Here is a 43,512-nt window from a genome sequence, read left to right on the forward strand (position 1 = left end):
ATATCAGAAGATTTATCCCAAAAGGCACATCTATGGATAAATTCACTCAAAGTGATATGGATATAATTCAAGAAAGAATTAATAAAATTGAAAGACACAATATCGCAGACTGAAATTATAAAAATTTCAAGCCTTTTCAGTTAGAGAAAATTTCAAACTCGTTCATTAATAAGTAAACGAAAATTCAGGTAATTTGTAAAATTCATTAAAAAATTCATCTTTTTTTGCCTTATAAGGCAATCTTTTCTATTATTTTCTAATCAATAGTCTATTATTAAAATAGATTTTTATTATTTATCTTTTTAGGCGGAATCTCACTTTTGCATTTTATATATATTGTATCAATTACCCTTACACCTGTTTACAAGAGATTGTAATATAATTAATATGTTAATATTAATTAAAGAGGTTATATGTATCCAGAAACATTTAATAATGAACAAAAATTTGAAGATGCCGTTGTTGAAATGCTAACTCAATATGGTTGAGAGTCAAATATTCTTAAAAATTTAACTGAAGAAGATATTTTCAATAACTGATTAGAAATTATTTATAACAATAATAAAGGTATTGATAGACTAAATGATGTTTATTTTTCTGATGGAGAAAAGAAACAACTTAGAGATAAGTTAAATAACTTATTAGGTAGTTCTTTTGAAGCTTATAAACAAATTATTCATTCAACTATAACAATAAAAAGAGATAATCCTAAGGATAAATTACACCTAGGCACAGAAGTATCATTAGAATTATTTGATAAAGACGCTATAGCGGGTGGTAAAAGTAAATATCAAATTGTTAGACAACCAAGATTTACAGTTCATACCCAAGGTCAAAAGAATAGAAGAGGTGACTTACTACTTTTAATTAATGGACTCCCTTTAATCCATATTGAACTTAAAAAATCGGGTGTAAGTATTTCTGAAGCTATTAATCAAATTCAAAAATACTCTAAAGCAGGAGTATTTACTGGTATTTTTTCACTAGTACAAGTTTTTGTAGCTATGAATCCTGAAGAAACTAAATATTTTGCTAATCCAGGCAGAAAACCTTTTAATGAAGCTTTTATGTTTAAATGAGCTGATAAAGAAAATAAACCATTTGATTCATATAAAGATGTTATTAAACATTTATTATCTATTCCAATGGCACATAAATTAGTTGGATATTATACTATCGCTGATAATGGCGATAAATCTCTAAAAGTAATGAGAAGTTATCAATGTTATGCTGCTGAAGCTATATTAGATCGTGTTAAAAACGCTTTATGAACTGAAAAAGATCATTTAGGTGGTTACATTTGACATACAACAGGAAGTGGAAAAACCTTTACAAGTTTTAAAACAGCTCAATTAATTAAAAATTCAAATAAAGCAGATAAGATCGTTTTCATTATGGATAGATCTGAATTATGAACTCAATCATATAAAAATTACATTCAAATAGCTAATGATGATGAAATAGTAAGCGATACAGATAACTCTTATGATTTAATTAGAAAACTAAAAAATAAAACAGATAAGTTAATAGTGACTTCTATCCATAAAATGAGTAAGATTCAAAGTGATGGTTATGAAAATGAAGGTGATAAAATTAATAAGTTTCAGGCTGATATAGATAAAATCAACGAGAAGAAACTAGTATTTATTATTGATGAATGCCATCGTTCAAATTTTGGTGAAATGCATAAAAAAATTAAAGATACTTTCCCAAAAGCCCTATATTTTGGTTTTACTGGTACACCTATCTTTGATGAAAATAGCATTAAAATGAATACAACTGCAGACGTTTTTGGTGATGAATTGCATAGATATAGTATCGCAGATGGTATAAGAGATGAAAATGTTTTAGGCTTTGACCCGTACAAGGTATTTACTTTTGATGATATGATGCTTAGAAAGGCAATAGCTTTTGAAAAATGTAAAACTAATAATATTGATGAAATTTATAATGATGAATCTAAATATCAAATTTACAATCAATATGTAAGAGAAAAATCTATCCCGATGGTCGGTTATATTGATGAATTAACTGGCAAAAAAATTGATGGAATTGAAGATATGATTCCGAACTCTCAATATGCTTTTCCTAATGAAGAGTTAAAAATAAGTGATCCGGCAAAATATGAATATGAATTGAAAAAGTCGCATCCATATCAAGTTGTTAAAAGTATTTTAAGTAAATGAAATCATGTTAGTGATGAGAAAAAATTTCACGGTTTATTAGCTGTTTCTTCGATTCCAGATGCCATTCAATATTTCAAACTATTTAAATATTTTAGAGATAATAACGATGGAACTTATCCTGAAATTAAATTCACTGCTTTATTTAGTTTAACTGATGATAATAAAGACGGTTGAGAATATAAAGAGGATGCTGTTGTTGAAATTCTAGAAGAATACAAAAATAATTTTGGAATTTTGTTCCATCCTAGAGATTTTGATACGTTATTTAAAAGTGATTTACTTGCTAGATTAGCTCATAAAATTGAATATTTTGATATAGATAAAGAAGACAGAAAATCACAGCAAATTGATTTAGTAATTGTAGTTGACCAATTATTAACTGGATATGATTCTAAATGAATTAATGCATTATATCTAGACAAAACATTACAAATGCAAAATATAATACAGGCCTTTTCAAGAACTAACCGTATTTTTGGAAATTATTCAGGTAAGCCTTATGGAGTAATTAAATTTTATCGCCGGCCTCATAAAATGGATAAAGAAATTGATATAGCATTTAAAACATATTCTGGTTTTAAACCTCAAGGTATTTTTGTACCTAAATTACAGGATAATTTGAAAAATCTAAATGATTTATTCTGTGAAATTAAAAGTATTTTTGAAAGAAATAATATTGAAAATTTTGAAACTGTTCCAGCTGATATAGTTGATAAAAGAGCTTTTGTTAAAACATTTAATCAATTTAGTAAATTTTTAGAAGCCGCTAAAGTTCAAGGATTTAATTGAAATAAAAATGAATACAATCCTGATAATTCATTATCAAGCGAAACTGTTAAAATGAATTTTGACGAAAATGACTATAGAACAGTCTTTCAAAGATATAAAAGTTTAGCTACCAACATGGGAACCGAAAGTGATCAAAAACATCAAATCGCATATGATATTGCTTCATCACTTCTACAAATTGATACAGGATTAATAGATGTTGAATACTGTAATAAATTCTTTAATGATTGATATCTTTCACGAGAAAAAAATGCTACTGATAAAGAACTAATTTCTAAAAAATTACAAGAATTTAAATCTGTTTTAAAAAGACTTTCTGATCAAGATAGTGAAATTGTTAAAATAATAATTCAAGATATTGAAAGTGGTAAAACACAAATTAATCCAGATTACACATTGTTAGACTATATTAACAATTATAAAGAACAATCTACTAAGAATAAAATTAACGAATTTGCCTGTTCTATAGGTATAAAAGATGTAGATGGATTTATTCAATATATTAAAAATCATAATATGAACAATTACAATGAAAAAGATGCTTTCAGCTTAATCTTAAATCCTAAGAATTTAGATCAGACAAAGGCAAAAGACTACTTTATCAAAAATAATAAATGAAATAAGTCAGACTTAGTAATGCTTAAAGCTAAAGAAGAAATATATAATTTCTGTTTCATTGATAATAACTTTTTTGACAAAAAAGACTAATTTATAGTTATTTAATAAAAATAATAATTTTCCTGCAAATTGCAGGAATTTTTGTTTAATTCTTTTAAAACCTTCCGCAACAATGCACGTGCGAATAATAATTATTATGTTAGAATATAAATGTAAGTTATATATTAGCTTATTTATCTTCTAATAATATATAAATCGCACAATAATTATCAGATTTCTATTGAAGATATCATATTAATTTATATTAAACATTAACATATTAAAGGAGAAATATTATGACACCACACATTAATGCCCCTCAAGGCTCAATCGCAAAATTAGTTTTAATGCCAGGTGACCCATTAAGAGCTAAATTTATCGCTGAAACATTTTTTGACGAAGGCTATAAATTAGTTAATACAGTAAGAAACGTATTTATGTACACAGGTACATACAAAGGTCATCCAGTTACAGTTGCTGCTAGTGGTATGGGTTGTCCATCAATCGGTATCTACAGCTTTGAATTATTCAACTTCTACGGTGTAGAAAAAATCGTTAGAATTGGTTCAGCTGGTGCTTACACAAAAGACTTAAACTTATATGACACAGTTTTAGTTAGTTCAGCTTATGCAGATAGTAATGCATTCAGAAGATTAGTATTAAATGACGAATCAAACGTTGCATTACCAAGCAAAGACTTAAATGAAGAAATTTTAAAAGCTGCTGATAAATTAGGTATTAAAGTTCAAGAAGTTAGAACTCATTCATCAGACGTTTTCTATGCATCAGTACCTCTTGAAGAAAGAATTAAAGAATCAGGTGCTGAATGTGTTGAAATGGAAAGTTTCGCATTATTCACAAACGCTGAAAAATTAGGTAAAAAAGCTGCTTGTTTATTAACAATTAGTGATAACTTAATTACACACGAAGAAACAACTTCAGAACAAAGACAGACTGCTTTCAAAGACATGATGAAAGTAGCATTAGAATTAGCTTTAGAATACTAAAATAAATTAATTAAAGGAGAACAATATGCGTGTTGTTGACTTAATTGATAAAAAAAGACACGGTTTAGAACTAACTAAAGAAGAAATCGACTTCTTATTAGGTTCTTATGTTGCTGGAAAAACTCCTGACTATCAAATGGCAGCTTTCTTAATGGCTGTTATGTTCCAAGGAATGAAACCTGCCGAATTAGCTTACTTTACAAAAGTAATGATGCACTCAGGTGATGTTATGGATTTAAGTTCAATTCCAGGAATTAAAGTAGATAAACACTCAACAGGTGGAGTTGGTGATAAAACCACTCTTGCTGTTGCTCCAATCGTTGGCGCTTTAGGTGCACCAGTTGCCAAAATGTCAGGACGTGGATTAGGCCATACTGGTGGAACAATTGATAAATTAGAATCTATTCCAGGTTTCACTGTTGAATTAACGGATGAACAATTCAAAAAACAAGTTAAAGAACACAAAATAGCCGTTATTGGTCAAAGTGCCGCTTTAGTGCCTGCAGATAAAAAACTTTATGCCCTTAGAGATGTTACTAACTGTGTAGAATCTATTCCGCTTATTGCTTCAAGTATTATGTCTAAGAAATTAGCTACAGGTAGTGATGCTATCTTACTTGATGTTAAATGTGGCAATGGTGCCTTTATGAAAAATGCTGATGACGCAAGATTATTAGCTAAAACAATGATTTCAATCGGTAAAGAATTGGGTGTAGATGTAAGAGCTGAAATTACAAATATGTCAAGACCAATTGGGTGTGAAATCGGTAACAAAAATGAAGTTTTAGAAGCTATTTGAACACTTCAAGGTAAAGGACCTAAGGACTTTAATGAATTAGTTTACTCATCATGTGCAACAATTTTAGAACAAGCTAAAATCGTTAAAACACATGAAGAAGGTATCAAATTAGTTGAAGAAGTTATTAAAAACGGTAAAGCCCTTGATAAATTCTATGAATTTGTTGCATTACAAGGCGGAAACGTTGAAGCTTTAAAAGATCCTAAATTCTGAAATCCTAAATACTCATTAGATGTTATTGCTAACGAAAACGGATACTTAGATATTTATGATGCTTTAACATTTGGTATTGTTGCTATGAAACTTGGTGCAGGTAGAGCTACTAAAGAAGATTCTATTGACTTTGAAGCTGGAATTACACTTCATAAGAAAACTAATGACGAAGTTCACAAAGGTGACAAATTATTTACTTTATACTCATCAAATCCAATTGATGAAAACTTATTAAAAGAATTAGCAACTGCCTACAAAATTGCTAAATCTCAAACAGAAAACAAAATTATTATTGATAAATTACAATAGAAAATTTACTTAAGGAGAAAAATGTCAATAAACTACAATCAAATGATTGACCATACATATTTAAAAGCTGATGCAACTAAAAAAGATATTGATAAATTAATCGCTGAAGCAAAACAATACAAATTTAAAACTATTTGTGTTAATTCATCATATGTTCCATACGCTAAAGAACAATTAGCTGGTACAGGTGTTGGAATTACATCAGTTATCGGTTTCCCATTAGGTGCAATGCTTACAAACTGTAAAGCTTTTGAAGCTGCTGAAGCTATTAAAGCTGGTGCAGACGAAATTGATATGGTTATTCAAATCGGTAAAATGAAAGACCACGATTATGACTACGTATTAAATGACATTAAAGAAGTTAAAAAAGCTTGTGGAAGTCATGTATTAAAAGTTATTATCGAAACAGCCTTATTAACAGATGAAGAAATCAAAAAAGCAACTGAAATCGTTATGGCTTCAGGTGCTGAGTTTATTAAAACAAGCACAGGATTCTCATCAAGAGGTGCAAACTTACACGATGTTGAATTAATGAAAAGTGTTTGTGGAGATTCATTATTAATTAAAGCTGCTGGCGGTATTTCAAACAAAGACGACATGATCAAAATGAATGAAGCAGGTGCTACTCGTTTCGGTACAAGTAGATCAGTTGCTATTGTTGAAGGTAAAGAATCAACAAGTGGTTACTAAAATCCAAATTTAAAAGAGCGATTGCTCTTTTTTATTATTTTATAGTTAAATTAGTAAATTTTATACACTTTCAATATAAATATTTTAAAATATTTATAGATAATAAAACTGGAGTTAATTATGAAAAAAGTAACTATTATATATGACAAAAAATCTCATCAATATCCATGAGTTTTAAAGAACTTAAGAGCCGATAATAACTTAGCCTGTTTTAACAGTCGTCTAGATGCTTTAAACTGATATTTAAGTTTTGAAATACCTAGCTTAATTGAAATTTATAATTCAAGCGATGCTAAAATAGCTCAAATAACTTTTTTTGGGCCTAAAAATGCAAAAAATGAAGCTAATATTACCCTTAAAGTTTGCCCTGAATCAGACCTTAAAAAATATGAAAAATTATGCAAGGATTATTTAATTGATCCAGATTTACTGAATAGAGATTTTGCCAAAAACACTATAAAACAATCTTTAAAAGAAATGAATTACATAATTTTAAATGATCCTTATAAATATTTTTCTCCAGAATGAGAAATTAAAAATAAAACTATTGAAAAGTCTATAGATCATAAAAGCAGAGATGCTAGAATATTTAAAATTATTAGTGAAATTTTAAAATCTAATATCGCTATAAATAAAGCCTCATTGAAGGAAATGAAAGAGAAATATTTAAATAATGAAGTTTCCTATTTAGAACTATATAAAGCAGTTAAAAATACTGAAGAAATTGATGAATATGAAAAAAATTTAAATAATGAAAACACAGACTATATTAAAGTTGAAAAATACAAAATTCCTGACTTAAAACTTGATGAAATAAAACTTGAAGAAATTCCTGAATTAAAAGAATTTCAAAATCAAGTTTATGAGCTTAACACAAATGAAAATACTAAAGAAACAACAAAAGAATACTTTGGTTATACTCCGGAATATTTGGTACATAAAACACATAAGAAAAAAGCTAATATTATTTTAAGTTCCGCAATATCTGTTTTAATTCTTGTTGTCGTTGCTATGGTTTTATTCTTATTATGATACTTCCTAAAATAATAAAATAAGATCCTTTAAAAGGATCTTTTATTCATTTGTTGAATGGACGCTAATTAATTGTAAAAATTGATCAATATCTAAGCTAGCACCACCTACTAAAAAACCATTAATATCGGGTTCATTAGCGAATTCGCTAATATTGCTAATATTTACACTTCCACCGTATAAAACAGGAACATTAGGCGATGTTAATCTGTGAATCATTTCACTAGCTTGTTGAACTTCTTTTGCTGTAGGTGTTTCTCCAGTACCAATAGCTCAAACTGGTTCATAAGCTACTATAACTTTATCAATATTAACTTCGTTAAGTAAAGCTTTTAACTGTCTGCGTAAAGATTCTTCAGTTCTATTATTGTCTCTATCATCTTTAGATTCACCTATGCAAATAATTGGAGTTATATTATATTTAACTGCTTGACGAATTTTCTTGTTAATCATTTCATCATTTTCGTGTTGTGAATGGTATTTTCTTCTTTCTGAATGTCCACATAAAGCATAGGACACGTTTAAGTCTTGAAGCATTCTAGCACTAACTTCTCCAGTATAGGCTCCATCGTCATGTCTTGACATATTTTGACTGCATAGTTTTAATTGTTTAGCTTTATTTAAACAGTAAGCCGCCAAATTACAGTGAGCGGGAGCGATTGCGAAAGTATTATTATCAATGTATTGTTCTAAGTCTTTGTGAGTTTTTTTGAATTTTTTTAATCTTGAAGCAAATTCTTTATAAAACTCAAGAGTTTCAGTGAAAGTATTATTCATTTTTCAGTTTCCTATAATAATAAACTTCTTCATTGTTTCCTCTTTTCTTTGCTTATTAAATTAATATTTAATATTATAAGCAAAACTAATTTTATGAGACTAAAAAACAGCCATAAGGCTATTTTTTTAGCATTTTATAAAAATCTTCTTCGCTTAATATGGAAATATTCCACTCTATCGCTTTATTTAGCTTGCTTCCAGCATCTGCTCCAGCAACTAAAAAGTTCGTTTTTTTAGATATCGCAGAGAGAACATGACCACCGTTATCTTCAATTAAATTAGCTATATAATCTCTTGGTTGGCTTAATTTACCTGTAATTACAAAACTTAATCCATTTAATGAATCTGATTTGATTTGTTTATCGCTTGAATAAGAAAAAAATTCATCTAATTTTAGAAGTACTTGTATGTTATCTTCATTTTGAACAAATTCTTTTAAACTTTCAAGAATCTTAGTTCCTATGTTCAAAATATCATTTATTTTCGCTAGCTCCTTATCTTCTAAAATATCTGTAAAACAGCCATATTGTTTTGAAATAAGTTTTGCAGCTCTAATTCCAATGTGTTTAATACCTAAAGCAAATAAAACTTTATAAAAAGGATTGTTTTTTGCTTTTTCAATATTATTGAGCAGATTATTAACCTTTTGCTCACCATATCTATTAAGCTGAATTAGATCATTTTTATATTCATTTAAGTTAAAAATATCAACAATGTTTCTAATGTATTTTGGATATAAATCTTTAACAGTAGAAATTCCAAAACCAACTATATTTAAAGCTTTTCTGTCGCAAAAATGGCTTATCATATTAATATTTTTATCTGGGCATAAATTGTTAATACAATATTGATCCACATTATCATCAATTTCAACTAAATTACTATCGCAAGAAGGACAGCTTAGAACTTTATTAAAAATATCTTGTGTATTTTTAATTACTAGCTCAATAACCTTAGGTATTATTTCGCCAGCTTTAATAACTTTAACTTCATCACCAATGTTTATCTTTAGATTACTTATAAAATTATAATTATGAAGTGTAGCAGCTCTTACTATTGTTTGATTTAATTCAACTGGTTCTAAAGAAGCCACATATGTTATTTTTCCAGTTCTACCAACTGTTGTATAAATCTGTTTTATAGTACTTATAGCAAATTCTATGTCATACTTAAATGCAATAGAATGCTTTGGGAATTTGCTTGTTTTGCCTAATTTATCTCATAAATCAAGGTTATTCAATTTTATAACTAAGCCGTCGGCATCATAAGGTAATTGGCTTTTGAGTTCGCCGAAGTTTTCAATTGCTTCCTCTAAATCTTCAATTTCAACTATTTTTTCATATGGATTAGTTGGTATGTTTAAATTCTTCATAAATTTAATGGCTTCTTCTTGTGTATGGATATTATGCCTTTCAGGGTCAACTAACTCATATAAATAAGTGCTTAAGTTTCTTTCTTTTACTATTTTTGGATCGAGTTGTCTAAGGGTTCCACTTGCTATATTTCTAGCGTTTGCATATGCTTTTTCGCTATTTTGTAGCATTTTTAGGTTAATTTCTTCAAAATCTTTTTTGAATAAGAATACCTCTCCTCTAACTTCTAAATTATTGGCATAGTTAATTATTTTAGGAATAGATCGGATCTGATAAATATTTTCAGTAACATCCTCACCTTCTAATCCATCACCTCTAGTAGTAGCTTGAACAAGTTTTCCATTAATATATTTCAAACTAATGCTTAAGCCATCAATTTTAGGTTCAATGCTAAAGTCAAGTTGTTCAAGAGGAACATATTTTAGTATATTTTCTAAATATTTTTCTATATCTTCATATGAATATGCTTTTGATAAAGACAACATAGGTTTTTCGTGCAGCACTTTTTTAAACTTGTTTTCGGCAAAACCACCAACAAATTTTGTTGGTGAATTTTCTTGAATTAATTCAGGATTTTCTGCTTCTAATTTTTCAAGTTCTAAAAGAGCTTTATCGTATTCAAAATCGCTAACGCTTGGATTGTTATGAACATAATACTCAATATTTCAAGTATTAATTTTATTTGTTAATTCTTTAATTAATTCTGCAATTTTTTCTGTATTCATTTCAACCCTTTTATGTTTATTTTAAGATAATAATATTATAATCATAATTATATAGTTAAATATATTTCAAACAAGAGGAGCGAGATGAATAACTACAATTTAATTCTTTCAAAAGACAAGTTTAGAGAGCAACAATATACAACTATTAAAAACGCTACTGAAAGCAAAATTAATACCTTCTTCAAACAAAAAGAAAACGCTAAAAGACTTTCGTTTGCTACAGTAGGATTTTTGACAACATTAATTTTATTTATTGTTGGTGTTGCACTTTTACTTTCTACTGTTTCATTAAATATTTATACAACTTTAGGTCTTAAAAAAGGTAATTGATTATTTGATAATTCTAAACCATTCTTTTGAACTATGTATTCTATTTCTTTGGCTATTTCGTTAATTTGTGGTGTCTGTTATGTTATTGCCAAAAGAGAAAGAATTTCGTTAAAAAGAGATGTGATTCTATCGTTTAATGGTAGAAATATTATTGATTATTTATTCAAATATATTGGATTAAACCCTAAATATGATTTTAATGAAATGGGAGCAAAAATAATTAATTATAGTCCAATTAATTTTTACAAAAACACCAGTAATTTTGCTGATTTAGCAAATTATAATTTAGTTTTAGGTAAATATGAATTGTATGAAGCGACTACAAAAAACCAATATTTCAAGCTACAAAATCTTTTATACCACGATAATTCTTGAGTTGATATTTCTTCTGTAGATAATAAAACTTTCAAAAAAATAATGAAATATAATGCAAATGTATATAAATCAAGAGTTGAACTTGATGAAAATGTTAGAAGATTTGGTATAGCTGCAAAAATTTTAAATATAAATAAAGATTTTAATATTACACTTTTTGATGCAAATAATAATTACTCATCTGCTGAATTATTCAAAATAGAATTAGATAAACAATTTGATTCAATAGTTTTGAATGCTAAACGGAATGTATTATTATCTGAATGACTCGAAGATGAAAATAATTTAAAATACCTTAAAGAATTACATGAATTTATTACTTCAATTAACATTTACAATCCAGCCAAAAAGCAACACATAAAGAAAAATTCAATTAAATCTCTTTCATTAGTTTTAAGAAATCAAGAAGCATTTATCTGGTTTGATACTAATTGTGAACTATTTGACTTAGCATTTTCATCATACACATTAAAAGCCCCTGAAATTGTTGATATAATTACTAATAAAATTATTGATGATTTCTATTTAGTTTATTTATTAATTCAACTCTTAGCCCCATTTGGTCTTGATGTTACTCTTAAAATTGATGAGAAAAAAGTTAATGATGCAAATGAATTAAAAACTTCTGATAATGATTCAGAACTATAAAATAAATGTTAGCCTAGGCTAACATTTTTAATTGTATTTATCATCGTATAAATCATCACCAAAGTCATCATTAATATTGACTATGAATGATGCACTTTGTTTATCTTCATAATACGAACTATTTTCTTTAATTAATCAATCTTCAATGCTTATTTTTAATGCACCAGAGCCGTGGCCTGTAATTATTTGTAATTCATCGCAATAATCTTCAAAAGCTTCATCATACGCTAGAATAACAGCAGAGATTGCTTGATCAACTGTTAAACCATGCAGATCTATAATTTTTCTTTTCATATTTTGATTATATTCCTTTTTTACACTATTTTTGGCAATTTGGACAATAATAAGTCATTCTTTGATTTATTAATTTTTTAGATATTATATTATCACACTTTATGCATTTTTTACCACTTTTCATATGTACTTTTAAAAAGTTTTGGTAGTTTCCGACAATACCATTTACAGATGAATAACTATTTATTGTAGAGCCACCGTGTTTTATAGCATTTGATAAAATATCTTTAGATATTTCAATTATATTTAATCAATCACCATAATTAATATCTTTACATTTAGCTTCTGGATTAATTTTAGCTTCAAATAATATCTCATTAGCATAAATATTACCAATTCCAAGAATATAGTTTTGATCTAGTAATAACGTTTTAACATTAGTATTTTTATTTTTAACACTATCGTATAGCTCTTTTGTGTTAATATCTCATGGCTCTTTGCCTAGTTTATTTAATGGGTTAGTGATAAATAATTCATTAGTGTTCTTAATATAGAAAGCTCCAAATTGACGATAATCGTTATAAATAAGGTCTGTATGATTATTTAATTTAAATATAACGTAGTCATGATTTCTTCGGATTTTTCCTTCAATTTTATCATTAAAATATTTACCAGTCATTCTTAAATGACTAATTAAATTTTTATCATTTGAAAGCTTAAAAATAATGTACTTACCTATGTTATATACGGAAAGGATTTTTTCATTAACTAGATAGTTTTTAAATTGTTCAATATTGCAGTTTTTAAGCAGCTTTGGTAAAAATACCTCTACGTTTGTAACAGTAGTATTTTTAACTAATTTAACTAATTGAGTTGTGACAGTTCTAACTTCTGGAAGTTCAGGCATTTTATTTTTTATCCTTATTCAGGATTTTGAACATACTTGCTTTGTAAACTTCTACTCCAGGTTGGTTGAATGGATTTACTCCAAGTAAATATGCACTTATTGTTAAAGCTCTTTCAAAGAATTGGAATAAGTATCCTAATGTGTAAGCATTAAATGAATCGAATGTAATAACAATATTTGGAATATTTCCAACTTTAGAATGAGCTTCTAAAGTTCCTTGATATGCGGCTTTATTAACTTCGTGTAATGTTTTGCCGTCTAAAAATGATAATTTGTCTGGGTCTTCTGAACCTGTTTTAAAGGTAAGATCGTCAATTGGATTTTTTACGAACAAAACAGTTTCAAATAATAATTTAACACCATCTTGAATCATTTGCCCGATTGAGTGCAAATCAGTTGAAAAGATAGCACTTGTAGGTAATAAACCTTTTCCGTCTTTTCCTTCGCTTTCCGCGAATAATTGTTTTCATCATTCGGCAAAGAATGACATTTTTGGTTCGTAACTTGCGAACATTTCTACTTGATATTTTTTAGATAATATATGTCTAGATACTGCATAAGTATAAGCGTCATTTTCTAAAATGTTTTCTTTATTAGCATTTTTATTAGCTTCTTGAGCACCTAATAACATTTCATCAATATTTATTCCAGCACATTCAAAAGGGAATAATCCAACTGGGCTCAGTGTACTAAAACGACCCCCAACATTGTCAGGAATTACAAATGTTTCATAACCTTTGGCAGAAGCTAATTCAAATAAAATTCCTTTTTTAGCATCAGTTGTTGCAATAATTAATTTTTGTGCCATTTCTATGCCCACTTTAGCTTCAAGTAATTTTCTAAATTCTCTAAAAGCTATTGAAGGCTCTAAAGTAGTTCCACTTTTTGAAATTACGTTAATGGCAAATTTTTTGTTTTCAACATATTTTAATAATGAAACTAATTGTTCACTACTGATTGAATTACCTGCAAAAACAAGTTCAATATCTGGCTTTTTAGTTGAGTATGGACCATAAATAAATTCATATCCTGCTTTTGTTCCTAAATAACTTCCACCAATTCCAATAACAACTAATGTTTCGATTTTTTGGATTTTAAGATTTTTTGCAACGTCCTTAATTTTTTTAATTTCAGGGTCATTAATTTTATTTGGTAAATCAATTCAGCCTAATCAGTCTTTTTCATCAACAGTTTTATTCATTACACTGTTATGAATTTTTCAAACTTTATCTTGTAATTTTAAAATTTCTGTTTCGCTAACTGCGTTTGTAATATTAATGTCTAATGTTTTCATTTTTCTCCTTAGTATTCAAAATCAAATGGATTCTGTTTGTTTAAATATGATTGATAGATATTAGCTCAATAGATCAAGCTAATAAGTGAGCCTAATGTATAAGCAGTGTTATCCAAAAGGGTTATAATACAGCAATTTAAGGAAATTACATTGCTGTAAATATCTTCCAGTCCTTGATTTATACTATTTTTAAATTGACTTATTCTAGTAAAACCAACTTTATCTATGTTATCTTTGATATTTATCTCATCTGTAAGACGATAATCAAACTGTTCATTAAGTATTTTATAATGTGTTAAATAAACCTTCTTACTATTATCAATAATAAATTGTCCATATGTATAAGCGGCTTCAGGCATTATAAAACTTGTTGTAAATGTATTAAGCTTATGGAACAATAAATTTGTTATATTTGCCTGTAAATAAAGTGTATCAGACATAATTGGATTATCAGAACTTAAAAAATTATAGGTATAGCTTTTATTTTCCGAATGCAAAACATAACCATATTTAAAAGCTAAATTTTCATCTATGTTTTCGCTATTACACAATCTGCTACTGGTTTGATACCCTTCAACTAAAGATAATAAGTTACAACCCTTTAAAAGTAATAAAAATAAATTACTTTCTGCAAAAAATGCGTAGTTTGGCGTCAAAATATCAGGCATTACAATGCGATTTTTTTCACTAATACGAACGAATTCTAATTGTTCTTCTAGTTCTCTTTTACCTATAAAAAAGCATTTCTTGGAATATTGTGTGTTTCCGTATTCTTTCATTAGATTATCCAAAATTGTATTGATTAATTCTATTGTATGTTTGCTGTATTTATCGTGTCCGATGAATAAGAACGAAGATCTATTATTTTTTATTAAGTTAGAATATTTTTTTAGCATTCTTTGGAACAAATAAGGTTCATCATTATTAATGAAGTAGTATTGTATTTTCTTATCTGCAAGTATGTCATTTTTAAATAAGAAAGTATTGGCAGCTTTAAAATTTAATAAATCATTACTTTTGCAAAATATAAATAAATATTTGGTGTTTAAATTATGTATACCTTTACTAAATCTGTATAACTCTTTGACATTATCACTATCAAAATTTAAAGCTAGCTCATGAAAACCGAAATTTTCAAATCCATTAACATTTTTAGTTTTAATATCTTTAAATAATTTTGCACTGCGATTGATTAAACTTTCATTTTTAAAATCTGGCGAGAAGTTTATAAATTTTATATCTACTCTATCCATTAGATATCCTTATTTTGAATGTAGCTTTCAATCGTTTCATCAAGTTTAATTTTTAAATTATAAAATCCACCTTTAGTTTCTTTTATTGAATTTTTGAAAGGAGATCTACAAAATACCGGATGATTTATTTTGAAATTTCCAATACCACTAAATTTTTCAAATTCGTATGATTCCACTACAAAATTTATTTTTTGATTTATTTCAAAATATGATTCATTTCTAAATTTTTTAAAATCACTTACTAAACTATATGGAATAAAAAACCTAATATTATTGAAGGTTTTTACAACTATTCCATGTTCATTGATTTCTTTTACTAAACCATTAAGAATGTCACCTTTTTTTATCATATATCTATTATATAGTTTTAATTGTAATGCGACATAATATCTAATAAATAGTTATATGCTTATTTTGCTGATAATTTCTTTTACTAAAAAAGCTATTTTATAAATGTTTTTGATTATATTTATGCTTTTTAAGAATTTTTATTCATTATTATTTAAATTTTATTGTTTATTAGATAACCAATAATGCTATAAATATGATATTTTGGCAAAATGATATTTTTTTCTAAAAAAATCAAAAAAATCATTTTTATTATATAATAAGCATATAAATATGCGTTAAATATATAAAATGCATTTATCCAAGGAGATAATATGAAAAGATTAAATTGTACATACGAACCAAAAATGGACGCTGAATACCCTTGACTTTTAAAACACCCTAAAGTTAAAGCTGGTTTAGCTAAATTTAAAACACGTCAAGAAGCTCTTGATTGATTTATGGGATTAGATTTTGAAACAGCAGTTTGATTCCAAGATAATAACAGAATTTTTGCTGGTCAATTAACTATTGATTCAGATCCTGAAAAAAATGAATGATATTACTACATTAAAGTAGCAGGTTTTGATGGTGAAGCATCATACGAAGGAATGTGTAAAGAACTTTACATTAATCCTCAAAACTTTAAAAGAGATCGTGTATTAGCGAGAAGAAGAGTTAGTGAATTAGTTGAAGGAAAAGATTTTATTTTAATTTCTGATCCATATACATACTTCCCAGCAAATCTTGAAATTTCAAAGAGAAAAGCTAAAGATGTTTTAGATGTTGACGCGTTAAGAATTCAATTTGAAAATCAAATTAACATTCTTAAAGACCAATTAGTTGCAAATAACAAGGTGGCTGATGAAGATATTGAACGTCTTAAAGCTGAATTAGCAAACAAAGATGTTGCTTATGAAGAATTAGCAAACAAAATTGACTTATTAAGACAATCATATGCTAAAGAACTTGAAGGTGTTACATACGAATACATTCACAACTTGAATGAAAATGACTTTATTGGCTCAATTGCTTTATACTCAAAGAAATTAGACAAAGTTTTAGAATTATTTGTAGAAAAAACATCAAGCAAACAAGACTTTAATAGAGTTAAAGAAAACTTTGATAACTATGAAGAAGCTATTAAATTAATTTCATTAACGTTAACAAACAAAAACCAAAAACTTGCTTCAAAACTTAATGAAGAACTTGTTGAAAAAATGAATGCAGTTCTTGCAAAAATCACTGTAGATGAAACTTTAGAAGACTCATACGCTAACCAATCATTCTACACAGCACATGATGGAAAATTAATTCCTGTTTCTTGGGAAACATCATTCGTTTTAGTTGAACTTAAACACGTTGGATTTGTTCAATATGACAAATATACATATTCAATTCCATATCTTGCAGTAAAAAGCACATATTCAGTTACATTAGTTGATTCTGGAACAGTTGAATCTACTCCACAATCAACAACTCAAACAATTACTGTTGAACCTCAACCAGAACCAGTTGTTGAAGAAGTTGTAGAAGTTATTGAAGAAGAACCAGTTGTAGTTGAAACAATTCCAGTAGTTGAATATATTGAACCTAAAGAAGAATCAGTTGAAACACCTATGTTTGAATGCAATCTTGAAAATTGTGAAGATTGCCACAAAGAACCAGAAGTTCCAGCTAAAAAATCATCTTGACTATACTACACAGCAGTTACTACATTATCATTAATTTTAATTACTTTAGTAATTATTACAATTTTAGCTATTATTCAAATTGCAACACAAAATAGCATTGTATTCTTTGGTAAATAGTTAAAGTACAATAAACAACAATCTAGAAGTATCCATCTTTATTATTGTTGTTTATTTTTTATTACAAACATATAAAAGAGGTCAAATATGAAAAATATTGACAAAAACATAACAACTATTGTTAATCATTTAAAAAACACAGGCTTTGTGTTTCAAGGTAGTGAAATTTATGGTGGTTTAGCAAATACTTGAGATTATGGCCCACTAGGATCTATATTAAAAGATAATATTGCTAAAATGTGAAAACGCCATTTCATTTTTAAAGAGCATAATAACTTTTTAATTGATTCAAAAATTTTAATGAATCCTCAAGTTTGAGTAACATCTGGTCATGTATCAAATTTCAATGATCCATTGATTGAAAATAGAGTTAATGGTAAAAGATATCGTGCCGATAAATTGATTCAAGAAATTGATCCAAATATTATTCCTGAAAAAATGACTTTTGAAGCTATGAAACAGTTTCTTGAAGAAAATTTGAAAGAATATGATAATTCAAAATGTATCTGAAGCGATATTCGTAAATTCAATTTAATGTTTGAAACTTATCAAGGTGTTACTGAAGATAAAAAGAGTGCTATTTATTTAAGACCAGAAACTGCTCAAGGGATTTTTGTAAACTTTAAAAATGTTTTAAGAACTTCAAGAGCTAAATTGCCTATTGGTATTGGTCAAGTTGGAAAAAGTTTTAGAAATGAAGTAACTCCAGGTAATTTTATTTTTAGAACTAGAGAATTTGAACAAATGGAACTTGAAGTATTCTGTCATCCTGATAAGGCTAATGAAACATTTGACTATTACATCAATAAAGCAGCTTCTTTCGTTAAAAAAATTGGTTTATCTAATGATAATATAAGAATTAGAAAACATGATGATGAAGAATTAAGTCACTATTCAAGTGCTACAAGCGATATTGAATACCAATTTCCTTTCGGATGAGGTGAATTATTAGGTGTGGCTAATAGAACCGATTTTGATCTTAATGCTCATATGAAGGCAACTGGTGAAAATCTTGAATATCTTGACCCTAATACAAATGAAAAATTTGTTCCATATGTAATTGAACCATCAATGGGTCTTGATAGATTAATGCTAGCTATTGTTATTGATGCCTATGATGAAGAAAAAATTTCTGAAGATGACACTAGAATTGTTATGCGTTTTAATGAAGAAATTGCTCCTTATCAAGTGGCAATATTGCCTTTAATGAAAAAACTTTCAGGTAAAGCTAATGAAATTTACGAAAAACTCTTAGATAAAGGTGTTTTAGTTGTTTATGATGAAACTGGATCTATTGGAAAAAGATACAGAAGACAAGATTCGATCGGTACTCCTAAATGTGTAACAATTGACTTTGATACATTAGAGAATAACACAGTAACAATAAGAGACAGAGATTCTATGGAACAAATTAGAGTTTCTATAGATGAATTATTAAAAATGTTTTAATAAATATACAAAGGAGGGCAAATGGCAAGAGTTGAACAACAAACTATCGAACTAATTGTATCTAAAAACGATATTGTTGAAGTAATTGGTAGTTTTTTACAATTGATTCGAAAAGGCCATAATTATACTGCTGTTTGTCCATTCCATGACGATACAAACCCGTCTTTAAGCATTGATACTCGTAAGCAAATTTTTAAATGTTTTGTTTGCAATACAGGCGGAAATGCTTTAAGGTTTGTGATGCTTTTTAACAAGTGGTCACTGATAAAATCGCTTCAATATTTAGCTGATAAAGCGGGTATTTCTTTTGATGAAACTCAATATAATCCCTCTCATAATAAAGAAGATAATAATTTATCTGAATTTGACCAAAAAGTTTATGAAATTCTAGATAGAGCTAATTCATGTTTTAAAAGTGAAATCATTAAATCTACAAACACAAGTTTAAAAAGTTTTATTTCTAAAAGAAAATTAGATTATGCAACTTGCAAAAAGTTTGATATTGGTTATGATAATCCATTAACTTTTGAAGCTATCTTTAAGGATGATCTAGAAAAGCAGTTAAATGTGCTTTCTGAAGCTTCCCTTATTTCAATGACCTCAAAAGAAAACTTTTTTCAAAATAGGGTCACTTTTGGAATAAGAGATGAAAAAAATAGAATTGTTGGATTTAGTGCAAGAGTGCTAGACAACACTAAACCAAAATATATAAATAGTTCAGAATCAAAATATTTCAAAAAATCAAGCATTTTATATAACTTTAATAATGCATTAGAGTCCAATTCAAATGAATTAATTCTAGCCGAAGGATTCTTTGATGTAATTGCATTGTCAAAGGCGAATTTTACTAATGCAGTCTGTTTAATGGGCACTGCGATAACTAAAGAACATATTGCAAAACTGAAAAAATTCAAAAAAATTGTGATCTTCTTAGATGGAGATGAACCTGGACAATTTGCAACATATAAAACAATAGTTTCACTTCTAAAATATTGATATTCAAGTGCTAAAAAAATTAATGTTGTAAAGAATACAACAGGTTATGACCCAGATGAAATTTTAAATAATTTTGGTGCTAATAAATTGACTGAAATGATTAGCAATACTATTGATTATTCAGAATTTTCGTATGATTTTTTAAGAAGTAAACATTCAATTTTAGTCAAGAATTACATCAGTATTACTGAAGCTGAATGAAATAAATTTAGTGAAGATTTTTATCCAATTTGAAAAACTTTCGATTCAGATGTTGCAAATGTTTATTTGAACAAAATTAAGGATTTATACAATAAAGATCTTAACTTAACTTTAAATAAAAATACATTTAATAATGATAAATATACATCCGATTTTAACGAAAATAGTTATATAATAAATCATTACGATGAAAATTACGAATTAGTTAATTTTGATGACTATACACAGCAACCTTATTACACAGATACTGATGTAGTAGATCATTATTTAATGAATAATAAGGCAAAATTAGCACAAAAGAATGAACAAAAAAATCAACAAGACTGAATTGAAAAAGTGCTTTTGTTAGTTTTGTATCACCCGGATTTAATCAAATTATTCAAAAGGGATATGCAACAAAAACCGCTTTCATCAATCAAACTTGAGGAATACACAAATGATGTTAAAAAAACATTATATAGCTGTTTTATAGAAGAATTAGGAAATTCTAATGCTGATTTAGAAATGCTTAGAATAAAATATAAAGATTATTCATCGGACTTCTTGAAATTTAATCATTTTGATTCTAAAACACCTCAAGAGTTAGAAAATGATTATGAAGCCATTATCAATAGGGCAAGAAGATTTGATAGAAATTATTACAATTTATTTATTCAAAACCAAGCCACAAAAAGTCAAAATCCTTTAATTCAAAAAAATGCCGAAAAAGGTATAAGACTGAACAAAATAGCAAATGAAACCAGCGAATAAATGGGGGGTCATATGACAAATAATAATGAATTAAAACCAATGATTAACTTAATTAAAGAACACGCTAAAAAATTAAAAAAATCTTCTCTTGATCAATCTGAAATTTTTGATTATTTAGATTCTGTTCAAGTTGAAGTTCCTGATGAATATAGCGATGATTTTATTGAAGCCTTAAATGAAGAGGGTTTAATATCGGACGCACCTGATTTAGGCGATGAAGATGATGTAACTGAAGATGATTTTAACGCCGAATTAGAAGATTTAGACGAAAATGGTGAAGTAACAAAAGAAGAAAAAGATGAAGAAGACAATACTTCAGATTATGAGTTAGAAAATCTTAAGTCTAAGAATGAAGATTTTGACTCTCATGATGATACAGACTATCATGGATCATTAGGAATGTACACCGATTTTTCAGACGGATTTGACGATGAAACAGGCGAATATATGTACGATGATGATTATGTTGATTCAAGTTATGATGAAGACGATGAAGATGATCTACCTCGCCCAAGTAAATCATCATATAGTGAACCTATAGTTACAAAAACCACAACAAAAGCATCAAAAAATAAGAAAAATGATGATGACTTGTTAGTTCTTGAAGATTATACAACTGAAGAAGTTGATCTTTCAAACTCTTCAAACATTAAAAAAGATGACCTTAGAAATAAATTAACCGAAACTAACGATATTGTTAAATGATACATGCGTTGAATAGGTAAATATGGTGAGCTTTTAAGTGCAGATGAAGAAAGAAAATTAGCTGTTGAAATGGACAAAGGTGGCTTTAGAGGTAAAAGAGCGAGAGATAAGCTTATTAAACGTAATTTACGTTTAGTTATTAATAATGCCAAAAAATACAAAAATAGAGGGTTAAGCTTCATTGATTTAATTAGTGAAGGTAATGCTGGAATCGTTAAAGCAGTTCAAAAATATAACGTTAATAAAGGTTTCAAATTCTCAACATATGCAACTTGATGAATTCGCCAAGCAATTACAAGAGCAGTAGCTGATCAATCTAGAACAATTCGTGTACCTGTACATATGGTTGAAACAATAAACAAAATCACAAAAATTGAAAGAGAACTTCAACAGGAATTAGGTCACGAACCTACAGATGATCAAATTGCTGAAAGATATGGAAACGGTTATACAGCTGAAAAAGTTAGATACATTAGAAAAATTAATGTTGACCCTATTTCTTTAGACAAGCAAATTGGTAAAGAAAATGACTCATCATTTAGCGATTTTGTTAAAGATGAAAGTGTTATTAATCCTGTAGATTATTCTTCGCACGAAGAATTAGTAGAAATGCTTGATAAAATTCTGAAAGAAACACTTGATGATGATGAATATGTCTTAATTTGTAAGCGTTATGGTGTTGGAATTAACGAAGAAACTGGAAAAAAATACGAAATTACTTCATTAGATGATTTAGCTGCTGAAAGATTAGTTTCTAAAGAAAGAATTAGACAAATCGAGAATAAAATCTTGAAGAAAATCAAATCAAATCCAGATCGTGGTAGATATCTAAAAGATTTCTTAAAATAATATGCAACTTAGAAAAATTACAAAATTCTTATTTGAAAAGTTTCCGCTTGAATTTAAGGAAGAGTGAGACCCTTGTGGTTGAAATGTAAAGTTTAATTTATCTGAAAAATTTACAGGTGTTGTAATTGCTATTGATTTAACTAATGAAGTTTTAAATAAAGCAATTCAAACAAATTCAAATTTAATTTTGACACATCATCCTTTTAAATTTGAAGAAACATGAGAAACAGAAAATATCAAAGCCCCCTATAAAACAGCAATTTTAGAAAAATTAAAACAACATAGAATTAATGTTTTATCTTTTCATACAAACTATGATAATGATAAAGAAGGAACCAGTCATCAAATCGCTAAACACTTAGGTTTTTGAGAAAACAGAAAACAATATGAGGCTAATTATCCTTGCGTTTTAGATGTAGAAATTTCTTTTAATGCTTTAGTTAATATAATCAAAAATGTCTTTGGCTTTAAATCTATGAGAACAAATTTACCAATTGACAGCAATAAAAAAATTAAAAAGTTAGCAATTTTATCAGGTAGCGGATATATTACTGAAGTAAATAAACTTACTCAAGATGGTTATGATTTAATTATTACAAGCGATCCTAAATGAAGTGATTGAATTAACTATAAAGAAATAAACGCACCAATTCTAGAAATTCCCCATTTAGATGAACAAGTTTTCGTTGATGACTTATTTACAGTCTTAAAACAAAAATTTCCAACTGAAAATATTAATTATGTAAAACTAAATGAACCTTACAGAAATGTTTAAACCATTTTATTAAGGTTTATTTTTTATTTTTAATATGTCTTTGGTGCGTTTTATTATCCTTATTAAATTTTTAATATAAAATTTAATTAAATTATGAAAAACATGAACAAAAAAGTTATTTTAGGTATGTCAGGAGGAGTAGATTCTTCTGTTTGTGCATATCTTTTAAAAGAGCAAGGATATGATGTTGAAGGCTTATTTATGCGTAATTGAGACTCTTTAATGAATAACGATTTATTGGGTAATGAAGATATTTCTCAAGATGTTTGTCCGCAAGAGCAAGATTATCAAGATGCTTTATCTGTAGCTAATAAATTAGGTATTAAACTACATAGAGTTGACTTTATTAATGAGTACTGAAATGACGTATTTAAGAATTTTATAGATGAATACGAAAAAGGGCGTACCCCTAATCCTGATATTTTGTGCAATAAGTTTATAAAGTTTAAAGCTTTTGCAAATTATGCTTTTGATAAGCTAGGAGCAGATTATATAGCAATGGGTCATTACGCTAAAGTAATAGATGGGCATCTATATAGAGCAGCAGATTTAGACAAAGATCAAACTTACTTTTTAGCACAATTAACTCATGAGCAACTAAGCAAAGTAATTATGCCATTAGCTGATTTTAATTCAAAAGCAGATGTAAGAAAAATTGCTGAACAATTAGATTTAATTACTGCTAAAAAGAAAGATTCGACAGGAATTTGTTTTATTGGCGAAAGAAGATTTACAAAATTCTTACAGAATTATATTCCTGCAAAACCAGGAGATATAGTTGACATAACAAATAATCAGATTATTGGAAAACATGATGGTTGTTTTTATTACACTATAGGGCAAAGAAAAGGCTTAAATTTAGGTGGCCAAACGGAACCGCATTATGTTTGCGGTCATGATGTTAAAAAGAATATTTTATATGTTGCTCCAGCAAGCGATATCTCGTACGTAACAAGCGATGAATTACTAGCTTCAGGAGTTACATTGAATAACAGTGATTTTGATAAAAATAACTTAAGTGCCAAATTTAGATATAGACAAAAAGATATTAAAGTTCATGTTGAATTTTTAGAGAATAATACTATGAAAGTGTACTATCCAGAAACTGCACAAGCGGTTACACCTGGTCAACAAGTTGTGCTTTATGACGGCGAAAAATGCTTAGGCGGTGGCACAATAGAAAAAATTTATTATAAAGGCCAGTTCAAAAACTATCTTTAAAGGAGTTAAAATGAAACCATTAAAATCAAGTGAAATAAGAAATAAATGACTTAATTTTTTTAAAAAAAGAGGACATTTAATTGTTGAAAGTAAGTCATTAGTTCCTGTTAACGATCCATCATTGCTTTGAATTAATTCAGGTGTGGCAACCTTAAAAGATTATTTTTCAGGCAAGAAAATACCTCCTGCTCCTCGTTTAACAAACAGTCAAAAAGCTATAAGAACAAATGATATTGAAAACGTCGGAGTAACATCAAGACACCATACATTTTTTGAAATGCTTGGTAATTTTTCAATTGGCGATTACTTTAAAAAAGAAGCTATTGAATTTGGAATTGATTTTCTACTTAATGAACTTGAGCTTGATAAAGATAAACTTTATATGACTTATTTTGAAGAAGATCAAGATACTAAAGAATACTGACTTGCAAACGGAATTGACGAATCTCACTTAATTAAAGGCACAAGAGAAACAAACTTCTGAGACGTTGGTTCTGGTCCTTGTGGTCCATGTACAGAAATATTCTATGATCGTGGTGAAAAATATGATTCTAGAGGCATTGAATTATTGAAAAACGATATTGAAAATGATAGATTTATTGAAATTTGAAACATTGTTTTCAGTCAATTCAATAATGATGGTGAAAATAACTATACAGAATTAAAACAAAAGAATATTGATACTGGTGCAGGTCTTGAAAGAATTGCATCTATTATGCAAGATGTTCCAACAAACTATGATTCTGATTTATTCATAAATATAATTCACGAAATTGAAAAGTTTACAGACTTAAAATATGATATTAACAACTACTTTACAAAAGACAAAAAGCAAACTGAAGTTAATACTAACTTTAAAATTATTGCTGACCACGTTAGAACTGTAGTAAATGCAATTGCTGACGGTGCTAAAATTTCAAACGTTGGTAGAGGGTATATCATTAGAAGATTAATTCGACGTTCATGTTATAAAGGTATGCAATTAGGAATTAAAGGATTATTCTTATACAAATTAGTTTTAGTTGTTAAAGATAATTTGCCATATGATTATGATTCAAAAATGGTAGCTAAAGAAATCAAGAATGAAGAAATATTATTCAGTAAAACAATTGAAAACGGCAAAATGTTACTTGAATCTCATATTAATGATGATACTAAGGTATTTAGCGGTGAAATTGCATTTAATCTACTTGAAACATATGGTTTTCCTATTGAATTAACTGAAGAAATTCTTAGACAAAAAGGTATCGCAGTTGATATGCTTGGTTTTAATACCGCTAAAGCTAAACATACTGAAGCTTCAAGAGGTGATAAGATTAGTGGAATGGCCAAGGTAATTAACTCATTGGCCTTAATTACAGGCAAATTAGACAATTTTATTGGTTATACAGATTTAACTTCAAATAGCAAAATTCTAAAATTAATGGATACTGAAAAATTCATAGATAAAGTCAATGGACAAGCATACTTAATTTTAGATAAAACTCCGTTTTATGCTACAAGTGGTGGTCAAAGACATGACAAAGGTTATATGATCCAAAATGGCAATAAAATAAAGGTTTTGGATGTTTTTAAAGATAAATTTGGCAATCATATTCACTTAATTGAAGGCAAAATTGATGCTTCCGAAGAAATTGAATGTTATGTAGATCCTGAAGTTAGATTAGGTCTTGAAAGAAACCACTCAGGCACTCACTTAGTTTTCTGTGCTTTAAGAAAAGTTTTAGGACCCCATATTGAGCAATTAGGTTCAGATAATAACGAAGAGCGTCTAACATTTGACTTTCCAGCTGATGAAAAACCAACCGAAGAACAAATTAAAGAAATTGAACAGTTAATGTATTCATATATAAATAAACAAGTTAATAGAGAATACTTAGTTATGACTATTGAAGAAGCAAAAAAAATTGGTGCTTTAATGACGATAGGTGAAGAAGAATATATGGACCCTAAAAACATTAGAGTTGTTCGTTTTGGTAATATAACAAGCGACCTATGTGGCGGAACTCACTTAAGCAATACAAGCAAACTTGAAAACTTTAAAATTACAGCAGTTGAAAGAAAACAAGCTGGTATTTATAGACTTAGAGCAGTTAGTTCCAATAAATTAGTAAATGAATTCTTACGAGAAAAGAATACAAAACTTAAAGATGATCTTGAAAAAATAGTAAATAAAAATAAAGAATTTGATTCAAAATACAACTTACCAATTAAAAAATATGACAACTTGGATGAAGAAAATGCTGAAATTGAATTCTTAATTGAAAAAGCTAGAGAAGATTACAAAACATTATTAAAAGCAAGCACAAATGTTGAATTTAACTATGAAACAGTAGAATTTGAAAAAATCGGTTCAAATAACATTTATATAGATTTAAACATTGAAAGCTCTCAAGTAAAAGTTGTAGCAGCTACAATTAGAGACAAATATCAAGAAGAAAATCCAATTGTTATTGTTGGCAATGCTGAAGGTGATCAAACTTTATTATGCGTAGCTTCTAGAGCTGTTGATGCAAATAAATTCTTTAGACTAATTTGTGATAAATTATCCGGAAGGGGCGGTGGTTCTCCAATCTTAGCTATGGGGAAAGTTTCATCAAATGATAATATTGAATTAATTTTAAGAGAAATAATTAAAAATGCGTAAGTTAGCACTTGATTTAGGTACTAAGACATGTGGTTTTGCAATTAGCGATATATTTGAAATTATTCCTAATGGTCTAGAGACTATAAAATTTGAAGAAAATGACTTTCAAAAAGTTATTGATAAAATCAAATTAATAATTAAAGAGTATCAAAATTCAATCGATGGTTTTGTTTTAGGGTATCCACTTAGAAGTAATGGAGCTAAAAGCGAAAGAACAGCAATGGTTGAAGATTTTGCTAGAATGCTTCATAATCAATTTCCTGATCAAAACATCTATTTTACCGATGAATATGGCTCTACTATGAAAGCCGAAAGAACTTTGAAAGACGGAGGAAATTTATCATCTAAAAAAACCAGACAACTAAAAGATAAACTTAGTGCAGTTATTATATTATCTGATTATTTAAACTATGGGGGTAAGAAGTATGTTGATGAATAATGCTGTTTTATACTCTCAAACATTTATGGGGATTGATTTATCAAATAAATTAAACTTAGGTTTGTTTATTTCTGCTATTGTTGTTAGTTTACTTGGAACTATAACATTTATAGCTATTTGAATAAAAACACTTTTGATTAAAAAAAGTATTGATAAAAAAAGAATGCTTGAAACAGAAAAAGCTATAGAAGAGCAAATTGGTAAAAAGTTAGGTGAATTACCTGCATATATTAATGAAGCCTTTCCAAATAAACTAAAAGAAGCAGATTTAATGCAATTAATAAACACAGTTTACTTAAATAAAGCTCAGAGTGTTTTATTAGTTGGCCTAGATTTAGAAAATACCTTTTTAAGCCTTAAAACAATGACATTAGCAAAAGTTTATGTTGAAAAAAATGGTATTAATCCTAAGCAGTGAAATGAAGCGGTAATAAAATTTCCTAACGAAATTAGTGAGCCCCCTTTATTCGCCAACACAAACGAATCTCAAGATAATAAATATGATTTAATATATGTTATTAATTCAGATCAAACTAATTTTGAAATCTACAAGAAATACTACATGATGTTAAATCCTAACGGAATGATGATTGTAATTCAAAACTCACTCAATAAAAAAGATTTAAAACTAGTTGCAAAAGAATTGAAAAGCAAAAATATTAGATACGAAATTTCTAAAAACAAAGACTTGTTTTTATATGTTGTAAAATCTAATGATTTTCAGCATACTAATATATAATTAAGAATAATAAATTATAGAGGTAGATATGGCAAGACACATTAAAGAAAAAATGTATATTTCTCAAGAAACTCTTGATAAATATAAAGAAGAATATAAAAAATTAATTGAAGTTGAAAGACCAGCTGTTCAAGCTGCTTTAAAAGAAGCTAGAGCACAAGGTGACCTTTCTGAAAATGCTGAATATGACGCTGCTCGTGATCGCCAAAGTGAAGTTGAAGGTAGAATTTTAGAATTAGAATCTATTATTGAAAGATCTCTTGTTATTCCATCAGCAACTACATCAAAATCAAATGAAAGAGCTTCAATTGGTGCTACAGTTACATACTTAAATTTAGCAACTAATACAACAAATGTTGTAACTATAATGGGTGTTCACGATAGTGATCCGCTTAATAATAAAATTTCAAACGAATCTCCAGTTGCAAAGGCAATTATGGACACAAAAGTTGGTTCTACGGTTGAAGTAGATGCTCCTCAAAAATACAGTATTAAAATTTTACAAGTAGAATACAAATAACACTATGAAACAGGATTATCGCATAAGTGAAATTGTATTTTCAAAGGAAGCATTAGAAAAAAGAATCAAAGAATTAGCACAGTGAGTTAATGAAACATACAAAGATTCTAGTGAATTAATTATTGTTGGTCTTTTAAAAGGAAGTATTCCGTTTTTAGCTCAACTAATTAAAGATATAACTGTCGATCATAAACTTGATTTTATGATCGCTTCTAGCTATGCAGGTGGCCATAAAAGCACTGGTAATGTCAAAGTTATAATGGATCTCGCAGAAGAAATCTGTGATAAAGATGTTCTGATTGTTGAAGACATTATTGACTCGGGTATAACACTAGATAAAATTACTAAAATGCTTTCATTAAGAAAACCAAAATCTTTGAAAATTCTTACACTTTTAGATAAACCTGACAACAGAAAAGTTGATTTAGTAGCGGACAATTATGGTTTCATTGCTCCAAATGAATTCTTAGTTGGCTTCGGGCTTGATTACAAGGAAATACTTAGAAATATTCCTTATATTGGCGTGATGGATAAAAAATACATTAAATAATTTACTAAAAACACTATTTTATATATATTTTAGAAATGAACTACTCCAAGTTCATTTTTTTAATTTATGATATAAATTACTGAAATAACTATTTTATAGCCACTGTGGTATAATAAACATATGAATTTTAGAAAAATTTTTGAAATGCAAAAAGAATTAGACGAAAAAATATCTCAACGTAATGATGTTGATGCTTCTAATTCGAATATAAGTGTAAAAGACTTCAGAATAATGCAAATTTTAGCCTCATTAGTGGAAACTGCCGAATTTGCTAACGAAGTACAAACCTTTAAATATTGAAAAGCTAAAAAAAGCATAGACCACGATAATGCATTGGAAGAATTTGCGGATATTTTACACTTTATGGGTTCATTTGCATACAAATATGATGTTGACCCAGAAATTGAACCATTAATACTATCAGATAATGTCAATTACCAAATATGTTTGTTATTTCAAGCTATAAGTAGTATGATAAACAACATAAATAAATATATCATTGGAGAGATCTTAGCTATGACGCTTGGAGTTGCTAAATTATTAGGTTATTCTGATGAGGATATTATTAAATGATATTACGTAAAAAACAAAAAGAACCACGAAAGAGTTGAAAATAAATATTAAATGAAAACATGAGCTGTTAGCTCATGTTTTATCTTAGTCTTTTTTATCGAATAAGAATTCATAAATTTCATCATATGTTTGAACAGGTTTAAAGGTAATTTGTTCTTTAACTTCATCTGGAATATCAACTAAATTCTTTTCATTTGCTTTTGGTATGAAAACGGTTTTTACGCCTTTTTTATAGGCAGCAAATGATTTTTCTTTAAGCCCACCAATTTCAAGAACTTTACCCCTAAGAGTAATTTCACCAGTCATAGCAACTTTGGGTGAAACCGGTTTTTTGCTTAAAGCACTTATTAAGGCTGTTGTAAATGTGACACCAGCACTTGGGCCATCTTTTGGAACTGCTCCTTCAGGAACGTGCACGTGAATTTCATATTCATCAAATTCAAAGTCTTTAATTCCAAATTTCTCCGCATTAGACCTTACATATGAAAGGGCAATTTTAGCTGATTCTTGCATAACTTCTTTTAATGAACCAGTTAGCTTAATGCCTGGTTGTTTTGATTTGAATGCAGAAACTTCAATTTGTAAAGTAGTTCCACCAATTGAAGTATATGCTAAACCATTTACAGAGCCTATTTGGGGTTCTTGTTCTTGTTCGCTTTCGCTAATTTTTGGTGTACCTAAAAATTCAGTAGCAATTTTATCATCAATGATAAAACTATCAATTTTTTTGCCATCTACAATTTGTGTAACAATTTTACGAGCAATCTTATCTAATAGTCTTTTTAGTCCACGAACGCCAGCTTCAGCTGTATAGTGTTTAATTATGTATTCAAGTGTTTTATCACTAATTTGGAATTGTTCTGGTTTTAAGCCAGCTTGTTCGACTACTGCATCGATTAAGTGTTCGTTAGCTATTTTAATTTTTTCGTTAGTAGTATAGCTATTTAATTCAATAATCTCAACTCTATCAATTAATGGAGCAGGAATATTTTCATAATAGTTTGCTGTAGCGATGAATAATACTTTAGATAAGTCATATTCATGTTCAATATAGTTATCTTGGAATTTTGTGTTTTGTTCAGGATCTAAAACTTCCAGCATTGCTGAAGCTGGATCACCTTTGATGTCACTAGCCATTTTATCAATTTCATCAAGTAAAATTAATGGGTTTGAAACACCAGAAGATTGAATAGCTTTGATAATTTTACCAGGCATAGCCCCGACATAAGTTTTTCTATGTCCTCTTATTTCAGCTTCATCATGAACACCACCAAGACTAATTTTTACATAGCTTTTATTTAGTGCTTCAGCTATAGCTCTAGCAAGCGATGTTTTACCTGTTCCAGGAGGGCCAACAAGAGTTAGAATAGGTACATTGTTAAATTTCTTTTGAATCTTTTGATTTTTATCTTCTTTGAATAATGATAAGTCAATTTGCGATTTATTATCAATGTTAATTAAGTCTTTCTCTGAGCCTGTTTTATTGATGTTTTTGTGATTTATGATTAATGAAAGATATTCAATAATACGTTCTTTAACTTCTTTAAGGCCATAGTGGTTTTTATCTAGAATTTCTCTGGCTTTTTTGATATCTAATGTTTCAACTTCAACTTTTCTTCAAGGGAGTTTCTTGATTTGATTGATGTATGTAGCTGTAATATTTGCTTCAGGGCTAGCAGACATCATATTTTTAAGTTTTTCTTTTTCTGTTTTTATTAATTTAAGAACTGAATCTGGATAAATTTGTTTCAGAACAGGATCTTTTAAGATTTTGCTAAATTCTTCATCTTCATCATCAGAATTTTCATCATTTTCGCTAAGTGATTCCTTAATAGCTTTCATTTTTTCACGTAGAAGAAACTCTTTTTGTTGTTTATCTAAGTTTGTTTTAATTTTTTCATTTAATTCTTTTTCAACTTGTTCTTCTGTGATCAAATTTTTAATTGATGATTTGTTTGTTTTCATCTTATCTATAGGTTTAAATGATGAAATTATAAAGCCAAGTTTCGCTTTTAATTCTGGACGCTCTTCACTTTGTTGTAAAAACATATTAGCAAGATTTTTAGAATTTTCTAGTTCAAATTCATAGTCTTTTTGTACTCAAGCGTTAGTTTTTAAGATATTTTTGTATGTTTGGAAGAATTTGTCTGATTTCATTGAATCTATAACATTTACCAAATTTATATTATTTGTATTTTCAGCATACAGTCTAACTGATTCGAGAGTAATACTTAAAATGTTTTCTAAAATATTTAGCTGATTAGAAATTGTTTCTGAGCTATAAACCTTATATTTCTCTCTTGGTGTTATTGCGACTAGATTAGTTAGGATTTTTATAAATGATCTAATGGGATCTTCAGCAAATGATTGTTGATATTCGTTCATTTTTTGCTTAGAAAGTATTGTATTAATTGCATCTATTTCATCAGCGGTGTATTGTTCCATAAATAAATAAATCAACTGAATTTTCATTCATTCATCACTATTTTTTGAAAGTAATTCAAGGATTTCTTCTAATTCTTTCATTCTTTCAAGCAATGCTGGAGAAAACATATCTTCTTTATTTGAAGCTTTTTCTATATTCGCTGAAACAACATCAATTAAATTAGTATTTTCTTCGTTATTAACTTCAGTATTTTCATCTTCTTCTACTTGGAAATTTAAGCCAGTTACTCAGTATTTTGAAATAGCTTTTAATTCAAGGAAATATACTTCACTATTTTCGCCTGATCCTGTTTTAATAGACTCTACAGAAACTAATGTTGACATCGGTAAAATGTCTTTAAGTTTTGTATTTTTGAGATATTCTTTATAACTATCAATATAAGCTTTATATTTTGAAGAATATCAATTATTTGAATCGAGTAGCTTTTCTGCAAGGAATTCCGAATTAGTATATACAATCAATAATTGATCCTTTTTTGAATCCTTTTCTCTATTGTTGTACTTTGTAAATAATTTACTCAATCCAAGGTGCTTTATAAGTGATTTATCACTAATTTTGAAAGTCATTGTTTCACCATCGTTAATGATTGGGCAATGGTATGCAGGGTCAGCGAATGATAGTGCATTGTTTTTAGATTCAATATCCAAGTAAAGAATTTTCTTGATTTCTTTTGCTTGGTTTTTTACTGTTTGATTTTTGACATCAATTTCATTTTTAGGCATCTTAACTCCTTTACATAATTAAAATATACATTAATTTTAGCACTCTTTTTCTTAAACTGCTAAATTTTAATGTACTTTTATATTTTTATATTGTGTAATATAACTTTTTTAATAATAAATGTTATTTTTCTCTAACTACAAAGTTTACAATTTTGTTTGGCACAAAAATCTCTTTAATAATTTGAGTATTTTCTAATCATTTAGAAGCTACTTTTTTTGCTTCAGCTATTACAAAATCTTGATTATTGTTTTCTTTTGAAACTTCCAATTGACATCTAACTTTTCCGTTAATTGTAATACCGTAAGAAATATAGTCTGAAACTAAAGCTTCTTCATCAATTTCAAAACTTCTTAAGTTTTCTAAATTAAATAGATATTCACTTAATTCTCAAGCGATATGAGGAGTAAATGGTTCAAGAATATTTAATACAACATAGAAAAATTCATTTCATAATTTGTTGTTTTCAACCTTTTCATAGGCATTAAAGACTTCCATCACTCAGGCAATCAATGTATTAAATGCATATTCATTTCTTCTGTCGGTATAAATATTTTCTTGTTTTTGCAGTGCTTGATAAAGTTTTAATCTTGCATTTTTTTCATCATAAGTTAATTTTGATCTATCAAAATTTCTAAAATCAGAATCCTTTTCAATAAGCATCGCTTTATCATAAAGTCTATTTAAAAATCTAAAACAGCCTTCAACACCTTCATCAGATCATTCTAATTCTTTAGTAGGAGGAGCCGCAAAGAGAATGAATAATCTAGCAGTGTCAGCACCGTATTTGATAATAATATCTTTAGGAGCTACCGTATTACCTTTAGATTTTGACATTTTAGAGCCATCTTTTAAAATCATTCCCTGGGTTAATAAATTATTAAATGGTTCTCTAAAATTAATGTAACCTAAATCAGCCATAACTTTTGTGAAAAATCTTGCATATAAAAGGTGTAAAATAGCGTGTTCAATTCCGCCGATATATTCATCAACAGAATTTCAATAATCAATAGAACTTTTATCTAAAGCAACTTTTTCTCTTAATTCAGGAGCACATGTATAACGTAAAAAATATCAACTAGATTCAAAGAAAGTATCAAATGTATCTGTTTCTCTTTTTGCTTGCACATTACATTTTGGACATTTTACGTTCGCTCATTCTTTATTGGTTGTTAAAGGATTTCCTATTCCTGTAAATTCAACATTACGAGGTAATAAAACTGGTAATCTATTTAATTTTTCAGGGACAATACCACAATTTTCGCAATGAATCATAGGAATTGGTGCACCTCAATATCTTTGACGGCTGATTCCTCAATCTTGCATATTGATTTTACTTGTTGATTTAATATTTTCCAAATTAAACTTGTTTATAGTCTTATTAATCAGAATATTATTGTATTCTGCAAACTTTTCATAACTTTGAAGTTTTTCGGTGTCTATTAAAATAGTGTTATTTTTAGCTCCTAATGAAGCAAAATCGGAAACATACACGTTAAAACTTTGGTTTTCATTGTCTATTAAACAAACTTCAACAGGTAATTTAAAAGCTAATTTATTTGAAAAATTCTTATTAACAGCTGCATTCTTGATTTCATTTATTTTTTGCATATCAGCTTCATTTATTAAATTATTTTCAAATAATTCAGCGACTAAGTCATGACTTGCACTAATGCAAATAAAATCAATTTTATTTAATTCATCTTTACCTTTTACGAATACATTTAAAGGAGTTTTTAAACTATTATTTTTCGCTAAAAAGGTTGCTTCATAGCCTTTTTCGTAGTTTATTCAGTTCTTTTGCATTGCTAAAACTTTATCAGGCCAATGATTTTTTAATAATTCTAAATCATCTTGCAATTCTTCGGCATAATCTCTAATTTTAAGGTAATATTGTTCCATTTCTTTTTGAATAACAGGTTCGTCACAACGTCAGCATAGACCATTAACAACCTGTTCATTAGCTAAAACTGTTTGATCATTTTCGCATCAGTTTAATAGTGCATTTTTTCTATAAACAAGACCTTTTTCTCACATTTTGATAAAGATTTCTTGTTCTCATCTTGTGTAAATCTCATCACTTGTGATACATTCATAGTTTCAAGCAAATGATAAGCCTAATTCTTGAAAATTAGCGTTCATAGAGTCGATATTTTTGTATGTTCAGTCTCTAGGGTGAATTTTATGTTTAATAGCAGCGTTTTCAGCAGGCAAACCAAAAGCGTCTCAACCAAATGGATGCAAAACATTAAAGTTTTTACGACGATAAAAACGAGCTAAAGAATCACCTAATGTATAGTTTCTCACGTGTCCCATATGAATATTTCCTGATGGATAAGGGAACATACTTAAAATATATTTTTTAGGTAGTTTATGATCTTTTTTAGGTTCAAAATAGCTGTTTTCGTCTCAATATGCTTGTCATTTTTGTTCAATTTCTTGTGGATTATATTTATTCATAATACTCCTTAAAATAAGTGATTCTTATTGGTTATAAAATTAGTGTTTTTGTTTAATTTAATAATTATAAATATAATTATTGAATTGATTAAAAGATTAATAAAATTAAACGATAAATAAATCGTTAGCGATCCAGCAAAATAATTGTTTATATTCAAAAACAAACCTTTAAATTTATCTCATTGTATAACCATTGAATTATATGTTGCTGGTAAGTTTGGAAGCTGATTAAATAATTTGAAATATCAAGGTGTAAATAAAAATATGTTAAATAAAATCATTAAAATAATTGTGATTAGTGAAGATATGCTTAACTTTAAAATAACGAAAGATGCTTTATTATAGTCTTTTTGGCTTAAACATAAATTCATTATGTGAAATATTGTTATATAAATAACTTGTGAAATTGCGAGAATAAAATGTCCTAAAATACCTATATAACTATATCCAAGCGATCCATAACTTGGCCCAATTAGCATAAATAATAAAATTAATAAATATGAATAACGTAAGCCAACAATCATTGTTGAAACAGTTATAACAACTAATGAAAAGTCAAATTTTAAGAAAGATGCAATCGGAAATGCAAAGAATTTGGAACAAATAAAATTGACTAAAATAGCTATAGCAAAGAGAAATCCAGAAATAGCAATTTTATATACGATTCTATTTGAATAATAGATTTTAGACATTATTTAGTACCAAAAATACGATCTCCTGCATCGCCTAAACCAGGCTCGATATATTTTTTATCATTTAATTTGCCATCTAACGAAGCTAGATAGATGTTAAAGTCTCTACCGAAGTGTTTTTCAATATTTTCAACACCTTCATTAACTCCTACAAGGCAAATTAATGAAATATTAGTAAAGCCATCTGATTTAAGTTTTTTAATAGCATCAACAGCACTATTGCCTGTTGCTAACATAGGGTCAACTACAAAAATATAACTATCTTTACTTACTACAGGAAGCTTATAAAAATATTCGTGTGGTTCGTGAGTAGTTTCATCACGATACATGCCAATATGACCAACTCTAGCTTCAGGAATTAGGTTTAACAAACCATCAACCATACCTAGGCCAGCTCTTAAAATAGGTACAAAAACTATTTCTTTATCAAATGTTTTGCCTTCATATTTATGTTCTAAAGGTGTAATAATTTCTCTTGTTTTAGTTTGATATTCTCTAAGAATTTCAAAAACCATTAAAGATGCAATTTCGTTTAGATTTTTTCTGAAAATTGAATGATCAGCATTTTTATCTCTCATATTTGTTAATTTAATATCAATTAATGGGTGCTTTAATACGTGTAACATTTTATACCTCGCTTATTTCTTTAATAATATTTTATAGTTATTTTTAAAAATATATAAAAATAGTCCCTAAAGGGACTAAATGTTAATCTTCGTCATCAAAATCCATTTGGAAATTAATTTCGTGTAATTGATTTGTTGTTTGTGAAGGGCTACCAGTGAATTTATCGTCATCCATAAATGTATCAAAATTAATATTTTGAGTGTTTTGGTTCGTTTTTAAATTTTGTTGTGTTGTTTGATAATTGGTTTTATTGTTATTAGCAAAATAAGTTGTACTATTTGGATCAAAATTTGGATTATGTCTTTGTTCTCTAACTGAACGAGGTTCTAAGAAGTGGAAGCCGTCGACTCTAATTTCTACATTTGTAATTTGTTGTCCATTAACTTCTCTTGTTGATGTAACTACTGCTCCTTCAATCATGACTAATGAGCCTTTGGGTGCGTAATTAGCCATTAAATCAGCAGTTTGTCTTCAAGCTACTAATGGTACAAAATCTGTAACTTCAGTATCAATTGTACTATTTCTTCTTATAGCTAATCTAGCTCTTGCGTATGAAACGCCACTTGATGTTTTTGATAATCTAATATCGTTTGCGATACGTCCAACTAAAATTGCTTTGTTATAATTCATAATAACTCCTTCAAAATATATTTATAAATATATTTTATCAAATTTTTACTCTTTTCGCTTTAGGTAATCACATCTTATCAGATGATTTGATGTTAAATGTTTCGTAAAACTTATCTAAATTTTTAACTTGAATATTAGCTCTTAATTTTTGCGGTGCGTGAACATCGCTGGCTAATAATAATTCTGCAGTTTGTTTTTTGAATTTTCCTCTTCAAACAATTGCTCAGTTTTTAAAGAAATCCTCGTAGTTACATTTTGGGTTAAATGAAGCAGCTTCTAAAGCACATGAAATACCACCAGCATCGGCAATATTTTCAGAAACAGTAAGTTGCCCATTACATTTACCGAATTCAGTTTTTTGGCCTTCAAATAATTCAATCATACTTTTGGCTTTTTCGTTAAATGTTTTAAAGTCTTCTTCTGTTCATCAAGAGTTTAAATTTCCTTTTTCATCAAAGTTTGCTCCATTATTATCAAAAGCGTGACTAATTTCGTGAGCAATAACAGCTCCAATACCACCATAATTTGCTGATTCTGACTGTTTTATACTATAAAACGGTGCTTTTAGAATACCGGCAGGAAAGACAATGTGGTTCATGCTTGGGTTAAAATATGCATTAACTTCAGCAGGAGACATACCTCAATAATTCTTATTAATAGGTTCTTTATATTGAGCCATATTTCATTTTGAATAAACTACATTCATAGCCATAATATTGCTAATTAAATCTCCGCCTTTTGCATAATTTTTGATTTTATAATCGGCATAAAATGGTTGAATTTCGTTAGGATAACCAACATGTACACCTAAGGCAGAAAGTTTTTCAATTGCTTTAATTTTTGTTTGTTTACCTAATCAATCATTTTCAAAAAGTCTTGTTTTATAAACATCAATCATTTTTGAAATCATTTGTTCAACATCTTTTTTAGCTTTACTTCCAAAATGTTGTTCTGCATAATAAGTTCCAACAGGAATACTGAATTGTTTGTATGCTAAATTAAAGGCAGCTTTCTCTTTTGTTGAAGGTTTCTTTTGTCCACTAATTACTCTATTAAATTCGCTTACTATTAAACGGCAATCTTCATTTAAAGCGTATGAAAACTTAACGATCGTTTTTAAAAGCATTCAAGATTTTAATTTTTTAAATGTTTCGTTATTAACTATTTTATCAATGTTTTGGACAAATTTAGGGTAGTAAACATTAATAATATCTAACTCTTTATTAGGTACAATTTTCTTTAAAACTGCTTCAAAATCAATGATTGATGAGCATTTTTTCAACATATCTAATGTATATGGATTATGCAATTTAACCATATCTGCAAGTTCTAATGAGCTTGGGCTAAATTCTACTAATGAAGCGTCAAATTCAAGTGTTTCCTCAACTATTTTTTGGTTTTTCTTTTCATCATCATAGTAATAGCTTAATAATTTCATTGCCATTTTTCTATAAGCGTCCAAAATCACCTGTTTCATAGGGTTTTTCTCATCATAGTAAGATTTTTCAGGAAGGATTAAATCGGCACCAGCAAAGCCAATTATTTGATCTTCTGAATCTTTAAAGTTTTGAATAACTCCAAAATCAAAAGGCAATGGAATCGCTCTGTGGAAGAAATAGTCATATTGTTCAATTAATTGATCTAATGATTTAACGGAAAGCAATCTTTTAAGAGTAGGAACTAATGGTTTAACTCCCAATTCTTCTCTTTTTGCAAAATTACTTGCCATAGCTGAAAATTCAGCATAGTTTTCTAAAGTTGAGTTATTAATTTTTTTACTTTTAAGGCTTTCAATTAGCTTTTTTGTGTCATTCATTAAGATTTTTTCATTCTTAATATATATTTCGTAAAATGCACCTGTAGAGCCTCTATCTTGAGGGATTTTAGCTGTTTCTAATCATTTAGCATTCACAGCTTCATAAAAGTCATCTTCTAATCTAACTTTTTGTTCTAGTTCATTATTTAATAATTTTTCCATTGTATCTCCTATTCTCTAATGTTAGAGAGCATATATAAACAAGCTGTTTCAGCACGTAAAATAGTTTTACCTAAAGAAACTATTTTACAGCCGTATTGGTTAGCTAATTCTACTTCTTCTTTTGAAAAACCACCTTCAGGTCCTACCAAAATAACTGAATTAGTTTGTAAATGTGTTATTTGATTTTCTGCATTTGTATTTTCATAGGCAAAATATAAATTAAAGTTTTGATAACTTTTTAAAATTTCTTCTAAAGTCATAATGTCAGTATATTCAGGAATAATATTTCTAAAACTTTGTTCAGCGGCATTTTTAATAATTTCTTTAAATCTGTCAACCTTTTTAGCTAAATCATACTTTACTATAGTTTGATCAGTAAATTTAGTGTTCATTGGAATTATTTTCGTTACACCTAACTCAGTAGCTTTCTGAAGAATTCATTCATATCTTTTAATTTTAATAATAGGAACAGCCAAAATTACTTGTTTATTGTACTCGTGGTCAATTTCTAATTTATTTAAAATCTTAGCCTTTTTATCCTCTAGAATACATTCATAAAATGAACCTTCATAATTACATAAAAAATGATCTTTTTCAAGTCTTGCACTTTTAATATGTTGCATTATTTCATTATCTAAAATGAAAAAGTCATTTTCTTTATTTTTTACAAAAAATCTATGCACTTTACCTTTCCATTGCTTATATTAATATAAGTATTTTACTAAATTATTAATATTAATATAATGGCATTATTTTATTATTTAGTTTAGCTTTTTTAAAAACATAATAAAAATCAACCGAATGGTTGATTAGAAATTATTTTTTAAGTAATTTTTTGAACTCAAGAAGACCTTGCATATCAAATTCATTGCCAGTTAATTCATCTATCATTCCTGAAATAACTGATTGAGTTTCTTCAATTTCGTTTTGGATGCTTTGATATGTAGCATCATATTTATGGCCAACTTTTTCAATATTACGTTCAAAATCAGTAAGCATTTGTAATGGTAATTGTTTAATATTTTCAACTAATGGTGTAATTCATTTTTCAGAAAGAAGTAAGCTAATTTCATCTTCATTTAGATTGTTAATAATTTCTACACATCTAGATTGAATTGTTACACCCATTTCTTTAATTTGTTTTGCAAGACTTGAATTTGAGCTTAATAATTCAGCAACTTTCATAGCTTTAGCTTCAGCAGAATTTTCCAAAAAGACTGTTTTTTTGTTCTTTTTGGCAAAATCATTAACTTGTTTATTTACAAAATCTGTTTCATCTTCATTAATTAAATCGCCTAATGCTGTTTTATCGTCTTCAGATAAATCTTCAAAAATTGATTTAATTTCATTTGCATTTTGTTCAAGTTGATTATTGTATTGTTCTAATTGTTTAGTTTCTGAAATCAAGAATAATTTTTCAATTAAAGCAAACGGAATAACATGCCCATCCATACGGTCAACTGTCTCTTGTTTCTTTTGGTTTAGCTTGTAAAATGTATCAATTTGACGGATTGGGTTGTTATTTTCGTTTGTTTCAGTATTGATAATTTCAAAATCAGTGCTAATTATACTGTAAGCATCATCAATTTTTTCATATGCATCATATTTATCAATTAAAGGAATATTTTCTAATCTTGTAAAGATTTCATCAGTAATAAAGTTTTCTTCTTTTGTAATATCTACAAATTGCATATTATCAATTAATTCACGTTTTAATCATTTATCGATGTCTTCGAATGAATTGTTGAATTTAGTGATGTATTCTTTAACATCTTTGTTGTTTAGGATTGTTTCATTGATGTTTTCGACTTTTAATTTTGAATAATTTGAATTTAATTTTTCAAATAAATCATCCTTTAATGAAGGGAATATATCTCAGAATTTATTGTATTTTTCAATATCTCCATTAGGTACACCGCCAAACATTGATGAATATAAATCGTACGATTCGTTTCTATTATTCGAATCAACATAACGAGGGATATTTAAGTTGTAATCATTTTCACGAATTGTTTCTTTTGGAACAACGCTTGAATAACTTGGAATTGATACTCTATTAATAACTGTATCTGCAATTTTCTTAATATCTTTAGCACGTAATTTGTTTTTATCATCCGCTTTAACGAAACCTTTAGAAGCGTCAATAACTAATATATCGTTAGTAGGTCTATTTTTCTTAAGAATTAAAATACAGGTTGGAATACTTGTACCGAAGAAAATATTTGCAGGTAAGCCAATAATTGCGTCAATATTATTATTTTCAATTAAATTTCTACGAATTTTACCTTCTTCGTTTCCTCTAAATAATACACCATGTGGTAAAACAATAGCCATGATACCATCACTTTCAAGGTGGTATAAATCGTGTAATAAGAATGCAAAATCAGCTTTAGATTTAGGAGCTATTCCATAGTTTTTAAAACGTCTGTCTTCGGCAGGTTCTCATTTTTGAGAATATGGAGGGTTAGAAACAACTGCGTCAACTAATAAAGGTTTTTGGTCTGATTCATCAATTGGTCAGTCATCAACTAAGGTATCAGCATTTTTAGCTTTAATATTAGCTGGATTAATGTCATGCATAACAAGGTTCATTCTTGTTAAACTGTAGGTGTTTTCTTTTAATTCTTGTGCAAAGTAAGTAATCTTATCTTTATTAATGTATTTTGAAGCACTATTACCGATTGTAATTAATAATGAACCTGAACCACTAGTAGGGTCATAAATTTCAATTGAATCACGATCTTTTAAATGGTGTGCAATAATTTCAGACATAACTTGTGAAACTTCGTGTGGTGTATAGAATTCACCTGCTTTTTTACCAGCGTTTGATGCAAATTGATTAATTAAGTATTCATAAATAAAACCTAAAACATCATAGCCTTGTTTACCATCAGTTGGAATTGGTTCAATAATGCTTAAAAGTTGTTTGATAGTTTTAGTTTGGCTTCCTGAAGTGTCTCCTAATTTAGATAAACCTAATTGCAATGTATCAAAAATACCGTCATAAATATTTTGATAAATTGACTTATCAGAGCTTGCTAAACGTTTAAATGAAGAAATTGCATCCCTTACATTAGCAATTTCAAAATTAGGATCTTCAACTCAGTATGTAAATAAGTTATTGTATGAAATAAAGTATCCGTGCGTTCTCAAGCAGTCTGTAACAATATTTTCATTTTCTTCGTTTAAATTTTCCTTAATTCATTCATCGTCTGCACCTAAAGTGTCTTTACAATAAGAAATTAGTTTGTCTGATAAAAATTTGTAAAAAATAAGGCTTAAGATGTAATCTTTATATTCGCTAGCTTCAATTTTGCTACGCATATTATTAGCTGATTCTCAAATTCTAGCAGCTAACTCTTGTTTATTCATATTACCTCCAATATATTCTAAATATTAAATATTAGTATTATTATAAATTTTATTTTATATAAAGTTATCTTTTTAATTTAATTATTGCAGTTATAAAATGCAATAGTGAGGTTCCGCCTAAAACGATAAATAATAAAAATCTATTTTAATAATAGACTATTGCTTAGAAAGCAATAGAAAAGATTGCCTTATAAGGCAAAAAAGATGATTTTTTAATGAATTTTATAAATTATCTGAATTGTCGTTTCATATTAATGAACGAGTTTGAAATTTTCTCTAACTGAGAAGGCTTGAAATTTTTATAATTTCAGTCAGCGATATTGTACCTTTCAATTTTATTAATTCTTTCTTGAATTATATCCATATCACTTTGAGTGAATTTATCCATAGATGTACCTTTTGGGATAAATCTTCTGATAAAACGATGTGCATTTTCT

The 43,512-nt window shown here is 27.9% G+C and carries 33 protein-coding genes and 1 pseudogene; 18 read left to right on the plus strand and 16 right to left on the minus strand.

Annotation, left to right across the window (positions count from 1 at the left end):
* Window positions 1–413 precede the first annotated feature (413 nt).
* The 5 genes from T390_RS03790 to T390_RS0101855 all read left to right on the plus strand — a co-directional run bounded on the left by T390_RS03790 (window position 414) and on the right by T390_RS0101855 (window position 7,697).
* Window positions 414–3,683, plus strand: a complete 3,270-nt coding sequence (locus T390_RS03790) for a type I restriction enzyme subunit R domain-containing protein (RefSeq protein WP_036436061.1) — start codon at window positions 414–416, stop codon at window positions 3,681–3,683.
* A gap of 245 nt (window positions 3,684–3,928) precedes the next feature.
* Entirely contained in the window at window positions 3,929–4,639 is a 711-nt protein-coding gene (deoD, locus tag T390_RS0101840) for a purine-nucleoside phosphorylase (RefSeq protein ID WP_027334814.1), read from the plus strand.
* Between the two features lie 25 nt (window positions 4,640–4,664).
* Window positions 4,665–5,960, plus strand: coding sequence for a pyrimidine-nucleoside phosphorylase (locus tag T390_RS0101845; RefSeq protein WP_027334815.1), 1,296 nt, complete (start codon window positions 4,665–4,667; stop codon window positions 5,958–5,960).
* Window positions 5,961–5,981: 21 nt separating this feature from the next.
* Window positions 5,982–6,650: a deoxyribose-phosphate aldolase gene (gene deoC, locus T390_RS0101850; protein WP_036436063.1), complete on the plus strand. Its 669-nt coding sequence runs from the start codon at window positions 5,982–5,984 to the stop codon at window positions 6,648–6,650.
* A 120-nt stretch (window positions 6,651–6,770) separates the two neighbouring features.
* Window positions 6,771–7,697, plus strand: coding sequence for an MAG3090 family protein (locus tag T390_RS0101855; RefSeq protein WP_027334817.1), 927 nt, complete (start codon window positions 6,771–6,773; stop codon window positions 7,695–7,697).
* A 27-nt stretch (window positions 7,698–7,724) separates the two neighbouring features.
* Here T390_RS0101855 and tpiA read toward each other — a convergent pair whose 3' ends face one another.
* Both tpiA and ligA read right to left on the minus strand, forming a co-directional pair.
* Window positions 7,725–8,492, minus strand: a complete 768-nt coding sequence (gene tpiA / locus T390_RS0101860) for a triose-phosphate isomerase (RefSeq protein ID WP_027334818.1) — start codon at window positions 8,490–8,492, stop codon at window positions 7,725–7,727.
* 85 nt (window positions 8,493–8,577) lie between these two features.
* Window positions 8,578–10,557, minus strand: coding sequence for an NAD-dependent DNA ligase LigA (ligA, locus tag T390_RS0101865; RefSeq protein ID WP_027334819.1), 1,980 nt, complete (start codon window positions 10,555–10,557; stop codon window positions 8,578–8,580).
* 84 nt (window positions 10,558–10,641) lie between these two features.
* Here ligA and T390_RS03795 point away from each other — a divergent pair, with 84 nt between their 5' ends.
* Window positions 10,642–11,910, plus strand: coding sequence for an MAG2810 family protein (locus T390_RS03795; protein ID WP_051590852.1), 1,269 nt, complete (start codon window positions 10,642–10,644; stop codon window positions 11,908–11,910).
* A gap of 27 nt (window positions 11,911–11,937) precedes the next feature.
* On the opposite strand, the gene T390_RS0101875 is transcribed toward T390_RS03795, so the two are convergent.
* Genes T390_RS0101875 through T390_RS0101895 form a run of 5 tightly spaced genes read right to left on the minus strand, consistent with a single transcriptional unit; the run spans window position 11,938 to window position 15,948 of the window.
* Window positions 11,938–12,204, minus strand: coding sequence for a Smr/MutS family protein (locus T390_RS0101875; RefSeq protein ID WP_027334820.1), 267 nt, complete (start codon window positions 12,202–12,204; stop codon window positions 11,938–11,940).
* A gap of 25 nt (window positions 12,205–12,229) precedes the next feature.
* On the minus strand, window positions 12,230–13,051 hold the full coding sequence (gene mutM, locus T390_RS0101880) for a DNA-formamidopyrimidine glycosylase (protein WP_027334821.1): 822 nt from the start codon (window positions 13,049–13,051) through the stop codon (window positions 12,230–12,232).
* A gap of 1 nt (window position 13,052) precedes the next feature.
* Window positions 13,053–14,345 (minus strand): glucose-6-phosphate isomerase, encoded by a 1,293-nt coding sequence (locus tag T390_RS0101885; RefSeq protein WP_027334822.1) that lies wholly within the window; start codon window positions 14,343–14,345, stop codon window positions 13,053–13,055.
* Window positions 14,346–14,353: 8 nt separating this feature from the next.
* Window positions 14,354–15,598 carry a hypothetical protein gene (locus tag T390_RS0101890; protein WP_027334823.1) on the minus strand — a complete coding sequence of 415 codons (1,245 nt, stop codon included), beginning with the start codon at window positions 15,596–15,598 and terminating at the stop codon, window positions 14,354–14,356.
* Window positions 15,598–15,948: a S1 RNA-binding domain-containing protein gene (locus T390_RS0101895; RefSeq protein ID WP_027334824.1), complete on the minus strand. Its 351-nt coding sequence runs from the start codon at window positions 15,946–15,948 to the stop codon at window positions 15,598–15,600. Before T390_RS0101895 ends, T390_RS0101890 begins: the two co-directional genes overlap by 1 nt.
* A 312-nt stretch (window positions 15,949–16,260) precedes the next feature.
* Between T390_RS0101895 and T390_RS0101900 the strand changes: the two genes are divergently transcribed.
* The 12 genes from T390_RS0101900 (at window position 16,261) to T390_RS0101955 (ending at window position 30,201) form a co-directional block, all read left to right on the plus strand.
* The gene (locus tag T390_RS0101900) at window positions 16,261–17,736 is read left to right on the plus strand and encodes an MAG3090 family protein (protein WP_027334825.1); all 1,476 of its coding nucleotides are present in this window, start codon (window positions 16,261–16,263) and stop codon (window positions 17,734–17,736) included.
* Between the two features lie 87 nt (window positions 17,737–17,823).
* The gene (locus tag T390_RS0101905; RefSeq protein WP_027334826.1) at window positions 17,824–19,185 is read left to right on the plus strand and encodes a glycine--tRNA ligase; all 1,362 of its coding nucleotides are present in this window, start codon (window positions 17,824–17,826) and stop codon (window positions 19,183–19,185) included.
* 21 nt (window positions 19,186–19,206) lie between these two features.
* The gene (gene dnaG / locus T390_RS03800; RefSeq protein WP_036436065.1) at window positions 19,207–21,132 is read left to right on the plus strand and encodes a DNA primase; all 1,926 of its coding nucleotides are present in this window, start codon (window positions 19,207–19,209) and stop codon (window positions 21,130–21,132) included.
* A gap of 12 nt (window positions 21,133–21,144) precedes the next feature.
* Window positions 21,145–22,686: an RNA polymerase sigma factor gene (locus T390_RS0101915; RefSeq protein WP_027334827.1), complete on the plus strand. Its 1,542-nt coding sequence runs from the start codon at window positions 21,145–21,147 to the stop codon at window positions 22,684–22,686.
* A gap of 1 nt (window position 22,687) precedes the next feature.
* Window positions 22,688–23,461, plus strand: coding sequence for a Nif3-like dinuclear metal center hexameric protein (locus tag T390_RS0101920; protein WP_027334828.1), 774 nt, complete (start codon window positions 22,688–22,690; stop codon window positions 23,459–23,461).
* Between the two features lie 93 nt (window positions 23,462–23,554).
* Window positions 23,555–24,682, plus strand: coding sequence for a tRNA 2-thiouridine(34) synthase MnmA (gene mnmA / locus T390_RS0101925; RefSeq protein WP_027334829.1), 1,128 nt, complete (start codon window positions 23,555–23,557; stop codon window positions 24,680–24,682).
* Between the two features lie 10 nt (window positions 24,683–24,692).
* Complete coding sequence (gene alaS, locus T390_RS0101930) at window positions 24,693–27,329, plus strand: alanine--tRNA ligase (protein WP_027334830.1); 2,637 nt, start codon at window positions 24,693–24,695, stop codon at window positions 27,327–27,329.
* Window positions 27,322–27,768, plus strand: coding sequence for a Holliday junction resolvase RuvX (gene ruvX, locus T390_RS0101935; RefSeq protein ID WP_027334831.1), 447 nt, complete (start codon window positions 27,322–27,324; stop codon window positions 27,766–27,768). The genes alaS and ruvX overlap by 8 nt, the downstream gene beginning before the upstream one ends.
* Window positions 27,740–28,507: a BC85_0335 family putative methyltransferase gene (locus tag T390_RS0101940; protein ID WP_156930742.1), complete on the plus strand. Its 768-nt coding sequence runs from the start codon at window positions 27,740–27,742 to the stop codon at window positions 28,505–28,507. Before ruvX ends, T390_RS0101940 begins: the two co-directional genes overlap by 29 nt.
* A gap of 28 nt (window positions 28,508–28,535) precedes the next feature.
* Entirely contained in the window at window positions 28,536–29,027 is a 492-nt protein-coding gene (gene greA / locus T390_RS0101945; RefSeq protein WP_027334833.1) for a transcription elongation factor GreA, read from the plus strand.
* A gap of 4 nt (window positions 29,028–29,031) precedes the next feature.
* Window positions 29,032–29,577 (plus strand): hypoxanthine phosphoribosyltransferase, encoded by a 546-nt coding sequence (hpt, locus tag T390_RS0101950; RefSeq protein WP_027334834.1) that lies wholly within the window; start codon window positions 29,032–29,034, stop codon window positions 29,575–29,577.
* A 120-nt stretch (window positions 29,578–29,697) separates the two neighbouring features.
* A complete protein-coding gene (locus tag T390_RS0101955) occupies window positions 29,698–30,201 on the plus strand; it encodes a dUTP diphosphatase (protein ID WP_027334835.1) in 504 nt (167 codons plus the stop codon).
* A gap of 33 nt (window positions 30,202–30,234) precedes the next feature.
* On the opposite strand, the gene lon is transcribed toward T390_RS0101955, so the two are convergent.
* The 9 genes and pseudogenes from lon to T390_RS04070 all read right to left on the minus strand — a co-directional run.
* A complete protein-coding gene (lon, locus tag T390_RS03805; protein ID WP_408633493.1) occupies window positions 30,235–32,919 on the minus strand; it encodes an endopeptidase La in 2,685 nt (894 codons plus the stop codon).
* Window positions 32,920–33,439: 520 nt separating this feature from the next.
* The gene (locus T390_RS0101965; protein ID WP_027334836.1) at window positions 33,440–35,776 is read right to left on the minus strand and encodes a class I tRNA ligase family protein; all 2,337 of its coding nucleotides are present in this window, start codon (window positions 35,774–35,776) and stop codon (window positions 33,440–33,442) included.
* A gap of 8 nt (window positions 35,777–35,784) precedes the next feature.
* On the minus strand, window positions 35,785–36,468 hold the full coding sequence (locus T390_RS03810) for an MPN527 family putative ECF transporter permease subunit (protein WP_235732222.1): 684 nt from the start codon (window positions 36,466–36,468) through the stop codon (window positions 35,785–35,787).
* Window positions 36,468–37,094, minus strand: a complete 627-nt coding sequence (upp, locus tag T390_RS0101975; protein WP_027334837.1) for a uracil phosphoribosyltransferase — start codon at window positions 37,092–37,094, stop codon at window positions 36,468–36,470. Before upp ends, T390_RS03810 begins: the two co-directional genes overlap by 1 nt.
* 82 nt (window positions 37,095–37,176) lie before the next feature.
* Window positions 37,177–37,725 carry a single-stranded DNA-binding protein gene (locus T390_RS0101980; protein WP_027334838.1) on the minus strand — a complete coding sequence of 183 codons (549 nt, stop codon included), beginning with the start codon at window positions 37,723–37,725 and terminating at the stop codon, window positions 37,177–37,179.
* A gap of 34 nt (window positions 37,726–37,759) precedes the next feature.
* A complete protein-coding gene (locus T390_RS0101985; RefSeq protein ID WP_036436070.1) occupies window positions 37,760–39,703 on the minus strand; it encodes a M13-type metalloendopeptidase in 1,944 nt (647 codons plus the stop codon).
* Window positions 39,704–39,711: 8 nt separating this feature from the next.
* Window positions 39,712–40,386, minus strand: a complete 675-nt coding sequence (locus T390_RS0101990) for a 16S rRNA (uracil(1498)-N(3))-methyltransferase (protein ID WP_027334840.1) — start codon at window positions 40,384–40,386, stop codon at window positions 39,712–39,714.
* 133 nt (window positions 40,387–40,519) lie between these two features.
* Window positions 40,520–43,075 carry a type I restriction-modification system subunit M gene (locus tag T390_RS0101995; RefSeq protein WP_027334841.1) on the minus strand — a complete coding sequence of 852 codons (2,556 nt, stop codon included), beginning with the start codon at window positions 43,073–43,075 and terminating at the stop codon, window positions 40,520–40,522.
* A 229-nt stretch (window positions 43,076–43,304) separates the two neighbouring features.
* Window positions 43,305–43,512 (minus strand): annotated as a pseudogene (locus T390_RS04070) (hypothetical protein); the annotation flags it as partial.

The organism is Mycoplasmopsis felifaucium ATCC 43428, assembly GCF_000687775.1.
GTDB classification, from domain to species: Bacteria; Bacillota_I; Bacilli_A; order Mycoplasmatales; family Metamycoplasmataceae; genus Mycoplasmopsis; species Mycoplasmopsis felifaucium.